Source organism: Shimia sp. R9_1 (genome assembly GCF_017743775.1).
Lineage (GTDB): Bacteria > Pseudomonadota > Alphaproteobacteria > Rhodobacterales > Rhodobacteraceae > Shimia.
Genome location: NZ_JAGHRN010000010.1, coordinates 1 through 47,560, shown reverse-complemented (window position 1 = coordinate 47,560; position 47,560 = coordinate 1). Strand labels below are relative to the sequence as shown.

Sequence of the window (47,560 nt, the reverse complement as noted above, 5' to 3'; positions counted from 1 at the left end):
CCGGCGTAAAGGAGGTGTTCTTCACCTTGGTGTAAGGCTTGATCCACTCCACACGCTGGCCGTGCTCGTTCCAGAACCCCTCAGGATCCGCCAGAGAGGCCGCGTACATCGCGTCGTATTTTGCTGCATCAATATGTGCATCTTTGGTCAAATTGGCTGACAGCAAAGACTTTGCGGGTGCATTGGTATCCAGTGACATTGAGGCTCCTCCCTCGATGATAAAATACAGTATCTCCCCCCTCAGGCAGTCGCGCCCGAGGCCTCAGCTTCAAGAATACGGAGGTGAGAAAACAAGTGAACAAGTCTCAGAGAAAAAAGAAAAATTCTGTAAATAGCTTTCCCGACATGCATCATAATTTGTAAAGAAGTTCTCCGGTACGCGGAAAAATTCCTGCACACTAAGGATTTAAGGGGAAACTTAAGGCCTCACGCCCGGCCAGCGAAGTTAGGTGGAGTCGCGATGTTATCGCCAACACTTGGTGCCGCCGAACTGTGACATATGGGCTGCGGCGAATAGTTGGGCCGCAGCATCGTATTATTTACCTCTTAGAAAACTGCGTAAATCTGAAGCTGGAGGATCACCCCCGGCGGGTGACCGAAGCTGGACAGCTCTATCTGTTCAAAGGTCTACCTAGAATAATGTGTTCCGTACCTTGGCGTTTCCAAGTACCTTTAAGCCGGACGCCAACGTGACCTAGACTCGCTCATACGAGCAATAGACACACGGTCAATATTTGACGTTGATCGCAAACTAGGTCTAACGCTCTCGAACTCAGTCAACATCTGCGAATTTCCCTTGGAGAAACGCGCTTGCGCCTTAAACTGTATAAAAGAGAGACCACAGATTTAAATTGTGAGAGAAACGTGACAGGAGCTGATAGGCTAAACCATTGGCTGATTTCGGAAGGTCGGTTGCTTGGGGATGAAGCTCAAATCGTGAAAGCCTATTGCGAAGGCTTGGTGAAATTGGGAGTGCCCCTGAGCCGTGCTCGGATTGCACAAAACTATGCCAACCCACTGCTCAGTGCCTGGGGAATCATTTGGTCTCCCAAAGCCACCAAACGCTACACGGTCCCAGCTGCGGTCTTGGCCACCGGTTCTTGGCGAGGCAGCCCTTTTGAATACGTCGTCACACATAGCCGCTCGCTGCGCAAACGACTGAACCACCTAGACCTGAGCACCGAGCACCCAGTCTACGCTGAGCTTGCGCAATCCGGAGCTACCGACTTTCTGGCCGTCCCACTTGAGCATGGCAACGGTTCTGTCCAAGGCACAAGCTTCACCACGAATGCAGAAACAGGGTTTTCGGAGCGGCACATTTTCTACATCGAAAATACACGCCATGCTCTCGCCGCGGCGCTCGAACCCATCGCAGTACGACACTCGCAAACAAGCCTATTGCAAACATATCTTGGGAGAGGCCCTGCCAAAGAAATTGAACGGGGGCATATTAAGCGCGGAGAACATCATACAGTCTCAGCCGCGATCCTCTTTGCCGATCTCCGCAACTTTACATCAAAGGCTCAGGCCTTATCCGAAGCAGACTTGCTGCTGATGATGGGCGACTACTTCGAACTGGTTGTCCCCTCTATTCAGGAGACTGGAGGCGACGTGCTCAAATTTATGGGAGACGGAATTCTGGCGGTATTTGACATCGACGATTGCGCGATCAGCTCCTGTGAGGCTGCCGTTAAGGCTTCTCGAAGGTCATTGATCCGACTGCAAGAACACAACAACGCTGCCCTTGCTAAAGGCCAGGAGATAATGGAGTTTGTTATTGGTATCGATTTTGGAAAAGTGACTTTTGGCAATATCGGCAACCCCAACCGGTTGGATTTTACTGTTGTAGGATCGACAGTAAATGTGGCCAGTCGCGTGCAAGATCTATGCAAGAACCTCGACAAAAAGATACTAGTGACTCAGAGCGTTGCGCAGCACTTGCCATCAAAAGTGCAATCCGCCGGTCGCCATCCCATTCGTGGACTGCTTGAAGAAATCGAAGTTTTTGCTATTTAGGTAAGGTAAATATGCCTTTTGATGCGGAAAACAGCACGCTTGTTACACCAGGCAACTTACCCAAAGAGATCCGTAGAAAGATACTTTAAACCAGAGTCACAGATTATGACGGCTACTGTTTGGCCCTTGTGAGGGCCTTTTAACAATTCGATTGCCCCAGCTACGTTTGCGCCTGCAGAGAAGCCGGCAAAAACCCCCTCTAGCCGCGCCAGGTCGCGCACGGTTTGGCGCGCAGTGTCCCCATCTACTTGCAAGAACCCATCCCACTTTAGGCCCCGCAAAAAGTCGAGATCGGCCATTACATAGCCGCCACCTTGGAAGGGATGATCAGGCTTGACCACATCTTGCCCTGCAATCACCGCAGCACCTTGAGGTTCGATCGGATAGCATTTGATGTTAGAATTTTTTGAGCGCAGGAACTTAGACGTACCTGCAAGAGTTCCCCCCGATCCCACAAAATCGCAAAACGCTTCAATTTGGCCGCCGGATTGATCCCATAGCTCAGGACCGGTCATTTGTTCATGGGATCCCGGATTGCCCGCACGGCGGAATTGATCTGCGCGGAAGGCTTGACGATCTCTGGTCAAGTCGGCTGCAACGCGATCTACTTCAGCCAGATCAGCACCTGAAACTTCTCCCGGCCGACTACCAGGCAACTGATCCACCAGAACCACCTCGGCGCCGAGCGCGGCCATCATGCACGCGCGCTCAGGCGAGTTGCCTTTCGACATAACCGCTACAAAAGGATAGCCTTTTATTCCGCAAACAATCGCAAGGCCGGTGCCCATATTCCCACTCGTCAGCTCTACAACGGTTTGACCCGGTTTGAGGGAGCCATCACGTTCGGCAGCCTCAATAACACCAAGCGCCGCCCGATCTTTTTTGGAGAACCCGGGGTTCAGGTGATCGAGCTTAGCGAGGATTGTTCCCTCACAGCCATAATGTTTAACCAGTCGGTCCAGCCGAACCAGCGGCGTATTCCCAATGGCCCCAAGAATGGAACTGTACGTGTTCGTCATCGTTTATCTCTTCAACAGCGTTTCTTAGGTCCAGTTCAGAACAACTTTGCCAGATTGCCCAGATTTCATTGCGGCAAAACCTTTAGCGAAGTCATCCACATCAAACTGGTGCGTGATAACGCGGCTGACATCCAGTCCGTTCTGCAGCATGGCAATCATCTTGTACCAGGTTTCAAACATTTCTCGACCGTAGACACCTTTGATAGTGATGGCCTTGAATACGATGCGCGACCAGTCGACCGGCGACCTTCCAGGAGGAATGCCCAAGAGTGCAATCTTGCCCCCCATCACGAGGGCTTCGATCATCTGGTCCAGAGCAATTTGCGAACCGGACATCTCAAGCCCCACATCAAAACCCTGTGCCATGCCCAATTCCGAGATGACATCATGCAGATCTTCGGTCGTGACATCGACTGCCCGGACAGTTGGTGCCACGTGTTGCGCCAGCTTTAGGCGATCTGGGTTGATATCGGTGATGACAACGTTTCGTGCGCCGGCGTGGAGCGCCACAGCCGCGGCCATGATGCCTATCGGACCTGCACCCGTTATCAAAACGTCCTCCCCCAGAAGGTCAAAACTGAGCGCGGTGTGCACAGCATTGCCCAGCGGATCTAGGATCGCGCCAATCTCATCAGGAATATCATCGGGGAGCGGAATTACGTTGAATGCAGGCAACTTTAGATACTCCGCAAAGGCCCCTTGTTCATTCACGCCAATCCCACGCGTACCTGGATCCAGATGAAATTTTCCTGCGCGGCTTTGGCGGCTGTCGTTGCTTATCAGGTGGCCTTCTCCAGAGCAGCGCTGGCCGATTTCAAGGCCGGTCACATCTCTGCCCATCTCAACAATTGTACCTGCGAACTCATGGCCTGTGATCATCGGGTATGGCACAGTGTGGGCTGCCCAGTCATCCCAATTCCATATGTGGATATCTGTGCCGCAAATACCGGTTTTGTTGATACGGATCAGCACTTCGTCCGCGGCGATTTCCGGAACCGGTGCCTGTACCATCCAAAGCCCTTCTTGCGGCTTGGATTTCTCTAGAACCTTCATTGTATTTGGTTTCATGAAATGATTCCAAGTGCTCGGCCAACCTTTCCGAAAGCTTCCAGAGCGCGATCCAATTCGTCTTTGGTCAAAGCTGCATTCATTTGTGTTCTGATCCGTGCTTGCCCGCGGGGAACAACGGGAAAAAAGAACCCGGACACATATACACCTTCGTCAAACAGCCTGTTGGCCATCTCTTGAGCAAGCGTTGCCTCACCCAACATGACGGGAATGATCGGATGCTCACCGGGCAGAATCTCAAAGCCCAATTGGGCAAGTCCCGCGCGCCAATAGCGGGCGTTCTCAAAGAGCTTCTCGCGAAGGTCGCCCCCTTCTTCGACCAGTCGAATGGCTTCTAGACCAGCTGCGACAATGGCGGGCGGGAGTGAATTTGAGAACAAATAGGGCCGCGCCCGCTGCCGCAGTAGGTCGATCACCGGCTGCGGACCAGCGATATAGCCGCCAATGGCCCCTCCAAGTGCTTTACCCAGAGTGCCCGTGAGAATGTCCACATCAACGCCAAAATGGTCTGGCGTGCCAGCACCTCGCGACCCCATGAAGCCGGTTGAGTGGCAATCGTCCACCATCACGACCGCATCATAGTCTTTGGCCAGCTTCGTGATTTCAGGCAGGTTGGCCAGATAGCCATCCATGGAAAACACTCCGTCTGTGGCAATCATAATGTGGCGTGCGCCTTCATTGCGTGCGTGTTTTAGCGTTGCTTCCAGATCAATCAAGTCGTTGTTCGCGTAGCGATAACGCTTTGCTTTGCAAAGCCGCACACCATCAATGATCGACGCATGGTTCAAACTGTCAGAAACAATTGCATCTTCAGGCCCGAGCAGAGGCTCAAAAAGCCCGCCATTGGCATCAAAGCAGGCAGCAAAGAGAATAGCATCGTCTTTACATAGAAAGCCGGCCAACTTCTGCTCAAGTTCACGATGAATGTCCTGTGTTCCGCAGATGAAGCGAACTGACGCCATGCCAAAACCCTTTGGATCCATGGAGTTTTTTGCAGCAGCAATAAGAGCTGGATGATCAGCCAAGCCAAGGTAGTTGTTGGCGCACAAGTTGATAACTGTCTTACCCCCGACCGCAATCTCACCGCCTTGAGGCGATGTGATCATTCGCTCGCGCTTGTACAAGCCCTCAGCCTCGATCTGTGTGAGTGTGCTTGAGATATGGGATAGGAATGCTTCCGACATGTGCGACCTCCGTTGATGGAGGTGCGTCTACCATAATGGATTTAAGTCCGAAATAGAGGATTTCTGTTTTGGTGGAAATTTTCCGCAAAACAGGAACTCAATCGAAGCTACATGTCGCTTCTGTTGGAAGATTTTTGGAAGCCCCTAGCTAGCACGCGCGCTTAAGAAAACCTGCCATCCAATCCACGCTTTTTGACGTGTCGTCCCTTCCCGTGAGCGACTCTAAACCCGTCGATGCCGCCGATCCCATGCGTTCCTTTCGACGATTGATAAGATCTGCATTGAGCTCGGGCGTGAAGTCAGGGTGCTGTTGGATTGCCAAGAAATGATCGCCAATTGTGAAGCCGCTGTTGGGGCAAAAATCACTGGATAAGAAGACTTCCGCCCCTCCAGGTAGGCCCGTCACTTGGTCTTGGTGCATTGCATGCAGCCAGATATCGGGCTCTTTTTTGGCCCACTCTGTATTCCGGATCACATCTACAGGCATCAAACCAACGCCCCAGCCTTTCGAGGAGCGGGCTACCTCGCCCCCGAGCGCATGTGCGATGGCCTGATGCCCGTAACATATGCCGATCAGAGGAATTTTGCCTGCGTGCAGACGTCGAATGAATGCAAATAGATTGTCCTGCCACGGGAAATTTTCGAAGACTGAGTATTTGCCGCCGGTGATGAGGTAAGCGTCAAACGCTAATGGATTTGGCAGTGAATCTGTAACTGCACTTATGACCGTCCAAGTCGCATTGGGTAGATGCGGCTCCAGAGATTGTCGGAACCTCACCGGGGAAGGTGGATGCTTTGGTTTCTCGTTTGAATCACTGTGTCCGATGTGAAGTATACATATTTTCATAGTATTTGACCGTGCTGACTGACTGGAGCGTGTTAGAGTGATCGTACCCCCTGAGCGTGGGGCAAAAAACGGTATTGCCTAATTTGATAGGTCCATAAGCACTCAACTTATAAGTCAAAATTATGGGGGAAGAGGGTAGATCAATAAGCTTTCTTGGATCTGCAACTGCTCGTAGCCTTGATTCAAATTTGCTTCAAACAAAGGTTAAGAGCTAAGCCATGTTGATAGAAACCAGCGAAGACACCGCGGCCCATCTATCCGACGTCGTGCGTGTGGTTGAGAAGAACGCACCCCTGATGCTGTCGTTTCCGCATTCGGGAGACGTTTATCCAGAAGACTTTGGATTCGACCCCAAACTTACCTACGCAGAAATTGACCATCCGTCAGACAAATACGTTGATGAACTCTTTAGCGGGGCAGAAGCCTTGCCACTTAGCACCATCAAAGCGAACTTTCCGAGGGCCTATGTCGATGTCAATCGGCATCAGCACGACATTGACGCCAACATGTTAGAAGATCCAGAAAACTGGCCAGGACGATTTCTGCCAGGATCGGTTGATGTAGGCGCGACGCTGTTTTGGTCGAAGGCCTACGGCACACCGATCTATAATCGCAAGCTAAGCAATGCCGAAGCAAAGCGAAGACTCGCTTGCTATTTCATTCCTTATCACCAGACCATGACCCGCATGATCGAGCGTCTGCGCGACATGCATGGTGAGGTCTACATTGTGGATTGTCACTCGATGACCCAGTTCGATGCTGAGATGCGCGGGGGCAAACAGCGGCCAGAAATCGATATCGGAACGCGCCGCGGAACGTCTTGCGCCCCAGACATTGCCGAGAAAATGGCAGAGCTGTTTGCCGCTCGCGGGTATGATGTTGGCATGAACAAGCGCTTCATCGGCGGGGAGATCACGCTGCGGTACGGATGGCCCGAGATCAATCAGCACATCTTACAAGTGGAGCTTCGCCGCGACCTTTACATGACAGAGGCAACGCGGGAGCGAAATGAGAACTTCGCGAAAGTACAGGCGGACTGCGCCTGGGTTTTGCAAGAATTCAAGACATTCATTGAACACCGCACCGGCGGGGCAAAACAGCCCCATCTAAACAAAAAATGAGAGGAGGCACACACATGAAAACGGCTTTGGCGATTATAGGATTGTCCGCTGCATTGACTCTACCCGCGGCCGCTCAAGCAGAAACGCTACGGATGGCATTCTCCTCTGCACCACGGTCCATTGATCCCTATCCCTTTGGCGGAACACCCACGGCTTCCTTGAAAGAACACGTTTTCGAAGCGTTGGTGGCTGCAGACGACTCTCCACTTCTGGCCGAGAGTTGGCAATGGACCAGCCCCACATCTTTAGAGGTGAAGCTGCGCCAGGATGTTGCCTTCCACGACGGAACGGCGCTGACGGCCCGTGATGTTGTCTATTCGGCGTGTCGGATGATGCACCTGATTGACGGTAAACGAAATTTGCTCACCAGTTCGATGGGGCCAATCACTGATGTGGTAGCGGCGGACGATCATACCGTCCGTTTTGATATGAAAGCGCCGTATCCGCTTTGGATCCAAAAAATGAAGTTCCTGTCAATATTGCCTGCGGCAGGTGCGGATACTCCCGAAGGGCCAATTGCCTATGATGACCAGGGTGATTGCGGCGGTATCACCTATCCAACGCGAGCGGAATTTGAGGCAGGCGGCGCCGCGATTGGAACCGGACCATACAAATTTGTGAGATTTGACAAATCCGGCGAAGCGGATTTGGTCAAAAATGCGGATTATTGGGGCGGTGCTCCCGAGTGGGACGAGGTGCAAATCAGAACCATCGGCAATGCCGGAGCGCGTCTTGCGGGCTTATTGGCGGGCGACTTTGATCTGATTGAAAATCCAACAACAGAAGATCTGCCCGGCTTGAAAGCCAATGAAGATCTGACTTACACCGCTGTACCGTCTTGGCGTTCAATCTTCTTAGTTTTGGATGTGAATGCAGAAGGCGCTAAAGGTGTACGGGCAGAAGATGGTAGCGCACCGCTGGCAGATCAACGGGTGCGCCAGGCAATGTCGATGGCGATCAATCGCCAGGCGATTGCCGATAGACTCTTTGGAGGAGAAGCGACTGTCGCAAATCAGTTCTCTCCAAAGTATCGCGCTGGGGCGCCAGAACTCGCGGAGTTGCCCCATGATCCGGCTAAGGCCAAGGAGCTATTGGCAGAAGCGGGATATCCGGATGGCTTTGAAATCGATTTTTATGCTCCGTCTGATCGCTATGCTAACGGCGCGCGAGTAGCCCAAGCAGTGACGCAATATCTCTCTCGCATCGGGATTAAGGTGAACCTCAAGACTGAACCTTGGTCGGTATTTGCGGGGAAACGTCGTGAGAATGAACTGGGTGTCTTCATGTACGGCTGGGGACACCCTCAGGGGCCTGCGCAGATGATCTCCTTCGCATTCGCCTCAAGAGACAAAGAGCTTGGTTTGGGCTCATCAAACTACTCGAACTACCAAAATGATGGCTTTGATGCAGCGATGAAAGCTTGGGCTGTCGAAACTGATGAAACGCAAGCCAACGCCTATCTCGGTGAAGCGATGCGGATTGTCGTCGATGAGTTGCCCGGCATTCCACTCTACTACCAGCATACGATTTGGGCGCATCGCGCCGATCTCGAAGTGAACGGGCGTCAGGACGAGCGTACCAGCGCCACCACAGTTAGCCGTAAGTGATCACCTAAAACCGCAACAGATTGCCGAGCCTGCTGTAGGCCCGGCAACTCACTAACCGCCGGAGGGGCATTATGTTGAGTTTCGTCACCAAGCGACTTGGGCAAAGCGCCGTGTTGGTGCTGATCATGTCGGCCCTGGTTTTTGTGGGGATGTATGTTGTCTCCGATCCGGTCGCTGTACTCGCCGGGGAAGACTTCACAGAGGAAGATCGCCTGGCGTTGGCGCAGGAACTGGGCGTAGATCGACCGCTCTTCCTCCAGTATCTGTCTTTTTTAGGGAATGTGCTGCAAGGTGATTTTGGGACATCGTTTGTCTACAATCGCCCTGTCATGGATCTGATTTTGGAGCGCTTGCCAGCAACTTTGGAGGTGGCCTTCTTTGCCATGTTCATAGGCCTGGTGGTTGGTATTCCGCTGGGTGTGTACTCTGGGTTGAACCAGAAGAAACGCAGCACCAAAGCCATCAGTTTCTTCACCACCGTTGGCTACTCCATACCGAATTTTTGGCAGGGCGTTTTGCTGATCATGCTGTTCTCGGTTTGGTTTAAGGTTCTGCCTGCCTCGGGCCGAGGCGATACCGTAGATGTCTTCGGTGTGGGGTGGTCAGTGTTCAGCCTTGATGGCCTGAGCCACCTTATGCTTCCGGCCCTTAACCTAGCGATTTATACAATTTGCCTGCAGGCGCGACTTGCAAGGTCAGGCACGCAGGAAGTTATGTATCAGGACTACATGACCTTTGCGCGCGCCAAAGGAATCAGCCGCGAACGGATCATCCGCCGTCATCTTGTGCGCAACATTCTCATTCCCATTGTGACAATTACAGGTTTGCAGCTGGGTGGCCTCATAGCCTTTGCAACAGTTACCGAGACGGTTTTTTCTTGGCCCGGCATTGGCAAATTGCTTCTGGACAGCATCCACAATTCGGATCGCCCAGTTGTTGTCGCCTACCTGATCCTGATCACCCTCATGTTTGTCACCATAAACTTTGTCGTCGATGTGCTCTACGCGCTGCTCGACCCACGTATTCGTTATACTTGAGGAGAAAGAGATGCCTGTTGATACCACAACTGCTGACATTGGAAGCCCTTCTTCTCCAGATAAGCCGGAACCCAGATTTTTGGAAAATGTCGCCAAAATCTTCAGAGGTCATCCGGCAGCTATCTGTGGGTTGATTGGAATTTCAATCTTTATCTTTCTTGCGATTTTTGCCCCTCTGATTGCGCCCCAAGACCCATATGACCAGACACGACTGGATATTCTGGATGGCCTTTTGCCACCTGGCTCGACGCTTGGCGATGGCACGACCAGTCTGCTTGGCACCGATGCATTGGGGCGGGATATTCTATCAGCTGTTCTCTATGGGTTGAGAATTTCACTCTTTGTCGCGCTGGTCGCTGTGATTGTTGGCTCTGCGATTGGGGTTTTCATGGGGCTTCTGGCGGCAATGAAAGGCGGCTGGGTCGAAACCGTAATCATGCGAACCGTCGATCTGAAAATGAGCTTTCCCGGGATTTTGTTGGCGCTGATGGTGCTCGCAATTTTCGGAACAGGCATCGACAAAGTCATCATCGCCCTCATTATTGGTGCTTGGGCATCGGAGGCGAGGTTGGTCCGTGCGGTCGCTTTGTCAGAGTTGAAGAAAGACTACATTCACGCAGCCCAACTTGCAGGTCTGTCTGACTGGCGCATCATGGGACGGTTCCTTTTCCCGAACTCAATCTCCCCAGTTCTGGTGGTGCTACCTATGTCCATTTCGAGCGCAATCGGAGCAGAGGCAACCCTTTCTTTCCTAGGAGTGGGCGTGCCCATCACCGAGCCCTCGCTGGGTTTATTGATCGCCAATGGCAACGACTACATCTTGTCTGGCAAATGGTGGATCAGTATTTTCCCAGGTCTCGTTTTGGTTGGCATGGTGCTTTGTATCAACGTGGTGGCAGATCGTTTGCGTGATCACGCCAACCCCTATCTACGCGGCAAGGAGTGAACCATGACTGATCAGCTTGTGCACGTCGAGAATCTGACCGTGGCCTATCCGATGGCGGATGGTGCAGTTTTCCGGGCGATTGACGGCTTTTCTATGGCCGTTAAGCGCGGACAAATTGTTGGCGTCGTGGGTGAAAGTGGTGCCGGAAAATCGACAATCGGCAAAGCGACGCTAGGTTTGCTTGATGAAAATGCAGTGATCGACACCGGGGGCGTCATGCTTGATGAGGTGATGGTCACACGGCTGGAAGAGCACGCATTTGCGGACATTCGGGGCTCCAAAGTCGGATATATTTATCAGAATCCCATGACCGCGCTCAATCCAGTGCTCACCATTGGCGAGCAGCTGATCGAAGCGATCGAGGCCAATACGAACAAACGTGGGCAGGATGCGCGTGCTTATGCGATTGATCTCTTGGAGCAAGCGGAAGTCCCTCTGCCTGAAGAAAGATTGAGCAAATATCCGCATCAACTTTCGGGTGGCCTGTGCCAGCGTATTGTTTTTGCCATCGCAATCAGTGCCAAACCGGATTTGATTATTGCGGATGAACCGACAACAGCACTTGACGTCACAGTACAAAAAGCTGTGCTCGGAACGCTTGTCAAACTCACACGCCAAGAGAATATCGCGATTATTCTGATTACGCACGATATGGGTGTCGTGGCCGAGATGTGTGACTATGTCTACGTTTTGAGACATGGGAAACTTGTTGAGGAAGGCAGCACTGCGCAAGTGCTGAGCAATCCCAGCGAACCCTATAGTCGGGAATTGATGGCGGCGATCCCGCGGATCGACCACAAAATCGAGCGCTTTGCTGTGCCAGGCGGCTTGGGTAAAGCGGAAGATCGCGAGCGCGCCATAGATTATCTGATGTCTCGCAAGGCAGATGCGGGCGTTGAAGGGGCGCCCCTTTTGAGTGTGAAAAACCTCTCAAAGACATTTGCGATGAAGGCCACAGCCCTAAAGGCAGCGACCGATTTCAAAGCAGTATCTGATATAAACTTCGACGTATTTCCCGGGGAGACTTTGGGGATAGTCGGCGAAAGCGGGTCCGGGAAATCGACGGTTGGCAAGATGATCCTAGGACTGCACAAGCCAGATCCCGGATATGAAATCACGTACAAGGGCCACAACATCGACGATCTGAAATCAAAGGCGCAAAAGCTCGCTCATCGTCAGTCGCTGCAGTGTATTTTTCAGGATCCGTACTCTTCTCTCAACCCGCGCATGACGGCAGGAGATAACATCACTTATGCCCTTAGGGCTCATGGTGTACTCAGCCGCGCGCAGGCGCGTGAATTGTCTGGCGATCTCATGGAACTTGTCGGCCTGCCCAGAGCATCGGCTCGAAAAATGCCCCATGCGTTTTCTGGTGGAGAACGCCAGAGAATTGGCATTGCGCGGGCTCTGTCGTTCCGACCCGATTTCATTTTCTGCGATGAGCCGACCTCTGCTCTGGATGTGACTGTACAGGCGGAGTTGTTGAATCTTATGAAAGATTTACAAGACCAGCTTGGGCTCACACTGCTTTTCGTCAGCCATGATCTGGCTGTTGTGAGACAAATGTGTGATCGCGTTATGGTGATGCGTTCGGGGGAGGCTGTAGAAATTGGACCCTGTGACAAAGTTCTGGTTGCGCCGGAACATGAATACACCCGGGGCTTGCTTGCCGCGATGCCAAGGTTCCGCCCTGAAGAGGTTGCATAAGATAGGTTTGAGATCTCCGTGTATCTGTGCTGGGATGCAATGGCAGCGTTGCATTGGATGAGGCGAAACCATGGCTGACGGCATTAAGTCCAACCGGATTAGACGGCTGAAACATATTGAAGCCTTTTCAGCTGTCATTTCGACCGGTTCGTTTTCTGCAGCTGCGCGCCAACTAGGTGTTTCTCAACCTGCGATCAGTCAATTGATCAAGGTGCTGGAGGATGCCATCGGCGCACCGCTATTTATCCGCAGAAACGGTGCGGTTTTCCCGACAAGCCGTGCCGAGAGCTTGCGAGAAGATGCGGTGAGTTTGCTGGCACACCTGGATCGCTTCCAGGCGCAGTTGAGCTATGGGCGCACGGGCGTGCTATCAACAGTGCGGCTGACCGCGTCGATGAGTATTGCCAGCGAACTGTTGCCCAGTATTGTGAGCGAAATCGTCGCGGATCATCCAGATGCGATGTTTTATGTCAGTTCGGTGCCCCTCTCCTCAATGGTTCAATCTCTCATTCAAGGGCATGTTGATTTCGCCTTCCACACCCGCCCGCTTGAGCACCCTGGGCTGCACAACGAAAAAGTTGGCGTTGCACCCCTAGTGGCAGTCATGAGAGCGGATAATCCTTTGGCTGCGGCAAAATCTTTGAGCGTCCGCGATTTTGCAGGACAGCGCATTATTTCCTCAACACGCAACGATCCGGCATTCCACTATTTTTCCAAACTTTGGCACGAAAATGGTGTTTCCATAAAAACAGTTTTGCAATCCCCGTTCGCTGGCTTCGCCATCCGCATGGTGGAGGCTTTGTCCGCAGTCACCTTCAATAACGCCTTAGTGGCAGAGAAAATCTGCGATCGAGACCCCAACTTGATCATGCGGCAGGTAGCAGGATTGGACTTCGAAACGTCCTTTTTTCTGGCCTGTGCTGATTGGCAGAACGGATCTGACACCCAGAAAAAGCTGATCACTGCCTTTGAGACCCTTGCCGTCAACATGTCAACGGAATGATTGCAAAGTGAATCCAAAGTTCACTTCGGTTAGACACTGCACTGCTGGGTGAAGGTTTCTCGAAGAGATCTGCTGTATGTCATTTTCCGTCGCTAAACACCTAGGCGCAGGCCAGTGTGAGAGGCGGTTGGCTTTGCAAAAAATCTGCGATCATTTGAATAGCTATGGGCGTGGTTGCGGCACTAAGATCGGCAACAGTCACTGCCGAACCGTACCCTTTACGACGAGTCCCGATGTGCCCTGTAAAATCAGCGAAAGGCTGTTCTATGGCCAGCAGGTAGCTATCAAGCGTATAGCCGCTGATTGGGCGACACTTCTTTGTAAGCACGAGCTTTGCACCTTGAGGAACTTGCATCACTTGCTCCACGAATTGGGTTTCAGAACCCGGATCAGTCTCGACCAAAGACAGATGGTTCGCCGCCTGGGATTTCAATGGGCATAGATGCGTCTGGTAGTTGCTAGGTCGTTTGGCAACAGATCCGCCGAGCGCCAAAGTCACCGCATGAAATCCGTGAAAAACACCGATGGTTTTTATCCGTAGTCCGTTCAGTTCACGGACAAGGAAGTTTAGCTTCTGCTGATAATCGTATGAGCGCTTTCCTCGCCCACAACCCACAATAAAGTAGGCATCATACGCATCGGAAATAGGCACATTGCCTTTTGATGCGTCTAGAAGGCTCCACTCGGCATCCGGCAAATGAGGAGCCAGCGCATTGCATAGTCGATCCGTCTCGGGGAGGGAGAGAGGGGAGGTGTAAGGAGCCTCGTTTCGACCAAAATAGACTAGGCAAAGTTTCATGCTGGCTCCTCGCGCGCAATATAAATTGACGTAGCGTAATTTTAGTGCCGTTCAAACCATATTGAACTAGATTATGGAGCCATAAGATTGACCCATTATAGACTATTTGGACTTCTGGACGTGGGACCAGGACGATTTTAGCTAGAGTAAATAGGCAATCGCTTCAGCATTTAATTTACCACTCAACCCTACTGCTCAGGGCACCTAAAACGAAAAGAGCTACAGCTTTTCCGGACGAGATGGTGTCTTTGAAAATGGCCGTGTCTGGCCCCACTCTCTGTACTATCGGTTTTTGTATCTGACAGCGAAGCGTGCGCACTTCTATTCAGGGAATCTTTAGTGTCATGTGTGACATCAGGCCCCGGTATCATAGCAACTCCATAGGCCAGCCAATGCTCGCAGTATTCAAATCGGTTTCCGGCAAAGTTATTGCATCAATAACTGCTGTTTTTGTATTGGTGACTTTCACCTTCTCTGTTTACACTGTCGTCAACGAAACCCGTGCGGTGAAAGCTCAAATTCTGGAAAGCGCGACACAACGTGGCAAAGAAGTTTCTCAAGGCCTGACCAGTCAACTTATTGAAGCCACGTCCGCAGCAGCGAGTCTTGCAGGCTCGCTTGCCAGCTACATGGAAAGCGGTGTCTCCGAAACGTCAAAACTGGTTGAGATTATGAGAGGGGTACCAGGCCAATATGACCTCGTTTTCACCTCTTGGTTTGCTTCTATTATTGACGGACCGACTGAGCAGTTCATTTCAGGAGAAGCAGGGCGAAATCCTGAAGGCGTGTTTGCACCCTATTGGCTTGAAAACGCGTCCGGTGGCTTGGACTTCAGCCCCTTCTCCTACGCAGCTGATACCACCGAGGAATGGTACGCGGCACCTCAGAGCAGTGGTCAAAGTGTTATTACCGAGCCCTACCTGTCTTCCGAGGGAAATCTGCTAACAAGTGTTTCGGTGCCGGTGAAGGTCCAAGACCAGATTGTGGGCTTGGCTGGCGTCGACATAGAGCTTGGGGAACTCTCCAGCTTTGTAAATGCGGCCTCTTTTTATGACGGCGGGCGCGTTATGCTTCTTGGTCAGGGCGGAAAGTGGCTTGCCAACAGCGATCCTGCTCTACTGACCAAAGAGTTTTCAGGAAAAGGTCGTGACGCATTCGACGCCGCAATCCGCACCGGCGAACCTCAAATCGCCAACGAAATGCCAAATGGAGCAACGCGCCTGTTCCTGCCCTTCAGCGCCTATGGAATGAACAAAACATGGGCGGTTGTTCTCGATGTACCGCGCGAAGTGTTTGTGGCTCCAGTGAGACAAAGACTCATTGAAAAACTGGTCGAAGAATTCATCATGATCGCACTCGCAATCTTGACCGTTTTCTTGTGCGTTCGTTCGATCGTCGGCCGTCCAATTGGAAAAATACTGAATGTCATCAGAGATTTGTCAGGCGGAAATGTGGCCAATCCCATTGAGTTGCCTAAGAGCCAAGATGAGATCGGCGTCATGGCGGATTCCATTGAAATTTTGCGCCAGGGCTTAGCGCAGAAAGATGCCCTTGAAGCGGCTCAGAGGAAAGAAAAACTGCAGCAAGAAGACGTCGTTCGCGCGCTGGCAAATGGCCTCCAGCTCCTGGCTTCCGGGCATTTGGACGCGCAAATTGCAGAGCAGATGCCTGAAGAATATGAGCGGCTGCGTGTGGACTTTAACAACACCGTAGAACAGCTCGCGAACCTGATCAGCTCAACCGATGTCTCCGCCTATTCCATCGACGCCGGGCTGAGAGAAATCACGACAGCGTCTAATGATCTTGCGCAGCGCACCGAGCAATCTGCCGCACAATTGGAAGAAACCGCTGCCGCGCTGGATGAGATGACCAAATCGATCACGAACGTTGCCCAAGGCGCGCAAGAGACAGAGCAATTGGTGGACCAAGTCAACCGCAGCGCCGTGAATAGCACGGCAGTGGCGCGCGATACGGTCAAAGCGATGGGGTCCATTCACGAGACGGCGGAGAAAATCACGCAAATTACCGGCATGATTGATGACATTGCGTTCCAAACAAACTTGCTGGCTCTGAACGCAAGTGTGGAAGCAGCGCGTGCTGGCGACGCAGGTTTGGGCTTTGCAGTTGTTGCTTCAGAAGTGCGGAGCCTCGCGCTTAGATCGTCAGATGCGGCACATGACATCAAAGAACTGATCAACACTTCCAGCGAACAGGTCGGTCACGGCGTCGAACTGGTCGATCGCACAAGCGCCTCTTTGGAAGCGATGCTGAGCGCGTTCGTTGACATCTCAGATCATGTCAAAGACATCTCCAAACAAGCAAGCGAGCAGTCTTTGGGAATTTCCGAGCTCAACACGGCCATGGGGCAATTGGAAATTACGCAACAACAAAATGCAGTCATGTGCGAAGAGACCGCGGCGGCATGCGGGGTGCTCGATCGGGAGACCAGCAAGCTTTCCAAATTGGTGTCCGATTTCCGAGCGGTTGAGGAGGACACAGAACTTCTCCTGGCCTCCTAACAAGGTCTGCCATTCCCAACTTTAGTTGTGTTAGAAGGAATTGAGGAGCCGGTTGGTCATACCCCTAATCACGGGCGTTTCCTTGAGGTCTCTTTAATTTCTGACTAGTTCAAAACGTCAACATTAAACGCGCGGGACGGAGTTAGAGCGAACTAGCCCGAAACCATCGAACCCGCTGCAAGCCACAAAACGGAGAGAACCGCAGTGTTCAGAAATCTAAACTTTGCTCTCCTCAGCTTCGCCTTCTTTATTGCCGCTATTGGGGAGGGACGCGCCGAGCCTCAGGGTTCGACCATTCTGACCGTGACCGGTGACCTTTCACACGGAGAACAGGTCACCTTTGATCGTGATCAGCTGAAAGAAATTGGCTGGGAGACCATCACAACAGAGTCTCCGTTTTTGGAGGGAGAGCAAACCTTCACAGGCACGCCAATGTCGGCTCTGTTACGCTATCTAGATATTGAAACCGGTACGTTTGTGGCCTTCGCGCTAAATGACTACAGCATAGAGATCCCGTTGAGCGATGCGCGCAAATATCAAGTATTACTCGCGCTGGAACATAATGGACAGGCTATGCGAATTCGTGACCGCGGCCCGATTTGGATTATCTATCCAACTACTAAGTCAGACTCTTTAGACGTTAACGCTGAAAGGCGTATGGTTTGGCAACTCAAGCAACTGGACTACACGCGCTGACGTCGTGTAACAATCAAGATGTTTGAGCGCCTCGGAAGCTTTATCAACCTGCGAAATTTTAGGACGCTGATTGCCCTCGGGCTATTGGTTTCTTTGATGTTTGTTTTCATTGCGAACCAAAGAGATATTGAAGGCCTACGGAAGCGTTCCCTTATTGGCAGCAGCGAAACTATTTGGCGTCTCAACGATGTAATTGTAGATACGCTTCATTTTGGATACTCCACTAGCCTCGTATTCACCGGGGACCCAAAGACGGTGTCGCTCAGTGAAGTAGATCTTCAAGATGTTATACTTAGATTCGAGTTACTTTGGAGCAAAGTTGACATCGCGCTAACTTCAGATCTGCGGTTTTTTGAAAGTTTCTATGATCCTCTCTACGCACTCAAATCGACGCTGATTGAACTTGACCCCCTGCTTTTGGACGAAAGCGCTTATGATCCCGTGCAACTTCTCAGCGCAGCGCAGGATGTTCAAAGGCTTGGCTTTGTATTGCAAAAAACTTGGCAAGACTCATATACCAATCAGGTTTTTTCGAAGCGTGAACTTGAGCAATTGGCTAGGTCACGTGGGATCGTTCGCGAGCGCTTGGTGCTTGTGCTGATCGCCATACTAGTTGTTTATCTGTTAGCTGAAGCCCGCATCGTCTCTCGCGCCAAACGAAAAGAAGAAGACTTGCGCGCCGAAGCTAAGGCAGCCTCAATGGCGAATGAAGCGAAGTCACGCTTTCTTGCAAATGTAAGTCATGAAATCCGGACACCGCTGAATGGGATCATTGGTATGTCTGGCGAGCTCCTAGAAACTCCGCTGAGCGAGGACCAGAGATCATGTCTCAACATTGTATCGCATGCCGGGGATTTGCTGCTGAAAACCTTGAACGATGTTTTGGATCTCTCAAAAGTTGAGTCCGGTGAATTTGAATTAGAAAACAGCGTGTTTGATCTACACCAAACTCTACATGCAGCGGTCGAACTCTACACAGCCAGCGCCCGTGAAAAGCAGATTTCCCTTGTTCTTAGCCCGTTGGATCAGTTGCCGCATTTTGTGCGCGGTGACAAACAGCGGGTAAGTCAAGTGCTGCACAATTTGATAGGCAACGCCATTAAATTTACTGAAAACGGCACCGTTTCGCTTCGAGCGTCATTCATCGACGATCACGCAATTTGCCGGTTTGAAGTGTGCGATACAGGGCCTGGAGTCGATCCAAGCGTACAAGAAAAGATCTTTGAACCATTCTCTCAAGCAGACAACAGCGTTACGCGTTCCAAAGGTGGCACCGGCCTTGGACTTGCGATTTCCCGCAGCTTTTGTGAGGCGATGGGCGGGCGCATTGGGGTTGCGAACAATTCTAGCAGAGGTTCGGTATTTTGGTTTGAGTTGCCGTTAGCCGAGCAAGAAACACCAATTGAAGTCAGCTCAAAGCAGGCACCTAAACTGGTAGAGGAGACAGGCGAGCAGCCTTTGCTGAAAAAGAAGAGGCTCTTGGTTGTCGACGACAATGCGACAAACCGCTTCGTGCTGAAGCGCTTTCTCAAAGATACGCCGCTCCAGATTGACGAGGCTAAAGACGGGAAGGAAGCTGTAGAAGCTGCTTCCAAGACTACATACGATGTCATTCTCATGGACATACAAATGCCGGTTATGGACGGCATCACAGCCTCGAACGAAATCCGGAAACTGGAAATGGCCAACGGCTCGCAGGCTACGCAAATCATAGCAGTCACTGCAAATGTTATGACACACCAAATAGAGGAGTATCTCGCGGAAGGTATAAACGAAGTCCTCGGAAAGCCAGTTTCAAAGAAAGAGTTGCTCGCCAAGCTAGCGTCACCGCAGTCGACTTAAAGCACTTTCAAGTTAGCACCCTTGCAGCCACGATTGTCTCATAGAACTCGGACAATCGCGCTTGAAACGCCGCATGGCTGAATTCTGCTTTAACGCGTTCTTTGGCGCGTGTGGCGAGGGCCCCAGCGGCTTCGGGATTTGCAGTCAAGTGTAGCAATCCTTCGGCCATCGCTTCAGGCGTTGGTGCAACCAAATGAGCGATATCCGGACCGATCACCTGGGTGTGGGTTGATAGGGCTGTTGCGAGCAGCGGGCGGCCGCTGTCTAGGTATGAATAGACCTTCATCGGTGTGTTGACACCTATTAGGCGAGGAGACACGACGATGTCTGCGGCGCTCAGATATGCTCCAAGTGCAGAAATCGGACGCGGACCCAAAAAATGGCTGACGTCGCCGATACCGAGATCAGCGGCTTTGGCTTCATATCGCATAATGTCTTCGCTGGCCCCGCCAATCACGACCAAATGCATCCGCCTTTGGGGCAGGGCGCGGGCAATTCCTTCCATCAGCAGATCCAGCCCCTGGTAGTGTTCAAGATTTCCCACATACATCGCCACGGGAGCATCAAATCTGGCATCAGATGTGTCGACATCGTCCTGCTTTATCAAGGCTCCGTCGAGCAAGCTGACATCAGTGATAGTTTTGATGGGCAAGTCTGGCGCATTGGCACGGGCAATGTCTTCCAGCGCCGGACAACAGGTGATTGCTGCAGTCGCGCGTCTAAGAGCGCCACGTTCCGTGGCCTCCAGCATGCGTTTGATGGGTCTCGGAAGTTTGTATTTCTCCTCGATTTGCATGGGAATAGAGGAGTCTAGATCAAATACATAGGGCACGCGAAAGATCGGTTTGAGCCATCGTGCGACGTAGGCCATTTCCTCCACTGCGTGGATAACATCATAGCGGTTGCGCGATAATTTTGCGATAGCCATGGCTGTCATCAACAGGTCAGCGATTGCTTTTTTCCCGGAAAAGCCAGGGCGAATGCCGCGCAATGGAGCCAGGTCGGCTACCCGAAAAATATTGACCCCTTTTATTTTAACAGGATCACCCTCAGCGAAGGTGAGCATATCGATCTCATGTCCCTTTGCCGCAAGGCTTTCGAGCAACATGAGCACAGCAATCGGAGTGCCGCGCAGAGAGAAAAATGGCTGCGGCGCTAGAACTAATATTCGCATCAAGGCATCTCAAATTTAATACTGCTATTTACACCGAAATCTTGTGGCGTCTTGTCTAAAAAACCGCATTTTCTGCCGCCATGGCTCCTGCCTTAAGAAACAGTCTCCAAACTCCCGGAGCATTTAGTCAAACCAATTTTGCCTGAACATGTAAATAATTCTGCCCCGTTGCAGGAACTCCAATCCTTACAAAGCTAGGCTAGAGTGCTAACCATTTAGATGACTGATGCATTCGCGCAATATAGCGGCGACTTATCGGGGCGAGACGTAATTCGTTGTCGTTGCGATTGTGCCGTTAGGCAAAATAGTGATAAGGAATGAGGTGTTAAGCTGATTAAATAACTATTTTTGTTCATTTTTGCATTGCGCCGACAGTCACTCAGTTATGGGTCTATCGGTTCTGAGACTTTATGATGAAGAGTGACTTCGCTGAAAAAATCGGAATTGCCTTTGTAGGTTGTGGCTATGTTGCTGATCTGTATCAGGCCACCCTTAGCAATTGGACCGGGTTGTTAGATCTCAGGGGTGTACACGATATTTCCCTGGCTCGGCAGACGCAATTTGCCAGCCACTATGGCGTCAGGCAGTACGACAGTTTAGATGCGATCCTTACCGACCCGAATGTCCAGATTGTTGTCAATCTTACTCCACCGGCCCAGCATTACGCGATCTCCCAAAAATGTCTCTCTGCCGGGCGGCATGTCTATTCCGAAAAGCCGCTGGCATTGAATTTGGCTGAAGCCAAGCATTTGGTAGATTTGGCACAAGAGAAAGGGGTGCACGTTGTCTCCGCTCCCTCGAGTTTTCTGGGACCAGCAGGACAGACTCTCTATCAGGCGGTGCGCAACCGCGAGCAGGGGGTGCCGCGTCTCGTTTATGCTGAGATGGACGATGGCATGGTTCATCGCATCGGCTATGAGAATTGGAAGACGGCTTCTGGCGCATATTGGCCGGCCGAGAATGAATTTGAGACGGGCTGCACATTGGAACATGCCGGATACGCGCTGACTTGGCTTGTGGGCATGTTCGGCCCTGTACGACGGATGGTCTCTTTTGCAAGTTGCCTAGTGGCGGACAAGGGACCGGATACACCAACCAACTATACCACGCCTGATTTCACTGCGGCCTGTCTGGAATTTGATGATGGATTGGTCGCACGGCTAACCAACAGTATTGTCGCGCCACATGACCACCAGTTCCGTATCATGTGCGATGACGGCGTTTTGAGCGTCGACGAAACTTGGGATTTCTCCTCACCTGTACGATCCACTCCTTTGCCAACAACTCGTCTGCAACGCGGAGCAAAGAAGCTCTTGGGTTTGGATTTTGGTAAGCGCCTACAGCCGGAAGCCTCGCGCGAAATTTCCACGGCCAAACGGGGATATCCGATGGACTTTGCACTTGGTGTTGCAGAGATGGCGATGGCGCTGAAGAGTGGTACACCCCCGCGTTTGGGCGGCGAGTTTTCTCTGCACATCACTGAAGTTTCTCTCGCGATTCAGCATCCGGAGATCTTTGGAGCAGAATATAATCCAACGTCAGCACCCGAAAAAATGGAACCGATGAAGGTGCTTGAGCCTTCTTGATCTCTAAAGGGGATACGACCTTGGGTATCCCACTTATTCTTGGCTGCTCACGCTTGATCAAGCCAAAGGGTTCTCAGATGTGCCGCGTTGTCTCTTACGCATCGCGAAGACGATTCCACCTGCAACAGCCTGAAGTAAGACCATTCCAAACCCAATCCAAGCCAGTGAAATTGCCTGTGCAGCACCAATCCCAAAAGCTCCAAAGAGGTACACAAAAATCTGCTCGCGGATGCCAATACCGTTGACCGAGGCAGGGATCATCATGACAAAAAGCGAGATCGGAATGATCCCAAAATAGATCCAAACAGGAACCTCAATGCCAAGTGCTACTCCAATTAGATAATAATGCAGCACTACGTTAGCCTGAAACACAAATGAAATTCCTATACATTTGTAGATGGCTCCCATTTCGGACCCAAAGGCTCGAGATGTTTCACCAATCTTGCCAGCTATACTCTGGAACTTTTGAGCACCGGGCAGACTAAAGGTAGGCGTTTGACGCCGTTCTTTACGCATCAATGCAAGGCCAATACTGGCAATCAAAAGAAGTACAAAAACCGCTAAGAGCACCCAATGAACGCCGGTTTGAGCAAGAATATCGCGCCCCACGAAAGGCAGTGCGAGCGCAGCCAGTACCAGCAATCCAAACATACCTGTAAGTCGCTCAACAAAGAGAATTAGGAAGGAGCGGGTGTAGGATCCTACGCGGTCAGAAATGTCGTAAGCCCGCATAAAGTCGCCACTCATCAGGCCTGGCAAAAATGCGTTGAAGAATATTCCGATTGTGTAGGCACGGATCAGCTCCATTAAAGGTACGTCAAACTTCTGAGCAGCCAAGAGAATCCGCCAACGCCAAGAGCACAGCAGGTAACCAAAAACATTGAGGGAAAATGCCAGTAGAAGGATCACCGGATCAGCGTGGCCTATGGCCATCCAAATTTCATCCATGTTGTCTATTTGCGTGTACAGCAAATAGGTCAGCAAGCCGATGCTAATGATCGCCTTGATCAAAAATGAGATCACTGCTCGAAGACGGCTCTTTCCAGCTGGCGTTTCAGACATTTTCGTGGGTACGCTTTCGAATGAGTTTCGCCGGAACTCCGCCCATAATGCTGTAGGGCTCCACATTCTGGGTCACCACAGCCCCAGCGGAGATGATGCTGCCATGCCCAATCCGCACACCATCGAGTACACGTACGCCGGAACCGAGCCAAACATCATCTTCGATTTGAATGCCAAGACAGTTTACGCCCTGAGAGATCATAGGGGTGTTTAAGTCTGCAAATCCATGATTTCCGGCTATGATGTGGCAATGACCTGCGATCAGGGCGTTTTCGCCAATGGTTAAGCCGCCGTGGCCATTCAATATAGTATAGGCACCAACAAAGCTGTTGCTCCCAACAGAGATGTGTCCTTCGTATCCAGTCTCAAACCGGACACCCGCCATAATTTGCGTCTGTGCGCCAACTGAAACGGATGCTTCTGTGCTCTTGATGTCAAAGACCGTGTTTTCGTCAACAAGTGCGCCCGCTTCCAGAGTGAGACGTTGTGGACACCTCAAAGTAACGCCACGGGAAATCGCTACGCCTTTACCAAGTTTGCCAATCAGGGCGCGGTAGATATTTTGTCGTAGCAGTAGCCCAAGCGCGCCGGGCAAATTCATAAGAAATAGTGTGCAGGCTTCATACTTTAGCAGATCAAAGAAACGTTCGCTTCCAACGATCCGCTGCTGGTAGCTTTTGAGTGCACTTTGTTTGCCTTGCTGCAATCTGTTGTTACTGAAATTTTGCGTCATTCGCCGCTTTCAAAAACTTATCTATGAGGGTTCCCAACCGGGGCCGAAACTAAGCACCGTTCCAAGAGGTAGCAGGGTTGGTAAGAAAAGGTGGGCGCTGTGGCTGAATACGAACACTACTGAAACGGGCACTTTTCTTAAATTTAGTCTCAGGCGTTTTCACCCGAGACATAGCTGACATTAATCCCCCGGTTATAAATAGCATGGTGAGCAGTGCAAACGGCGCGATGAAGTCAGACTCGGTCATACTACGAGCGAGTGAAACCGAACAGACACAGAGGAAAAATACAGTTGGGATCGGATTGGTCTGGCTTCTGGCAAGCAGGATGCTTCCGATTGTCCAGAGAACCGTCAGGATGCAGAAAAAGAGACCGATCAGTCCTTGGTGTACAGCAATTTCAAAATAGGAATTGTGAAAAGAAAAGGTTGCATAGGTGGCCTTGTGGAACTCCTCATAGATGCGACTGGCCTGAGAGAGCTTGTCATAAGGTGTCCAAAAGCCGCCAGCCCCAACACCAAGAAGAGGGTCGTCCTCTATCTGGCGCGTTGCATATTCCCAGAGCAGCGTGCGGCCGGTTAATGTGGTGTCTTTACCGAACGCGCCAAGCACAGCATTTATGGGATCAATGCTTTGCGTCGTGAAAAAGGCCGATGCGCTTAGTAGGAGCGCGGCTACCGCAAGAAAACCCAGGGCATAGAACCAGCGGCGTTTTAGAATGCCCGTCTGAGGTACGATTGCGAAAAAGAAGGCGATCACCCCGATGCCAAATGCCAAGAGCATAGCGGTGGCGGAGTTTGCCATGTAAATTTGCCAAGCGGACAAAACCAAAGAGAACATCCCGAAGAGCTTTCGTTTCTTCGATGAATCCGGATCAAAAACTATACACAAAGAGCAGAGCCATAGGATCACCATCGCTGTTCCCATGGCATTCTTGCTCGAAAACACACCACGGGCACTCGTACCTGTACCCAGGTAAGGCGCGAGAAAACTAAGTATGCCGTAGTAGGTCGCGGTCAGAGCCAGAGCTAAAATCAAATCACGGACCGTCAACCTTGTTGCAATGAAATAGCAGATCATGATTGTCAGGAGCAGTTGCAGGCCTGACCTTAGAATTAAGGTCGTCTCAACGCCCCATATCGCTGACAAAAGCCACCAAGCAGGAAAAAGGAAAAGGACGAAGCTGCGGGCGATCAAAGGGAAAATCCTCTGGAAATCTCTTATGAAGGCCCACGCGAAGTAGAGCGCCAGCGGGTAGAGTATGAGTTCGTCAAAGCGAAATTGTTTGAATGTTACAAAAAACCACAGGGCGACAAGAATGAAATCCCGGCGGCGTTCGCGAATTTCCAAGACCTCCATGGGTGTCGCAGTAGCGGTCATTGCGTTACCTCACTTCGATGGTGCCGTTTAAGGTGGTCTGCGAGCCGCAATGACATTGCCACAACCGAAAGCGTTGGATTGGCCTGTCCTGACACAGGAAAAACTGAAGCGGAGGCGACATAGAGATTGTCGGTCCCATGTACACAGCAGTTGCTATCAACGACCCCCGATCCCGGTGTGGCAGACATGCGAGTAAGGCCTGCCTGATGATAGCCATCGCGAGCCTTGTCTTCGATGGCCTTCGCAAAAGCCTCGTCTTCCGGCAGCGCGATCTCAGCAACATTCGCTGCTTTGAGGCGCTTTGCCAAAAGCTTGTGGCCAGCCATCAGCGCATCAATTGTGCGCTGACCGTATCGAAAGTCTATCTGCAACATGCGCTGCCCGAATTTGTCTCTTTCTTCTGAAAGTGTAACCTGGCTCTCGGATTCTGGGAAATGTTCGGCGTGATAAGCGAGGATGTAGGGCCCGGGGCCCACAAAGGCGAGACGTTGAGGGCGCCGCATCGAAGGCGGCATAAACCGTTGAGCTGCTGAACGCAGGATGTTTGATGCGCCGATGGGATCTTTGAGAACATTGGCGATATGATTGCCTGGATCTTCGAGATCTTTGGGCTTTTTGAGCAGTCTTTTAAGGGAGATCTCGCCAGAACTTTGCCTAGGATCTTCAGGGGCCAGGTTTTCAAGCCAGAAAGCCACGTTGCTTGGTGCGCCATCTGACAGGCAAAATCGGTGCCGATACGGGCTGCGACCCCGACCACTTTGATAGCCGAATTGCTTGGCGAGTTGTGGATCAGTGAAAGTGATTTCAGCCATGCCGCCGGTGAGGTGCCCCATGTAATAGCGCCCAAGGGCATTTTCAGTGGAAGCAAAGATCTTGGGATGTGCAGCTTTTTCAAGCAGCAACATACGTGTGGTTTCAAGTCCGCCGCAGGCCAAAACGAGTTTTTTGCAGGGTAGGACACATGTTTGCCCTGCATGGGTTAATGTGAGTCCACTCACTTGGTATTTTTCAGAAGTTTCCCAACGAAAGGAGAGAGCGCGTGTCCTTGGTAAAAGATCAATGGGCTCAAGCCCGTTTTTGAGCCGCTCTTGCAGATTGGTAGCTTGGTCTTGGGCATTCAGGAGCTCCACTTTCTCGAGACAGACGCCGGGAATGTCTGGGCCATTCGGAAGGGAGGAGTATCTAAATATCGAATCTGCTTTGAGAAATTCTGCGGCCGGATCGATCCACCGAGCATACTCATTGAAACTTATTGACCAAGGATGCTTGTGGCGCGAACAGTCTTGCGTGAAATCTTCTGGGTCAAATGGCATGCATCGCCCGCCCCAGCCAAGCAATGTTCCCGCCACCGCTTCGCGATTGGTGAGATGCCGAGGATCGTGAGTGTCGGTTGAAAAATGAAAATCTCGACGCTCATTCGGATCGATTGTCCCTTCGTCAAAGCCCCCCTGTTCGATGACAAGAACCTTCACACCTGCTTGCCCAAGTGACAAAGCCAGCGCCAAGCCAGCGGCGCCCGCTCCAATAACGCAAACATCGTAGTTCTTCGAAAGGGCGGTTTGCAGCGTAACGGTGGCCATCAGAGCTTTGCCGCCTGTTCTATGGATACTGCATTTCGTTGACGGCGCTTCAAGCCAATCAGCTTTCTCAAGGCAGTGATCGGAGCGGCTTGAATTGGCCCTAGGCGAGAACAGCTGCCTGTATCGCTTTGCAGGGAGCTCAGTCTTTCGGGGATGGCCTTGCTTGCATATTGCTGTGCCGCACGCTCACGGATATCTGCGCAGTTCTGCCGGGTTGCTTTGACGTTTGTACGAAGAGATCGAACCAGATCATGAACGTCTGCCGGGTTGGCGTAATGCGCCATCGGCCCAAACGTATCTCGTAGGCTTGGGCTCAATACACAGGGACGCTCCATCAACATGGCTTCAACTATCGTGCGCCCGAAGGCTTCGACCCATTTGCCGCTGTGGAAGTAGGAGAACACATCCAAACTTTCAACGAAACAGTCTACGGGTTCATTGTTGAATGGCACAATCTCCCAACCGTCTAAATTGGCGCCTAGAGAATTGAGGTGCGCTTCTGGGCACCCCATAACGCGTGTTTTCCAGCCAGCCTCCCGTGGGGCAACATGTGCCGCAACATCAGCTGCAGTGTCCGGCCATTTTAGCGGATCTTCACGGCTGTGACGGCCAACCGCTGCAATTGGCCCATCAAAAACGGGGCGGTTTGACAGCCAATTGCCGGTATCGAAGGAGTTTACCCAATCCGCTTTTGTTAGCCGTATAAATGGCAGGAAGCTGCGCAAGTGTTTTCGGATGACACCTGAGACTGGTGCCCACATTGGCCGAATACCGAAAGACTGTTCGATATATCGTGTTGTGGCAATCGGGTCATATTCAAGTGATCCATCACCGCGAAATGGGGGATGATGGCTCACCAAAACGGACGTGTTTGAACGAATTTTAGCGTTTTCTTGCACTTTATGTGCGAAGGTCAGCGGGTGGTGAAAAAAGGTGGTGTCAGCAACAACACATGCTTCAGGTTTGATGACTTTGACACCTGGTAAATCAGCCAACGCCGCTAACGCTGTGTTTTTGCCAGTGCCCGCATCAATGAAAAATCCGGAAGTCACTTCCAGCAATCCAATTGTCAAACCAGCAGTATGAAAGGCGTGGGCATCAGTCAAAATCGCGCTCGCCGTTCCCCCGGTGAATCTTGGGTCATAAACGAGCAGGATATCTATGCGGCTGGCTGTCATTCGCTAAACCCTGGCCAGACTTGTGACAGATCGCGCCCCAACAGCTCCGATAACCCGGCATTTCTGAGCGACAAATGCCCTGTCAGGTATCTGGCTGTTTCTGACTTCATTGCGGGCGGCTTCTGAGCTGTGAGCAGGATCGGATTAATCCGCTTAAACCACTGATAATGAATTTTTTTTCTGATGGCATGAGACAAGCCAGATTCATGCCCCATGTGATTACGATAGCGGCGAGAAACAATTGGCTGGCCGAGATAATTGATCAGCTGCTGGCCCTTGGGCAAGGAAGGATAGTTGGTGCGATTGAACCAAGTTTTCAGCGTTTCCACGTCCATATTCGAGGCTCCAATATGGGCGGTAACACCGTCTAAATAAGACTGTTTGTCGCTCAGAAAATCTTCAAATAGTGCGACATGCACATTATCATGGCCAAAAACTCGAAAATACTCTGCAAGATGCGGCGCATAAGTGGAGCCGAGTATGATCGAGCTGTGCGCGCTAATGGCTTTTTCAAAACCACAGGTTAGACGACCGCTGCAAATCAGATGCCAATACTGAGAATAGGCGCGCTTTACGGGGTTTCTCAATAGAAAGACCAGCTTCACGTCTGGCAATAGTCTTTTGATGCGACGCGCTGCGACCGCAGAAAAGAGATAGGTTGTAGAATCTTCCCCGACGAGCTGATGAGTTTGGAACTCAGAAAAGCAAGACGTATACCAACTCAAGTTGGGTGCGTTCTCTTGACTGGGGTCGAACCATTTCAGGCCGTTTTCGTTTTCAGTCAGAAAGTCGGGATGCGTGATCGGATCGTCCGCATCAAAGTAATGGATTTCCTGATCGGGGATACCGATTTCCGGATTTTGCCCAAGTATAAAATGCAACGATGTCGTGCCACATTTCGGTGCACCGCCGATGATAAAGTCAGGTAATCTTGCCAAAGTTCAATGACCTTGAGAGTCAGATAAGAAAAATAAAAAATGTCGATCAAAAGACATTCAGAGATTAACCCGAGTCGATTGTGGAATCTACAATTCGTATCTTTTTAAAGATGCGCCTTAGTGTTTGTGGCGTATTCGCCGCAATGAAAGGCGCACTTTCTTACCAGATGCCCGCTCCCTAGGTGGCCGTTGCCGCCTGCAACAGGCTCTGCATTGTCGCAGGGGTCTCCACAAAAGTGCTGCGGGGGAGCGATAGTAACTGCGCCCGCAGTTTCTCTATTGGTGCGCGGTCTTTCAGAAGCCCCAATATTTCTTTTTCGAGAGCTTGCTCAATTGGTTGATTGAGAAGAATGCCGCTACCATGATCCTCAAGCCAGCGCGCAGTCTCTGTGCCCGCAGGGGCTAGGGCAGGGGTCGCAAAATATCCCCCCTCATAAATACGATTAGGCAATAGCCAGAGTGAATTGGCGCCTTCCTCATACCAATCGCCCGCCCATACCAGATCGACATCAGCATACATTTCAGACAAATCGTCTGGGGCCTTATACCGGCCACCAAAAGAGACATTGTCATAGGGCCGGATTTCACCCTCAAAGTCTTCGAACACGCCCGGCGCTGGGTAGCCGCGTAATACGATATCGACGTCTTCCGGGAAATTCCTGGCCAACCTTAGCAACAACTCGAGCGATTTGCGGCAACGTAGATTGCCAAACCAGCCGATGCGGAGCCGCTGACGCGGCTTTGATGATGGGGCATTGTGCGGGGGACGATCTGGGAAATTATCTCCGTCGATCATCAGGTTTTCGAGCAAGAAAGATCGATAGGCATTTGGGTAATGTACGGCGAAGTGCTCACTCTCAAAGCGAGGCGAAGAAATCACCACCAATGCGCAGTGTTTTAGCAGGCGCGCCTCTATACCACGCAAAAGGCGGGCGATTGCAGAGGTGCCAGTAAGGCGATGATGCACGTCTAGGCATTCATATATCAATGGCGTGTTGAGGCTGAGTTTTGAACGCGCGCGCGCAGCTGCCGCGAGCATATCGAGATTTCGAGCGTAAATAACATCAGCTGTGCTCAACTCGTTCTCGTGTTGCGCCGCGATTCTTGCGCCTTTAAAAATTGAAAGTAGCCTTTGCCCGTAAGCATTATCAGCAGTTTCTCCGAGGTCGACGAGCGGCCACACCGTGTTTTGCTTGGCTCCGCGATGTGGCATGAAGCCGATGACCTCATGACCGGCTGATTGGAAAGCGCGGGCGCGTCGGCGGACTGCAGGCTCGTTTGAGTTGTGACCAAAAAATGCGATTGTGGACATAGTGGTCTTCGATCCGCGATTATTCGGCAGGCTGCGGGGAAAATGTTCTGGGTGACTTCTTCATCAGACGTGAGAGAAACCCAATTCCCCAAGCAAAGTGCATGGTTACTAAAGCAACGCTGGCAGCAAGTCCGCAGATAGAGCGGTGCTTGAGAGCAATAAAGATCCCGCAAGATAGCATGGCTAAGGCATAGAACGCGGGCCACATAAGGAGCAGAGGCGTGATTGGTATGACAGCCAGGCTAGCCATACAGACTGCCGTGTGCACGGCTGGTATCATCTGACGTGGGGCGGGCTTGATGCTGTGTTTGAGGCAGGTCCGCGCACGTCCTTCGCCGTAACGAAAATACTGTCGCCACAATCGGCTTGCTGTCTTTCGCGGAAAATACTTGATACGCACATCGGAATTCAGCCAGATACTGCCGCCAAAATCGGTCAAACGCTTGTCATATTCGGCATCTTCGTTGGTGCGAAAGTCAACATCGTAACCACCGAGCTTTCGGAATGTCGACATGCGGAACGCTGCATGATGCCCATGGTCACAGTACCCGGAAACATTCCCGCCACGATGTGGGGAGCCTCCGGCACCAAGAGGGGTATCTGCAACCCAAGCGAGCCCTGATTGAAAGCAGCTGTTGCTGTCAGCAACGGCATCCATTGGAACAACAACCGAGTCGACTTCTTTCTCTAACATACAGTGCACCAGATCACTGACGTAGCCCTGTGGATAGGCAGCATGGGCATCACATCTGATCGCGAAGTCGTTGCCGTCGAATTCCGGCGACAGAAGTAAATTGAATGCAGCTGCTTGTATGCGTTGAGAATTGTGCCTCAAATGCAAATTAGGATGCTTGCTCATTAGGTTAGTCACGATGGCGCAGGTGTCGTCACTACTCCCCCCATCAGCGACGATCACTGTGCAGCGAGAGGCAACAGCGTCTCCGTGCATGATCTGGCTCAGCACAGCCTCAATCTGATCTGCTTCATTCAGTGTCGGAATAAGAACGGCGACGCGCGCGGGGTCAATCGTTGTTACCAATTGTATGCCTCATGTGTCAGGTGGTCCAACTCAGACAGATGTGATGCAGACGTTCCGGGGTGCGGCCGTGCTCCGGATTGCAAAAGAAAAGTTGTAATTTTCGTGAGCAGTTTAAAGTCGCGATTGTTCAACGCCTCTCTTGCGCGCCAAACAGATCCTCGTCCAAGTGCATTTAAAATTGTTTTGCCCGTAAGGCCAAATTGCGAAAGGCTTAATAGCTGTTTACGTACCGGCGAAGAATACGCCTCGGCGTTACCGTGCTTACCGGCCATAGACCTCAAAACAATGTCAATTTCAGTCGGTGTGAGGCCGTCATTTTCTGCCATTTGTGCTGCCGCTTTAAAATCCTCAATGGCGCACATCCAATCGCAACGCCGCGCATAAACGCATGCACGCTGCAAATGAGCTGCCCGTAAAGCGAGGGCCGAATTCTCCGCCTCAAAAAGAGACGCATAGAAAGAAATCGGCAATGTTTGGTAGAGATCGCAGAATATCTCCCGATCGGCAGAAAGCCAAACTTCCTCGGATTTTTTGGCTGCATGTTGCTGGCCTGCTGGACCACGTGCGCCGTCATGTTTGCGCTGGTAAAACAACACATCATCGATCATCTTGATCGGAAAACGAGTGCACAATCGCACAAACATCTCATAGTCAATTGAACGGCTTAAATCTTCGCGAAATGGGCCTACTTCGTCAAAACAAGCGCGACGCACCAAGCTGGCATTTTGAAAAAAGAAAATGTCTTCCAGCAGATGACGAATGATGCTGCCTGACGATAAGTCGGGCCAGTAACCTGTCCCGAAGAACTCTTTGCCATTCTCGGACTCATCTGTCCTGAAACGCGCATGTGCTCCCGCCACGATGTCCACATCGGTAGCGTCAAGCACTTCGGCCATTTTTTTCGCGGCATCCAGACAAGCGACATCGTCGTCATCGCAGATCCACACGTACTCCCCCCGCACTTCTTTCATGGCATTATTCAAAGCAGAAGACTTGCCCTGATTTTCGGCCCGGAAGTACTGAATTACCCCTCTCTTATCAGCGTTCATAACCGATTTGACTATTTCAGGCGTTGCATCGGTTGACCCATCATCCCACACAATAATCTGAGCCACGGGTCGCGTTTGATGCAATAAGGCATCAATTGCTTCTTGAAGAAAGTTACTCCGATTAAATGTCGGAATAATTGCAGAAATCGAACCTTGCAACGAGACAAGCCTTAAGTGAATAATTGTCAAACAATCGACGATTATTCAAACATGGGTATTTTTCTTATGTCTAGTTTTAAATGGAAACTTCTGGTGGCGGTGTGATGTTCGGGTGTCACTTCGTTGCTCGGAAGGAAAAGAGCATTATTTGGGCTTTACTAATTTCGTTAGGTTTTTTGGCTACTGCGTCTATGGGGATTGCGCAGTCACTAGAAAATGATGGCATATATAGGCTCTCAGCCGGAGATAAAATCAGCCTTCGGGTTGTGATCTGGGATGAAGGTGAGCGGGACTATGTGATCTGGCGCGCTGTTAGCGGAGAGTTTTCCGTGCAATCTGAAGGCCGCGTCATGGTGCCGCTCGCGGGGCATCTGCCGGCGGCAGGGCGCACGCCTGAAGAGCTCGCATACGATGTCGCTGATGCTCTCAAGGCACAGGTGCGGAGCAATGATCCGCCGTCGACCTCTGTTGAGGTTATTGAGTACGGCGCGTTTTACATCCTCGGTGATGTGGATAATCCCGGGGCGTATTCGGCACAACCAGGTTTGACAGTGCTTCAAGCTTTTGCCCTCGCGGGTGGTGGTCGCCATCTCGATACAGTTAATGGTGATCCACTGTCCGTGCTGCGTGAGACAGGATCGCTTGAACAAATTCAGGCAGAACTGCTTCGTGCTCAAATAACCTCCCATCGTTTGCGTGCAGAAATTGAAGAACACACAGAGCTGCGGTTTCCCGAAACACTCGGGCGAGACAGTGGCGCTGATAAGCTCGCGCGCTTGCTGGATGAGGAGACGCGCATTTTTAGTTCTCGTAGAACCGCTTTAGAACGCGAGCAGGCTTCTTTGATGGAGTTAATCGCGCTGCTGACGACGGAAATCGAAAACGTAGAGAAAAAGATTCAGAGCCAAAAAGAACAGTTGCGCCTCGCGCAGGAGTATCTTGAGAATACGCAATCTCTAGTCGACAAAGGTTTGGCTAAGGCTCCCCAGTTAACGCAAGCTCAGAAAGGCGTTTTCGATGTGGAAGCCAAGACGCTTGATCTGCAAAACACCTTTTTCCGAGCCAGCCAGAGCATCAAAGAAGCTGAGAGAGATATTGTTGCTCTTAGAGCCAACAGAGCAACGCAAGCCGCTGTCGAGCTGCAGAACGTGAGCGCGAGAATTGAGTCACTTCTCAGTCGTCGCGAAACCGTACGCCTGCTGCTGTTGGAGCGAGGTGCAACGAATACCGCAGTTGATGAGGACCTCAAGACAGAAACGATCTTCAGTTTGCAACGTGGACGTGGCGACGCTGCAAAAATGATACCTGGCGCTGACACGATCGTGTTGCCGGGCGATGTGATAAACGTCGAGCAGCGTCTCGTCCCAGCGGATGAAGTGATTCCTGGCTGACCTAGAGCGCCTGTCGCCGCATGCGGCAGGCGCCAATCCATCGCGGCAGGCGAACTGTCGCTTGGGCGCACTTAGCTAACGGCAACGAAGTGCCTCCAAAAGTTCTTCATTTGACATTTCGGCTTCAAGCCGTTGGACAGCATCTTGCGGGCAGCCTTGCTGCTCTGCGGACTTCTTCAACATGTCAATGAGGGTCTCTGTGAATTCTACTGGCGTATCGACGGCGGTGACCAGGCCATCCAGCATGTCGCCATAAGCTTCGAGAGTCTTTTTGAAAGCGACAACTCTCATACCGAGCTCAAGATAAGTGCCGATTTTGATACTTATCCCACTCGTGACCAGCATGGGCGCAATGCCAATGGTATTTCCATCACCTAAAGTGCGTAGATCTTCAACAAAGCCAACGCAGCGTACACCGTCGTGTCTGCCTTCCACCCATTTTGCAATTTCGCCAACAATCCAAAGCTCCACACCAGTTTCTTGCCAAACACGCGGCCATATTTCTTTGAGGATCATGTCCAATGCGGCGCGATTGCCGCCATGTTTTACGCCAATAAAAACAACGCGGGGCGGGGCGCTTGAATCTCCGGTGTTTTTTGTGAGCCGTGGGCGCATCCAGATATGTTCTGCATCTGGAAGATGATGTTTGACTGCATCGGCTTCAATTTGCGAGGCGTGAATGCAAACATGCGCGTCACGCAGGCGCGAAACTTCTTGATCTAGCGTTATGGGGTTATGGTCTGGACATATGCCGGACTCCTGAAAAGACACTGCCCTGCTGGAGAACAGGTCGTGCATCAAAACGCCACGCTTCTTAGCCCTACAGCCGCCGAGCAAGGGGGCGAGGGAAGAGTACTCGGCAATCACCAAATCTGCACCCAGAGCATTTGCTGCGCGTTGGACCTCTTCAGCCTCCCCATCTGTAAGCGTTTTGCCTAAAGCGCTGGGAAAGGAAAGTCGCCGCCCTCCGTTTAAGCCCTTGGTAAGAGACGTTACGCTGGCGAGGGCGCGGATAATGAATTTTCTCCATACCCGCGAGCGGGTCGAAACATAAAGCCTCCCCACCTTCAGACTTCCGGGCCAAATGACAGGTATGTCGTTGTCGCATAAAACGCGATCGGGGCGGCAAAATGGGATGTGTCCAAAACTGGTGGTCGGCGCGGCGACAATGCGAACCTGATAGCCTGCGTCAAAGAGGATTGAGCAAAGGCACATAAGGTGCACACCGCTACCCGACTTGAGGTTGCTCAGGCGGCGATGCATCAGTATCGTTGCATAAACTGGGGCAGAGGTCGTCAAATTTGAATCTACCTTAGGGTGTTCATCCCTTGAAACTATACGGATTGATACGCGAGATATACCCTTAAGGATTAATTCTCAATTTATTACAAAACCACTAAGTGGCGCTATGCCTTTCAAGCGCGCCTATATTTTTAAGTAATTCTATTCCTTATTGCCTCCAGCAGCTGATGCCCGACCATCGGAATAGCATAGGGGTGACGTGATAAATGACGGCAGGCTGCACCCACTTGCCTAGATTTCAACGCTGACATAATGCGCTCGGTTTCCATCATTTTTCTAAGGCCAATCTCTCTTTCGCTAAATAGATCAATCGCATGATTGCTGATATCGTCATGATATCTATCGACAAACTTACAATCTTCTTTGATCAGTGCTTCGAAGTGACCGGGATCTATTCGATGAGAAATCGACCCTCTCCTAACAGTGTAGAGGTAGTCAGCTTTTGGCCAAACGAGAACTCTCCCCCCCATCGCCAACGCTTCAAAAATCAGGTGGCAGTCCTCGCCGTTTCTCAGGCTTCTATTGTATTTTAGTTTTTTCTCTTCGATGAAAGACCTGCGAAAAATCGGCTTTAAATACCCGGTGCTTTTTGATTTTGGGGAAATTATATTATCGGAAACGTATTCTTCTAATTCAACTTTAGCGCCGATCGTAATTTCGTTATGCCTTAGAAAGGTGCCATCCTCGTATGTGTGCCCTTGCTCATCGACCTTTTGGAAGTTTCCTAGCAAGACGTCGGCATCAAATTCCTCCGCGTATGTAATCATTTCTTTGAGGCGGTCTGGCTGCATCGTGTCGTCAGAATCAAGCACGCAAATCCAGTTTCCTTCGCAGTGATTTAGTGCTGCATTTCGTGCCGCGGCCGGGCCGCCGTTGTGAGCCAATCTCTCGAAGATCACGTCGTTTCGCACAGGAATTTGATCTGCAAAATCTTCATCTGACGCATCGTCAATAATCACGACGCGCGTTTTTACATCCCGCTGACCAAGGGCACTGCTTACTGACTTTTCAATCGTTGCTTTAGCATTCCATGCTGCAATTATTACCGTTGCATCGGTCATCTGGGTCTAATACGGTTCTATCAATTTGATTTTGAAATTAGTGGGTTAAGAACTTAAAGATGTTCGAAGACTGCCGTGCCTCAAAGAGGTTTGCAACAGATTACTCCGCATCAAGTCTCTATTTTTGTTGTGAGTTTTCTTTTTGGCAACAGAGATGCCATTTGCACAATCCACCTAAAGCAACGGTTGGCCGGACTTGACTGCCCCTAAAGATATACCATCTGTCTCGGTAATTATCCCTGCCTGGAATGCCGCTGAGACCCTCTCTCGGGCGGTAAGGTCTGCGCTAAATCAAGAGGGTGTCTCTGTAGAAGTCATTGTGGTCGATGACGCTTCTACTGATGAAACGCTGATTTGTGCTGAGAGGCTGGCTGCAGCAGATAATCGGGTTCGTGTTTTAAGGCAGAAGAATAATCAGGGTCCTGCTGCAGCGCGCAACCTTGCATTAGATGAAGCTCGCGCGCCTTACGTTACGCCTCTGGACTCAGATGACTTTATGGAGAAAGGGAGACTCAGAGCACTTTTGGCTATCGCACAAGAAACACATTGGGATTTTGTTGCAGACGACCTTTTCAAGGTGCCCGAAAGTGATATTGATGGCCCTCGGCAGCGTTTGATTTCAGATGAACCAATCAATGAACTCAGCATAGATTTCGCGGGCTTCGTCCAAGGGAACCTTTCAAGCGAACGTGGCGGGCGTCGGGAGCTAGGTTTCATTAAGCCGCTTATCTCCAAAACATTCCTGGAGCAGGCAAACCTTCGTTACGACGAAAGTCTTCGATTGGGGGAGGATTACATTCTTTACGCGTCCGCACTTTTGAGTGGCGCGAGATTTTGTCTGACGGATCCTTGTGGATACGTTGCCGTGATGCGGCCAACCTCATTGAGCGGTCAGCATTCTACGCGGGACTTGGGGGCGCTGGTGCAAGGCGACCTCTTATTGATGGCAAATCCTGCGCTAAAGCCCAAGGATCGGACCGCTTTGAAGGCGCACTATATTGAGACGCTCAAAAAATGGCACTGGCTTCGACTTATTGATGCGGTGAAATCTCGTAGCCCAATTGAGGCTATTCGCTGCTTTTATGCCCCCTTTCCCGTGATCGAGGAGCTGCTGAGAAATCTCCGTGAGCAGTTCATAATAAGGTGCAGCGCAAAGTGCAGGTCGTTGTTCGGGCGCGCTGCTAAGGTCGGGTCCCCCGGCGCTAAAGGCGGCAAATCATGAGCGGAGCAAAGATCCGGTGGGGAATTTTCGGCTCAGGTTCGATCGCGCAGCAGTTCGCGTGGGACATGAGATTTAGTCGCACGAGTTTACTTTCAGGCATCGCCTCACGATCAATGGAGAACGCCAAACGGCTTGCGGATGTTCATCCCGGAGCGAAGGTGTTTGCAAATTACGAGGAACTGGCGACGTCAGATGCCGTTGATGCAATATATGTCGCGACACCCAATGCGCTGCACAAAGAGCATTGCCTCATTGCTATTGCCGCAGGCAAAGCGGTTTTATGTGAAAAGCCATTTGCGACAAATTCTTCGGATGCGCGAGAAATCGTAGCGGCTGCAAAGGCCGCAAATGTGTTTTGCATGGAGGCGATGTGGACTCGCTTTATTCCGATGTTGGCAAAGGCGCGCTGCCAGATCCGAAGTGGCGAGCTGGGTGAGATTGCACACTTAAACGCAACGCTTGGCTTTGCCAGGGCAGAACGCCAGGGAGACCCAATCACCGACCCAGCGCTTGGCGGTGGGGCGCTCAACGATCTTGGGTGCTACGGGCTTTCCATTGCTGAGTATCTTCTTGGACCGTTTGAGGTCGTTGGTGGCGATCTGCAGCGCTCAGAAAGCGGCTCAGTTAGGACCGCAACGATATCACTGCGCCATAACACCAAACGCGAGCTTAACCCACTTTCGGCAATAACTGTAAGTCATGCCACTCAATTGGAGAACACGCTCACTATTTCGGGGACCAAGGCGCGGCTCTCTCTTTCAGCTCCCTTTATTCAGGCGCGCGACGCTAATTTTTCTTCTGTGACATTTTCAAATCCACCCAAAAGCCCAGGCTCTTTGAAATCTCGATTCGTCTCTTCTTATTCAGGTCAAAAATTAAAGAAAGCGATTCGGACTGTTTTTCCACCATCTAGGGCAATTTCTGCCTCATTTCGTGGCGGAGGGTTACAATTTGAAATTGATGAAGTTGCGAGATGTTTGACGGGGGAATTGGTTGAGAGTGATATAATGCCTTTAAGAACAACCATTTCCATCATTGAGGAGCTTGAGCGTATCGACAACTTTCGCAAATAGAGTGGACTTTCATTAGTGCGAAGAGACAAATTAATACGGACTTATTAGTCACAGTTTCGCCAAGGTCCGGGCGCCAATATGACATGTTGGAACTCTAGCTTGATCATTGACAGGTCGCTGCGAGCAGTGGCCGGCGTGGTTTCGGTTCCGGCATGTAGTTTATTGTGGACCATTTCCAGAATATTGCCGGGCATTTTTATTCCAGAGGCTGGTCGAAGAGTTCGAGTAGGCGGATTATGGAATGTCCTTTTACAGTTTCACGCGGGTTTTTGCCGATCTTTCGGCGCACTATTCCGCATTATGGTTCTGGTTACTTTTGCGCGCTACATCGGCAATGCAGTATCGAGGCGGTACACCACTCAGCCGTTTCGAATTCACTACAGCACTGAAATCAGGGCGGTTTGCGCTGCTCTAATTATTTATATCGGCCTTTTGGCTGAGCCTTTGGTATGCGAAACGACTGGAGACGAAATGAACGATATGACGCACACGATGGAGATGGATCACCATGCCGGGCATGGGGCCGGTGATGCTGGCCAGGATCTTATCGGTTCGGGCAGTATCTCTTTGGCAGAAGCCATCCAGAAACAAAAAGAAATGATATCTGGTGGGCATAGCGCCCACATGGATGATTCCGTGAAAATGGGCGAGCACACAAGCCTCGTCGATCTTTTTCCAGATGCAAGCGATCCAGACACCTTTGTAGCTATCAATGGCGGTTCTTGGTTTGACGCCGCGACATGGGCAAACGGCAAGATTCCAGGCGAGGGCGCCGATGTTTATATTCCGCAGGGTATCTCTGTTGTCTATGATGGTGTAAGCACCGCCGAACTCAAAACTGTGGGTGTCGATGGGGGCCTTCACTTCGCAGTTGACACAGATACGCGCATGGAAGTGGAATCCATTTTCACTGGATCCAGCTCCATTCTGACGATTGGTGTCGAAGGGAACCCGGTTCAGCCGGATGTTTCTGCAGAAATCATCTTCACAGATGGCCCGATTGACCTGTCATCGGATCCGTCACAACTAAGCCATGGCCTTGTCACGCATGGTCAGGTCGAGATCCAAGGTGCCTCTAAAGCTCCCTATCTCAAGCTGTCGGACGAACCTTCCAAAGGCGACACCACCCTGAAACTTGAAGGGGATGTGGACAGCTGGCAGGTTGGCGATAAACTGGTTGTCATGGGCACAGAATATGTTGGCAACGACTCCAACGGAGTTCTGCAGACCCAAGACGAAGAGGTGACAATCGTAGCGATCAACGCAGAGACCGGCGTTGTGACCATTGATCGCCCTCTACAGTATGATCACCATACACCTGACTATGTGGGCCGTGACGGTATCGACAATGAGTTGTCCGTTTATGTTGGCAACTCAACCCGCAACGTGAGCTTTGAATCCGAGAACCCGGAAGGTGTACGCGGCCACGTTATGTTTATGCATAACCCGGATGTGGAAGTGCGCTTTGCCGAATTCCACGAGCTGGGCCGCACCGACAAATCAAAACCGATCAACACCAACGAACTCTGGGATGAAAATGACTGGTCCAATCGTGGCCCAGGCATCAAAAATGGCCCAGGCGAAGATGTCATCGGTACCGCACGTAACCCTGGTGACGACAACGTCGAGGGGCGCTATGCGCTTCACATTCACCGTACAGGTGCCGCAGAAGACGCGACACTCGCGATCATCGAAGGTAACTCTGTCACCGGAAGCCCGGGCTGGGGCATTGTGCACCACGACAGCCACGCAGCGATTGACTATAACTTCGTTTACGGTGTCGCCGGCGCAGGGATCGTATCCGAAGACGCCAATGAAACCGGTCAATGGATTGGTAACTTCGTAACGTCCACCGTCGGGACGGGCCGTGACCCCAACTACGATGGCGCTGCCAATGTATTGACCCTGGAAAAGACAGGCGACTTCGGCATTGAAGGCGTGGCCTTCGAAAGCCAAGCACGCCAAATCGTTCAGCAAGACAACATTGCGGCGAACTCCAAAACCGCCTGGATGTTCAACACTTCGGAGACAAGTACTCAAGGCCCACTCGCGGATGTGGTGCAGTTTGACCCATCTGGTGAACCATTCGAAGAAATTGAACGCTACGATGAAGAAGACACCTCAATTGTTGGCTTCACCGGCAATCAGATGATCGCTGTCGAGCAGGGTGTTTTCACGGGACACCGCAACATCGACAATGCGACCGACATTCAGCAAACTTTCGAGGATCTTACCGGCTACAACATTCACAATGAAGCTGTACACATCTTCAACTACACAAACGAATATGTCTTTAAAGACACCCTGCTTGTGAATGTTGGTAAAGCCTTCAAAGTTGGCGACAAAGTCGAAGGTGTAAACCTCTCCAACGTACACGTCGAAGATTCATTCGAGGTTCTCTCATCACGTGGCTTCAATGCAGATGCCGTGTATGTCGATGTTACGTATCGCGATGTCAGCAAAACTTTGAGTGCGCGTGATGCGAACGGCAATCTCGTAAACGTCGCAAACCAGATCATCGACAGCAGCAAACTAACACCTGTTGAGCTAATCACCTTCAAGGCGGATTCTGGATCAAAAATAACCATCCGCGCAGGGGGGGCTGATCTCGATATTCGAGGCACCTTGACCGATACCGCAGGGGAATTCCGCTTCCATGCAAACACTTGGTATCGCCAAGATGTGCATACTTTTGACGGCCTGCAGACCACAATTCGTTCAAGCGAAATGGACTACGTGCTGGACAAGTTTGGCGCCATCAAGAATGCCGACGGATCCTGGGACCTCGGTTTCTATTGGTGGGTTGGCGACCGTGTGACCGGCGAAAACCAAGCGGTACACATTCCATTGAAGCTCGAAGGGTTTTCGAATTCCTATCTAGAGCAGTATCGCATCGACAAGTTCGTCGCGCCCTCCGGAGAAATCAAACACTATTATGAAGATGGCATTAGCTCCATTGACGATGATTTCTCCAATGAAACCGGCGGAGACCACGGCGGTCACACAGGAGGTGACACTGGCGGTGACACCGGTGGTGATCACGGCGGCCACACAGGTGGCGACACTGGCGGTGATACCGGTGGTGATCACGGCGGTCACACAGGTGGCGACACTGGCGGTGACACCGGTGGTGATCACGGCGGTCACACAGGTGGCGACACTGGCGGTGACACCGGTGGTGATCACGGCGGTCACACAGGTGGCGACACTGGCGGTGATACCGGTGGTCACACAGGTGGCGACACTGGCGGTGATACCGGTGGTCACACAGGTGGCGATTCTGGCACAACTCCTGATCCCGATGCTGCTCAACTGACAGATGGTGACGACGACGGCCGTTCTTTGAGCACCGAGGGTGCAGACGTCATCGATGGCCTCGGCGGCAACGATGTCCTCTATGGCAATGACGGCGGTGATACGCTCTACGGAAGCATGGGCAACGATACGCTCTATGGTGAAGATAGCGGCGACACATTGTTCGGCGGATCCGGCGATGACTCGCTTTATGGCGGTAATAACAACGACATCCTTGATGGCGGGTCCGGTGCCGACATCCTTCGGGGCGGCAAGGGCAAAGACACCTTCAAGTTCTCCATGGTGGATGGCGCAGTCGACACCGTTAAAGACTATGCTTGGTGGAATTTCGTCGACGTCGGAGACGCTTTGATCGGTTACTCTGCTGACGCAAATGACATCACAGATTTCGTGCGCTTCACAACCACGGGCGACAACACACTTCTGGAAATCAGCCCAGAAGGCAAAGCAGACGGCTTTGTAAAAGTCGCTATCCTTGAAGGTGTAAAAAATCTTCAGGGGACAGAGGCTGAAATGGAGGCCAATGGCTCCCTGCTGACAGCGCGCACCAACACTTCTCCAAGTGAAGGCAATGGCGGCCATGACGGCAGCGATACTGGCGGAGATTCCGGCGGTGATCACGACGGCCATACCGACGGCGACACTGGAGGCGATACCGGTGGTGATACAGGCGGCGACCATGGTGGTCACACAGGTGGCGACACCGGCGGTGATACCGATGGGGACAACGGCGGCCACACAGGTGGCGATACTGGCGGAGACAGCGGCTCTGGCTCACACGACCACGATGTGATTGGCGGCAACGGAGTAACCACACTGACCGATGGCGATGACAATGGTCGTGATCGCTCGACCGGAGAGGCCGATCTGATTGATGGATTGGGTGGCAATGACGTTCTCTACGGCGCAGATGGCGGAGACACGCTATTTGGCAACGCGGGCAATGACACCCTTTATGGCGAAGACAACGGTGACACGCTCTATGGTGGGGCCGGTGATGACTCGCTTTATGGCGGCAACAACAACGACATCCTTGATGGCGGGTCTGGTGCTGACATTCTGCGAGGCGGCAAAGGTAAAGACACCTTCAAATTCTCCCTGATTGATGGTGCCGTTGACACCGTCAAAGACTATGCATGGTGGAATTTTGTTGATGTGGGTGACGCTTTGATCGGTTACACCGAAGGCAGCAGCGATATCACCGACTTTGTCCGCTTCACCACAGCCGGAGATGACACACTCTTGGAGATCAGCCAGGAGGGCAAGGCAGATGGCTTTGTCAAAGTGGCCATCTTTGAAAATGTGCGCAACCTGGAGGGCACCGAAGCCAAGATGGTTGCCGATGGCAAACTGTTGACAGCAAAATCCACTCCCGGTGACCACGTTGCGACCGATGGCGGTAGCGATCACCAAGATGGTGACACGGGTTCACACGACGATAGCAACACTGGTCATAACTCCGGTGGAAGCGACGACAGCGCGCCTGATCCTGTGGATCAGGATGTTGTTGGCGGAGCAGGTGTCACAAAACTGACAGACGGTAACGACGACGGCTCTGCTCTCGTCACCCCGGACGCAGACCTGATCGATGGCCTAGCTGGGGATGACCTTCTCTTTGGTGGCGACGGTGGCGATACGCTCTTTGGCAACCTTGGAAATGACACGCTGAGTGGCGGCGACAATGGTGACACGCTTTATGGTGGCGCCGGCAATGATGCGCTGGATGGCGGAAACAATAACGACATCCTTGATGGCGGATCCGGTGCCGACACACTGACAGGTGGGAAGGGCAAAGACACATTCAAGTTCTCATTTGTGGACGGCGAAGTTGACACCGTTGAGGACTACGCATGGTGGAATTTCCTTGATGTGGGCGATGCACTTGAGGGTTACACCAAAGGTGCCGACAACATCAGCGATTTTGTCCGCTTTGTCGCTTCCGGATCCGACACCATGCTGGAAATCGACACAGACGGTGGTGCCGATGCCTTCGTCGAAGTTGCATTGCTGAAAAACACCAAAAACCTTGTGGGCACTGAAGCCCAGATGGAAGCCAATGGTCAGCTGCTAACGGTTGGCACAGACTCCATGGCAACCGATCTCGGTCTCAGCAGCTTTGATGACAGCAGCTTCATATTCTGAAGCTAGCATGAGATGGGCTTAGGCCGCATCTTCTGAAAACAAATATACCCGAGGCAGCACGAGTTGCCTCGGGTATATTTTTGATTCTGGCCAATATCTACCAAAACCAAGCTAAGTCGCTCAGGGCGTGATTACCCATAAAATTCATTGTGCGGTTTTCGAAAACACCCACGCAATACACCAATATGGAAGCAGCCCCTCAAAGCCCAGAATGTCAGTTTTTTCCTGTTGGAAATAGAAGCCAGCGTTCTCAATGAGCAATAAGAGATTTTGGCAATGCTTTTGCCCATGAGGCTGGCGGTTTTTCCACGTGTATCTTGCCGGGCACAAAATCCGTAGATCGTGCCTGTCGCTATACTTCTAAGAGATAACCACTTGAATGACAGGCGCGCGGGAGCCACAGGCTCATAAACAATCGCATCTTTGCTGATCGCCATCTGAATGCCTGCGCGATAGTGGCGAAAGAAAAAGTCGATATCTTCACCACCTGTCTTGCCAAAATCCAGCCTAAATCGCGCATCACGCAATTTAGGCTCACGAAGATCAAGCAAGACATTGCCGGAAAAGCCTGTCTCAACCTTGCCATTTAATTTCGAGGGAACGCTGGAGTGTATCTCATTGTCTTTCATCCACTTCGGCGCATCAGGTGGATAAACGGCATAGACCGGCCCAAAAACAATCTGCGCCTGTTCTTGGCTCGCTGTTTCTAGCAAGCTCATAACCCAGCCTGGCTCTGCTGTCTCATCATCGTCGATGAATAGAAGAAAGTCGGCCTTGGCATTTTCCAAGCAAGCATTGCGGGCAATCGAGATGTTACGCGCAGGTGCGTGGACATACTTTAAGTTGACGCCAAGTTCTGCTGCCCATGCTTCGATTCCAGATTGCTTAACAGGCTGTTCATCATTATCGGAAACGATAATACGCAGCTGCCAGTGAGCTTGCAGATGTTGTCGGCTTAAGCTTTCAAGCGTGTCATACAAACTATCTCTGCGGAATGTGCAGATGCCAATATCAATGTTCATTTTGTCACCTGCGTGGCCGGATTCTGCCAATAAGCTTGTGAAATTAAATAGAAGTACCAAATATGGTCAAAATATCTCAAGGTTGTTGTTAAGGCCACAAAATAACAAAGGTCACAGCAATCTTGCTGCCGAGTAGGACAATTTAGGCAATGATCATTTTAAAGGTGTTTTTTTCATCCGCAGCCACCATCGGTCTGTGCTTTTTGATGCATCTGTTCTTCGGTGGGTCCTGGGTTGTTTGGTTGATCGTCGGCTGGGTTTTGTCGGGGCCGATTGTCTTACTGATGTTTGCGCTCCATCATAGCGATACCGGCGACAGCATCACCCAGACTATCCAGAAGAAGTTTGCCGCATGGCGATCAAAGTCAGCTTCGACATACGACCGAGAGCCGCACCCTTAGATTTCATTGACCAAGCTGTGCAGACATAGTGAGTTTTAATCTCCCCACATGGAGAGTGCTCTGAACAGGGGGGCAATGATCATTGCCCCCACTTATTCAATCACGGCCTACACAAACAAGAAATCGGTGTCATTCACGAAGGTCACCAAACCTGTATCGTTTGTGAGCTCGTATGTTCCTCCACCAAGGGCGTTTCCTTTAAGCAAGTCTGCGCTGGCACCATCCACTTCGATAGCTGCACCCCCAAAGGAAATGACAACTCCCGTTCCATCACCTTGATCCGTTACAGTGCCCGCACCAAGAGAAAGTTCGAACACTAGCCGGTCACTGCCAAGATCACCAAAGTCGGTTATCACATCGACGGTGCTTGCACCTGTGGCAAAATCAGAAGCGAAGATGAAGACATCATCTCCTTCGCCGCCAGACACCTGATCCGCACCCTCACCGCCGGTTAGACGATCATTACCTGTGCCACCCGCCAATGTGTCGTCACCAGCCAAACCACGAAGCACATCGTTGCCGGCTCCGCCATCCAACAGGTTCGCTAAGGCGTTGCCAGAAATTAGGTCTCCAGCATCACCACCGATCACATTGATCGCATCCAGCGCCGTTGCGGAACCTTGGATGGTGCCATTTGCAAAGCCTATTTCTGTTTCCAGAAGCGTCGCCAAGGCCTCAGCGTATTTTGCATCACCTGCATCTGTGAAATGGACCATATCTGGCAGCAGATCCGCCTCTGTCAAAGGCGTATCAAACAAATGCAGAGTAGGATGATCTTGGGCTTCTGTGCTCACGAGTTGCCGGATCCCCGGGACATAGGTCCCGTTCCCGACATCACCAACAACGCGCGCGCCGTCTACAGTGCTGTAACCTTCATTGGTCTGGTCCACCAAAACACCAAGCTCTGGCTTTACAGGGATAAGAGAGATCACCAAATGACGATCTGCTGAGCCATCCAATGCAAAGAACTGATCAATCAAGACCTGCATACCCGCCAAGATCTGATCCACCTTGGTAGGACCATTGAGATCGTTGGTGCCCAACATAAAGAGCGTCACGTCTGGATTGAGTTCATCTACTGTGAGCGAGAAGTTCATCTGGTCATTGGGGTCATCGGTCAGTACCTCAGCCAAAGAATGGCCCGGAACTGCAGAATGGTCCTGATCAAGCATACCTTCTAAGCCGCTGTTAAAGCGGCCGATGTAATCTATCCAGACATCTTCGGCCAAAAGGTTCTCAAAGAGGTCGTCTCTGAAGCCGCCTTCGACCTCGGGGTTTCCAGTCTTGAACCCTTGTGTCAAAGAATCTCCAAACATCATCACAGTCGCTGCGTAACCGTAGCTTGCCTGGGCCAGATCAACCACCAGACCACGACCTTCTCCCGTAAAGTCTCGCTGACCGACTGCCAAATTCACAGTACCTGTGTCTGTCGTTTTGCCATCGCTGATTGTGTAGGTGAAGCTGTCAGCTCCGGTGTAGCCTGCGTTTGGCGTGTAAATCACTTCACCATTCACAATAACAACCGTCCCGTGGCTCGCTTGTGATGTGATCTCTGTGACGTCCAGAGATGTGAGATAAGTGGCGTCTGGATCAACATCATTGGCCAAAACGTCCAATGTCCAATTGCCAGAGCTTTCCACGCTAAAGAAGTCATCATTGGCGACGGGTGGCGGGTCTACTGTCACCATGCGCCCATTTGACTCCATGCTCGCTTCAGTGCCTTGCAGATTACGCACGCCTTGCAGGATGGCGACGGGCACAAAACCACTGGCCCCATCCGGATTGATTTCCATCAGCGTGTCGCTGCCGGTGGTGGTGAAGCGTACAAAATCCGTGATGTCATCAGTCGCAGAGTTGTAGCCGACCAGTGCATCACTCACATCAATGAAGTTCCACCAGGCGTAGTCGGTGACCGTATCCACCGCGCCATCCACCACAGAGAACTTATAGGTGTCGTTGCCCTTGCCGCCAGTCAGCGTATCCGCACCGGCACCGCCATCCAAAGTGTCGTTGTTGTTATCCCCAGACAACG

General features: G+C 51.5%; 36 protein-coding genes. 16 read left to right on the top strand and 20 right to left on the bottom strand.

The window, feature by feature from the left end; translation table 11 throughout:
• Window positions 1–199: acetyl-coenzyme A synthetase N-terminal domain-containing protein (locus tag J7399_RS20095; protein ID WP_209089550.1), on the bottom strand; the 199-nt coding region annotated here is incomplete at its 3' end.
• A 665-nt stretch (window positions 200–864) separates the two neighbouring features.
• Here J7399_RS20095 and J7399_RS21230 point away from each other — a divergent pair.
• The gene (locus tag J7399_RS21230) at window positions 865–2,016 is read left to right on the top strand and encodes an adenylate/guanylate cyclase domain-containing protein (RefSeq protein WP_209089547.1); all 1,152 of its coding nucleotides are present in this window, start codon (window positions 865–867) and stop codon (window positions 2,014–2,016) included.
• A 56-nt stretch (window positions 2,017–2,072) separates the two neighbouring features.
• On the opposite strand, the gene J7399_RS20085 is transcribed toward J7399_RS21230, so the two are convergent.
• The 4 genes from J7399_RS20085 to J7399_RS20070 all read right to left on the bottom strand — a co-directional run bounded on the left by J7399_RS20085 (window position 2,073) and on the right by J7399_RS20070 (window position 6,134).
• Complete coding sequence (locus J7399_RS20085) at window positions 2,073–3,035, bottom strand: cysteine synthase family protein (protein ID WP_209089544.1); 963 nt, start codon at window positions 3,033–3,035, stop codon at window positions 2,073–2,075.
• Between the two features lie 24 nt (window positions 3,036–3,059).
• Window positions 3,060–4,088 (bottom strand): L-threonine 3-dehydrogenase, encoded by a 1,029-nt coding sequence (tdh, locus tag J7399_RS20080; RefSeq protein WP_209089553.1) that lies wholly within the window; start codon window positions 4,086–4,088, stop codon window positions 3,060–3,062.
• Window positions 4,089–4,099: 11 nt separating this feature from the next.
• Complete coding sequence (locus J7399_RS20075; protein ID WP_209089541.1) at window positions 4,100–5,287, bottom strand: glycine C-acetyltransferase; 1,188 nt, start codon at window positions 5,285–5,287, stop codon at window positions 4,100–4,102.
• Window positions 5,288–5,435: 148 nt separating this feature from the next.
• Window positions 5,436–6,134 (bottom strand): type 1 glutamine amidotransferase, encoded by a 699-nt coding sequence (locus J7399_RS20070; protein WP_209089539.1) that lies wholly within the window; start codon window positions 6,132–6,134, stop codon window positions 5,436–5,438.
• 218 nt (window positions 6,135–6,352) lie between these two features.
• Here J7399_RS20070 and J7399_RS20065 point away from each other — a divergent pair, with 218 nt between their 5' ends.
• From J7399_RS20065 to J7399_RS20040, 6 genes are all read left to right on the top strand, one after another.
• Entirely contained in the window at window positions 6,353–7,255 is a 903-nt protein-coding gene (locus J7399_RS20065) for an N-formylglutamate amidohydrolase (RefSeq protein ID WP_209089529.1), read from the top strand.
• Between the two features lie 14 nt (window positions 7,256–7,269).
• Window positions 7,270–8,862, top strand: a complete 1,593-nt coding sequence (locus J7399_RS20060; protein ID WP_209089525.1) for an ABC transporter substrate-binding protein — start codon at window positions 7,270–7,272, stop codon at window positions 8,860–8,862.
• A gap of 71 nt (window positions 8,863–8,933) precedes the next feature.
• Window positions 8,934–9,899, top strand: a complete 966-nt coding sequence (locus tag J7399_RS20055) for an ABC transporter permease (RefSeq protein ID WP_209065766.1) — start codon at window positions 8,934–8,936, stop codon at window positions 9,897–9,899.
• A 10-nt stretch (window positions 9,900–9,909) separates the two neighbouring features.
• Entirely contained in the window at window positions 9,910–10,845 is a 936-nt protein-coding gene (locus J7399_RS20050; RefSeq protein ID WP_209065767.1) for an ABC transporter permease, read from the top strand.
• Between the two features lie 3 nt (window positions 10,846–10,848).
• On the top strand, window positions 10,849–12,552 hold the full coding sequence (locus J7399_RS20045) for an ABC transporter ATP-binding protein (protein ID WP_209089513.1): 1,704 nt from the start codon (window positions 10,849–10,851) through the stop codon (window positions 12,550–12,552).
• 70 nt (window positions 12,553–12,622) lie between these two features.
• Entirely contained in the window at window positions 12,623–13,555 is a 933-nt protein-coding gene (locus J7399_RS20040) for a LysR family transcriptional regulator (RefSeq protein WP_209089511.1), read from the top strand.
• A 100-nt stretch (window positions 13,556–13,655) separates the two neighbouring features.
• On the opposite strand, the gene J7399_RS20035 is transcribed toward J7399_RS20040, so the two are convergent.
• Window positions 13,656–14,354 carry a hypothetical protein gene (locus tag J7399_RS20035; protein ID WP_209089509.1) on the bottom strand — a complete coding sequence of 233 codons (699 nt, stop codon included), beginning with the start codon at window positions 14,352–14,354 and terminating at the stop codon, window positions 13,656–13,658.
• Window positions 14,355–14,746: 392 nt separating this feature from the next.
• On the opposite strand from J7399_RS20035, the gene J7399_RS20030 reads away from it, so the two are divergent.
• From J7399_RS20030 to J7399_RS20020, 3 genes are all read left to right on the top strand, one after another.
• Window positions 14,747–16,873: a methyl-accepting chemotaxis protein gene (locus J7399_RS20030; RefSeq protein WP_209089506.1), complete on the top strand. Its 2,127-nt coding sequence runs from the start codon at window positions 14,747–14,749 to the stop codon at window positions 16,871–16,873.
• A gap of 204 nt (window positions 16,874–17,077) precedes the next feature.
• A complete protein-coding gene (locus J7399_RS21225) occupies window positions 17,078–17,569 on the top strand; it encodes a molybdopterin-dependent oxidoreductase (protein ID WP_209089503.1) in 492 nt (163 codons plus the stop codon).
• Between the two features lie 18 nt (window positions 17,570–17,587).
• Window positions 17,588–19,411, top strand: coding sequence for an ATP-binding protein (locus J7399_RS20020; RefSeq protein WP_209089500.1), 1,824 nt, complete (start codon window positions 17,588–17,590; stop codon window positions 19,409–19,411).
• 7 nt (window positions 19,412–19,418) lie between these two features.
• Here the strand turns inward: J7399_RS20020 and J7399_RS20015 are convergent, their stop codons facing one another.
• A complete protein-coding gene (locus tag J7399_RS20015) occupies window positions 19,419–20,585 on the bottom strand; it encodes a glycosyltransferase (RefSeq protein ID WP_209089486.1) in 1,167 nt (388 codons plus the stop codon).
• Window positions 20,586–20,995: 410 nt separating this feature from the next.
• Here J7399_RS20015 and J7399_RS20010 point away from each other — a divergent pair, with 410 nt between their 5' ends.
• Window positions 20,996–22,171, top strand: coding sequence for a Gfo/Idh/MocA family oxidoreductase (locus tag J7399_RS20010; protein ID WP_209089484.1), 1,176 nt, complete (start codon window positions 20,996–20,998; stop codon window positions 22,169–22,171).
• A gap of 57 nt (window positions 22,172–22,228) precedes the next feature.
• On the opposite strand, the gene J7399_RS20005 is transcribed toward J7399_RS20010, so the two are convergent.
• From J7399_RS20005 to J7399_RS19965, 9 genes are all read right to left on the bottom strand, one after another.
• On the bottom strand, window positions 22,229–23,233 hold the full coding sequence (locus J7399_RS20005; RefSeq protein WP_209089470.1) for a lysylphosphatidylglycerol synthase transmembrane domain-containing protein: 1,005 nt from the start codon (window positions 23,231–23,233) through the stop codon (window positions 22,229–22,231).
• A complete protein-coding gene (locus tag J7399_RS20000; RefSeq protein ID WP_209089467.1) occupies window positions 23,226–23,966 on the bottom strand; it encodes an acyltransferase in 741 nt (246 codons plus the stop codon). Before J7399_RS20000 ends, J7399_RS20005 begins: the two co-directional genes overlap by 8 nt.
• Window positions 23,967–24,015: 49 nt before the next feature.
• Window positions 24,016–25,344, bottom strand: a complete 1,329-nt coding sequence (locus J7399_RS19995; protein ID WP_209089455.1) for an O-antigen ligase family protein — start codon at window positions 25,342–25,344, stop codon at window positions 24,016–24,018.
• Entirely contained in the window at window positions 25,341–26,924 is a 1,584-nt protein-coding gene (locus J7399_RS19990) for an FAD-dependent oxidoreductase (RefSeq protein ID WP_209089452.1), read from the bottom strand. Before J7399_RS19990 ends, J7399_RS19995 begins: the two co-directional genes overlap by 4 nt.
• Window positions 26,924–28,102: a glycosyltransferase gene (locus J7399_RS19985; RefSeq protein WP_209089449.1), complete on the bottom strand. Its 1,179-nt coding sequence runs from the start codon at window positions 28,100–28,102 to the stop codon at window positions 26,924–26,926. Before J7399_RS19985 ends, J7399_RS19990 begins: the two co-directional genes overlap by 1 nt.
• Window positions 28,099–29,040 (bottom strand): sulfotransferase, encoded by a 942-nt coding sequence (locus J7399_RS19980; RefSeq protein ID WP_209089447.1) that lies wholly within the window; start codon window positions 29,038–29,040, stop codon window positions 28,099–28,101. Before J7399_RS19980 ends, J7399_RS19985 begins: the two co-directional genes overlap by 4 nt.
• Before the next feature lie 178 nt (window positions 29,041–29,218).
• Entirely contained in the window at window positions 29,219–30,352 is a 1,134-nt protein-coding gene (locus J7399_RS19975) for a hypothetical protein (RefSeq protein WP_209089444.1), read from the bottom strand.
• A gap of 19 nt (window positions 30,353–30,371) precedes the next feature.
• Complete coding sequence (locus J7399_RS19970) at window positions 30,372–31,391, bottom strand: glycosyltransferase family 2 protein (protein ID WP_209089441.1); 1,020 nt, start codon at window positions 31,389–31,391, stop codon at window positions 30,372–30,374.
• Window positions 31,385–32,599, bottom strand: a complete 1,215-nt coding sequence (locus J7399_RS19965; RefSeq protein WP_209089439.1) for a glycosyltransferase family 2 protein — start codon at window positions 32,597–32,599, stop codon at window positions 31,385–31,387. Before J7399_RS19965 ends, J7399_RS19970 begins: the two co-directional genes overlap by 7 nt.
• A gap of 80 nt (window positions 32,600–32,679) precedes the next feature.
• Here J7399_RS19965 and J7399_RS19960 point away from each other — a divergent pair, with 80 nt between their 5' ends.
• On the top strand, window positions 32,680–33,990 hold the full coding sequence (locus J7399_RS19960; protein WP_209089437.1) for a polysaccharide biosynthesis/export family protein: 1,311 nt from the start codon (window positions 32,680–32,682) through the stop codon (window positions 33,988–33,990).
• Window positions 33,991–34,065: 75 nt separating this feature from the next.
• On the opposite strand, the gene J7399_RS19955 is transcribed toward J7399_RS19960, so the two are convergent.
• Window positions 34,066–35,253: a glycosyltransferase family 4 protein gene (locus tag J7399_RS19955; RefSeq protein WP_209089426.1), complete on the bottom strand. Its 1,188-nt coding sequence runs from the start codon at window positions 35,251–35,253 to the stop codon at window positions 34,066–34,068.
• 170 nt (window positions 35,254–35,423) lie between these two features.
• Window positions 35,424–36,353: a glycosyltransferase family 2 protein gene (locus J7399_RS19950; protein ID WP_209089423.1), complete on the bottom strand. Its 930-nt coding sequence runs from the start codon at window positions 36,351–36,353 to the stop codon at window positions 35,424–35,426.
• A 196-nt stretch (window positions 36,354–36,549) separates the two neighbouring features.
• On the opposite strand from J7399_RS19950, the gene J7399_RS19945 reads away from it, so the two are divergent.
• The 3 genes from J7399_RS19945 to J7399_RS19935 all read left to right on the top strand — a co-directional run bounded on the left by J7399_RS19945 (window position 36,550) and on the right by J7399_RS19935 (window position 44,105).
• Window positions 36,550–37,575: a glycosyltransferase family 2 protein gene (locus tag J7399_RS19945; RefSeq protein ID WP_209089420.1), complete on the top strand. Its 1,026-nt coding sequence runs from the start codon at window positions 36,550–36,552 to the stop codon at window positions 37,573–37,575.
• Complete coding sequence (locus J7399_RS19940) at window positions 37,572–38,648, top strand: Gfo/Idh/MocA family oxidoreductase (protein ID WP_209089417.1); 1,077 nt, start codon at window positions 37,572–37,574, stop codon at window positions 38,646–38,648. The genes J7399_RS19945 and J7399_RS19940 overlap by 4 nt, the downstream gene beginning before the upstream one ends.
• Before the next feature lie 471 nt (window positions 38,649–39,119).
• Window positions 39,120–44,105 carry a G8 domain-containing protein gene (locus J7399_RS19935; protein WP_209089414.1) on the top strand — a complete coding sequence of 1,662 codons (4,986 nt, stop codon included), beginning with the start codon at window positions 39,120–39,122 and terminating at the stop codon, window positions 44,103–44,105.
• Between the two features lie 131 nt (window positions 44,106–44,236).
• Here the strand turns inward: J7399_RS19935 and J7399_RS19930 are convergent, their stop codons facing one another.
• Window positions 44,237–45,127, bottom strand: coding sequence for a glycosyltransferase family 2 protein (locus J7399_RS19930; RefSeq protein WP_209089411.1), 891 nt, complete (start codon window positions 45,125–45,127; stop codon window positions 44,237–44,239).
• Between the two features lie 149 nt (window positions 45,128–45,276).
• Here J7399_RS19930 and J7399_RS19925 point away from each other — a divergent pair, with 149 nt between their 5' ends.
• The gene (locus J7399_RS19925; protein WP_209089408.1) at window positions 45,277–45,528 is read left to right on the top strand and encodes a hypothetical protein; all 252 of its coding nucleotides are present in this window, start codon (window positions 45,277–45,279) and stop codon (window positions 45,526–45,528) included.
• A gap of 107 nt (window positions 45,529–45,635) precedes the next feature.
• Here J7399_RS19925 and J7399_RS19920 read toward each other — a convergent pair.
• Window positions 45,636–47,560: Ig-like domain-containing protein (locus tag J7399_RS19920; protein WP_209089405.1), on the bottom strand; the 1,925-nt coding region annotated here is incomplete at its 5' end.

Coding starts and splice junctions, on each gene's coding strand:
- J7399_RS20045 (WP_209089513.1), top strand. CDS start 10,849: ATGACTGATCAGCTTGTGCACGTCGAGAATCTGACCGTGGCCTATCCG.
- tdh (WP_209089553.1), bottom strand. CDS start 4,088: ATGAAGGTTCTAGAGAAATCCAAGCCGCAAGAAGGGCTTTGGATGGTA.
- J7399_RS20035 (WP_209089509.1), bottom strand. CDS start 14,354: ATGAAACTTTGCCTAGTCTATTTTGGTCGAAACGAGGCTCCTTACACC.
- J7399_RS20020 (WP_209089500.1), top strand. CDS start 17,588: ATGTTTGAGCGCCTCGGAAGCTTTATCAACCTGCGAAATTTTAGGACG.
- J7399_RS19985 (WP_209089449.1), bottom strand. CDS start 28,102: ATGACAGCCAGCCGCATAGATATCCTGCTCGTTTATGACCCAAGATTC.
- J7399_RS20015 (WP_209089486.1), bottom strand. CDS start 20,585: ATGCGAATATTAGTTCTAGCGCCGCAGCCATTTTTCTCTCTGCGCGGC.
- J7399_RS20055 (WP_209065766.1), top strand. CDS start 8,934: ATGTTGAGTTTCGTCACCAAGCGACTTGGGCAAAGCGCCGTGTTGGTG.
- J7399_RS19995 (WP_209089455.1), bottom strand. CDS start 25,344: ATGACCGCTACTGCGACACCCATGGAGGTCTTGGAAATTCGCGAACGC.
- J7399_RS20065 (WP_209089529.1), top strand. CDS start 6,353: ATGTTGATAGAAACCAGCGAAGACACCGCGGCCCATCTATCCGACGTC.
- J7399_RS19940 (WP_209089417.1), top strand. CDS start 37,572: ATGAGCGGAGCAAAGATCCGGTGGGGAATTTTCGGCTCAGGTTCGATC.
- J7399_RS19975 (WP_209089444.1), bottom strand. CDS start 30,352: ATGTCCACAATCGCATTTTTTGGTCACAACTCAAACGAGCCTGCAGTC.
- J7399_RS20070 (WP_209089539.1), bottom strand. CDS start 6,134: ATGAAAATATGTATACTTCACATCGGACACAGTGATTCAAACGAGAAA.
- J7399_RS20005 (WP_209089470.1), bottom strand. CDS start 23,233: ATGTCTGAAACGCCAGCTGGAAAGAGCCGTCTTCGAGCAGTGATCTCA.
- J7399_RS20040 (WP_209089511.1), top strand. CDS start 12,623: ATGGCTGACGGCATTAAGTCCAACCGGATTAGACGGCTGAAACATATT.
- J7399_RS19950 (WP_209089423.1), bottom strand. CDS start 36,353: ATGACCGATGCAACGGTAATAATTGCAGCATGGAATGCTAAAGCAACG.
- J7399_RS19960 (WP_209089437.1), top strand. CDS start 32,680: ATGGAAACTTCTGGTGGCGGTGTGATGTTCGGGTGTCACTTCGTTGCT.
- J7399_RS20010 (WP_209089484.1), top strand. CDS start 20,996: ATGATGAAGAGTGACTTCGCTGAAAAAATCGGAATTGCCTTTGTAGGT.
- J7399_RS20000 (WP_209089467.1), bottom strand. CDS start 23,966: ATGACGCAAAATTTCAGTAACAACAGATTGCAGCAAGGCAAACAAAGT.
- J7399_RS20030 (WP_209089506.1), top strand. CDS start 14,747: ATGCTCGCAGTATTCAAATCGGTTTCCGGCAAAGTTATTGCATCAATA.
- J7399_RS20060 (WP_209089525.1), top strand. CDS start 7,270: ATGAAAACGGCTTTGGCGATTATAGGATTGTCCGCTGCATTGACTCTA.
- J7399_RS20085 (WP_209089544.1), bottom strand. CDS start 3,035: ATGACGAACACGTACAGTTCCATTCTTGGGGCCATTGGGAATACGCCG.
- J7399_RS19930 (WP_209089411.1), bottom strand. CDS start 45,127: ATGAACATTGATATTGGCATCTGCACATTCCGCAGAGATAGTTTGTAT.
- J7399_RS19955 (WP_209089426.1), bottom strand. CDS start 35,253: ATGCATCGCCGCCTGAGCAACCTCAAGTCGGGTAGCGGTGTGCACCTT.
- J7399_RS20050 (WP_209065767.1), top strand. CDS start 9,910: ATGCCTGTTGATACCACAACTGCTGACATTGGAAGCCCTTCTTCTCCA.
- J7399_RS19935 (WP_209089414.1), top strand. CDS start 39,120: ATGAACGATATGACGCACACGATGGAGATGGATCACCATGCCGGGCAT.
- J7399_RS19925 (WP_209089408.1), top strand. CDS start 45,277: ATGATCATTTTAAAGGTGTTTTTTTCATCCGCAGCCACCATCGGTCTG.
- J7399_RS20075 (WP_209089541.1), bottom strand. CDS start 5,287: ATGTCGGAAGCATTCCTATCCCATATCTCAAGCACACTCACACAGATC.
- J7399_RS19990 (WP_209089452.1), bottom strand. CDS start 26,924: ATGGCCACCGTTACGCTGCAAACCGCCCTTTCGAAGAACTACGATGTT.